The 48,315-nt window shown below is 57.7% G+C and carries 41 protein-coding genes and 1 pseudogene; 23 read left to right on the top strand and 19 right to left on the bottom strand.

Annotation, left to right across the window (positions count from 1 at the left end; translation table 11 throughout):
- The coding region (locus tag ACR0LN_RS20545; protein ID WP_480432326.1) for an autotransporter domain-containing protein at nt 1-1,525 on the top strand (1,525 nt) is incomplete at its 5' end.
- Between the two features lie 18 nt (nt 1,526-1,543).
- The gene (locus ACR0LN_RS20540) at nt 1,544-2,023 is read left to right on the top strand and encodes an invasion associated locus B family protein (RefSeq protein ID WP_480432325.1); all 480 of its coding nucleotides are present in this window, start codon (nt 1,544-1,546) and stop codon (nt 2,021-2,023) included.
- A 15-nt stretch (nt 2,024-2,038) separates the two neighbouring features.
- On the opposite strand, the gene ACR0LN_RS20535 is transcribed toward ACR0LN_RS20540, so the two are convergent.
- The gene (locus ACR0LN_RS20535) at nt 2,039-2,965 is read right to left on the bottom strand and encodes a LysR family transcriptional regulator (protein WP_480432323.1); all 927 of its coding nucleotides are present in this window, start codon (nt 2,963-2,965) and stop codon (nt 2,039-2,041) included.
- A 105-nt stretch (nt 2,966-3,070) separates the two neighbouring features.
- On the opposite strand from ACR0LN_RS20535, the gene ACR0LN_RS20530 reads away from it, so the two are divergent.
- From ACR0LN_RS20530 to ACR0LN_RS20510, 5 genes are all read left to right on the top strand, one after another.
- Nucleotides 3,071-4,447, top strand: coding sequence for an aminotransferase (locus ACR0LN_RS20530; protein WP_480432321.1), 1,377 nt, complete (start codon nt 3,071-3,073; stop codon nt 4,445-4,447).
- A gap of 111 nt (nt 4,448-4,558) precedes the next feature.
- A complete protein-coding gene (locus ACR0LN_RS20525) occupies nt 4,559-6,043 on the top strand; it encodes an aldehyde dehydrogenase family protein (RefSeq protein ID WP_480432319.1) in 1,485 nt (494 codons plus the stop codon).
- Entirely contained in the window at nt 6,040-7,302 is a 1,263-nt protein-coding gene (locus tag ACR0LN_RS20520) for a PLP-dependent aminotransferase family protein (RefSeq protein WP_480432318.1), read from the top strand. The genes ACR0LN_RS20525 and ACR0LN_RS20520 overlap by 4 nt, the downstream gene beginning before the upstream one ends.
- The gene (locus tag ACR0LN_RS20515; protein ID WP_480432316.1) at nt 7,303-8,316 is read left to right on the top strand and encodes a glutamate cyclase domain-containing protein; all 1,014 of its coding nucleotides are present in this window, start codon (nt 7,303-7,305) and stop codon (nt 8,314-8,316) included.
- 19 nt (nt 8,317-8,335) lie between these two features.
- On the top strand, nt 8,336-9,595 hold the full coding sequence (locus ACR0LN_RS20510) for an aminotransferase class V-fold PLP-dependent enzyme (protein ID WP_480432315.1): 1,260 nt from the start codon (nt 8,336-8,338) through the stop codon (nt 9,593-9,595).
- A gap of 24 nt (nt 9,596-9,619) precedes the next feature.
- Here the strand turns inward: ACR0LN_RS20510 and ACR0LN_RS20505 are convergent, their stop codons facing one another.
- From ACR0LN_RS20505 to ACR0LN_RS20485, 5 genes and pseudogenes are all read right to left on the bottom strand, one after another.
- The gene (locus ACR0LN_RS20505) at nt 9,620-12,034 is read right to left on the bottom strand and encodes an FAD-dependent oxidoreductase (protein WP_480432313.1); all 2,415 of its coding nucleotides are present in this window, start codon (nt 12,032-12,034) and stop codon (nt 9,620-9,622) included.
- A gap of 5 nt (nt 12,035-12,039) precedes the next feature.
- A complete protein-coding gene (locus ACR0LN_RS20500) occupies nt 12,040-14,457 on the bottom strand; it encodes a GcvT family protein (RefSeq protein WP_480432310.1) in 2,418 nt (805 codons plus the stop codon).
- Nucleotides 14,458-14,461: 4 nt separating this feature from the next.
- Nucleotides 14,462-15,958 (bottom strand): trimethylamine methyltransferase family protein, encoded by a 1,497-nt coding sequence (locus tag ACR0LN_RS20495; RefSeq protein ID WP_480432308.1) that lies wholly within the window; start codon nt 15,956-15,958, stop codon nt 14,462-14,464.
- Nucleotides 15,959-16,134: 176 nt separating this feature from the next.
- Nucleotides 16,135-16,857, bottom strand: a complete 723-nt coding sequence (locus tag ACR0LN_RS20490; RefSeq protein WP_480432329.1) for a LysR substrate-binding domain-containing protein — start codon at nt 16,855-16,857, stop codon at nt 16,135-16,137.
- A gap of 15 nt (nt 16,858-16,872) precedes the next feature.
- Nucleotides 16,873-17,061 (bottom strand): annotated as a pseudogene (locus ACR0LN_RS20485) (helix-turn-helix domain-containing protein); the annotation flags it as partial.
- 116 nt (nt 17,062-17,177) lie between these two features.
- Here ACR0LN_RS20485 and ACR0LN_RS20480 point away from each other — a divergent pair.
- Nucleotides 17,178-17,918: an SDR family oxidoreductase gene (locus ACR0LN_RS20480; protein ID WP_480432305.1), complete on the top strand. Its 741-nt coding sequence runs from the start codon at nt 17,178-17,180 to the stop codon at nt 17,916-17,918.
- Here the strand turns inward: ACR0LN_RS20480 and ACR0LN_RS20475 are convergent.
- On the bottom strand, nt 17,915-18,703 hold the full coding sequence (locus ACR0LN_RS20475; RefSeq protein WP_480432302.1) for a DeoR/GlpR family DNA-binding transcription regulator: 789 nt from the start codon (nt 18,701-18,703) through the stop codon (nt 17,915-17,917). The two genes, ACR0LN_RS20480 and ACR0LN_RS20475, sit on opposite strands and share 4 nt — an antisense overlap.
- Before the next feature lie 217 nt (nt 18,704-18,920).
- Between ACR0LN_RS20475 and ACR0LN_RS20470 the strand changes: the two genes are divergently transcribed.
- From ACR0LN_RS20470 to ACR0LN_RS20445, 6 genes are all read left to right on the top strand, one after another.
- A complete protein-coding gene (locus ACR0LN_RS20470; protein WP_480432301.1) occupies nt 18,921-19,865 on the top strand; it encodes an ABC transporter substrate-binding protein in 945 nt (314 codons plus the stop codon).
- A gap of 74 nt (nt 19,866-19,939) precedes the next feature.
- Complete coding sequence (locus ACR0LN_RS20465; RefSeq protein ID WP_480432299.1) at nt 19,940-20,962, top strand: quaternary amine ABC transporter ATP-binding protein; 1,023 nt, start codon at nt 19,940-19,942, stop codon at nt 20,960-20,962.
- Nucleotides 20,959-22,950: an ABC transporter permease gene (locus ACR0LN_RS20460; RefSeq protein WP_480432296.1), complete on the top strand. Its 1,992-nt coding sequence runs from the start codon at nt 20,959-20,961 to the stop codon at nt 22,948-22,950. Before ACR0LN_RS20465 ends, ACR0LN_RS20460 begins: the two co-directional genes overlap by 4 nt.
- 1 nt (nt 22,951) lies before the next feature.
- Nucleotides 22,952-23,833, top strand: a complete 882-nt coding sequence (locus ACR0LN_RS20455) for a phosphotransferase (protein ID WP_480432294.1) — start codon at nt 22,952-22,954, stop codon at nt 23,831-23,833.
- An 8-nt stretch (nt 23,834-23,841) separates the two neighbouring features.
- Nucleotides 23,842-26,286 carry a GcvT family protein gene (locus ACR0LN_RS20450; protein ID WP_480432292.1) on the top strand — a complete coding sequence of 815 codons (2,445 nt, stop codon included), beginning with the start codon at nt 23,842-23,844 and terminating at the stop codon, nt 26,284-26,286.
- Nucleotides 26,283-27,068, top strand: coding sequence for an inositol monophosphatase family protein (locus ACR0LN_RS20445; protein WP_480432289.1), 786 nt, complete (start codon nt 26,283-26,285; stop codon nt 27,066-27,068). The genes ACR0LN_RS20450 and ACR0LN_RS20445 overlap by 4 nt, the downstream gene beginning before the upstream one ends.
- A 105-nt stretch (nt 27,069-27,173) precedes the next feature.
- Here ACR0LN_RS20445 and ACR0LN_RS20440 read toward each other — a convergent pair whose 3' ends face one another.
- The 10 genes from ACR0LN_RS20440 to ACR0LN_RS20395 form a co-directional block, all read right to left on the bottom strand.
- Nucleotides 27,174-27,575: a methylglyoxal synthase gene (locus tag ACR0LN_RS20440; RefSeq protein ID WP_480432286.1), complete on the bottom strand. Its 402-nt coding sequence runs from the start codon at nt 27,573-27,575 to the stop codon at nt 27,174-27,176.
- Between the two features lie 29 nt (nt 27,576-27,604).
- Nucleotides 27,605-28,309 (bottom strand): SDR family NAD(P)-dependent oxidoreductase, encoded by a 705-nt coding sequence (locus tag ACR0LN_RS20435; protein WP_480432284.1) that lies wholly within the window; start codon nt 28,307-28,309, stop codon nt 27,605-27,607.
- A 3-nt stretch (nt 28,310-28,312) separates the two neighbouring features.
- Nucleotides 28,313-29,230 carry a sugar kinase gene (locus ACR0LN_RS20430; protein ID WP_480432281.1) on the bottom strand — a complete coding sequence of 306 codons (918 nt, stop codon included), beginning with the start codon at nt 29,228-29,230 and terminating at the stop codon, nt 28,313-28,315.
- A gap of 61 nt (nt 29,231-29,291) precedes the next feature.
- On the bottom strand, nt 29,292-30,482 hold the full coding sequence (locus ACR0LN_RS20425; RefSeq protein WP_480432278.1) for an L-dopachrome tautomerase-related protein: 1,191 nt from the start codon (nt 30,480-30,482) through the stop codon (nt 29,292-29,294).
- Nucleotides 30,483-30,549: 67 nt separating this feature from the next.
- Nucleotides 30,550-31,200 carry an RraA family protein gene (locus ACR0LN_RS20420; protein ID WP_480432275.1) on the bottom strand — a complete coding sequence of 217 codons (651 nt, stop codon included), beginning with the start codon at nt 31,198-31,200 and terminating at the stop codon, nt 30,550-30,552.
- Nucleotides 31,201-31,243: 43 nt separating this feature from the next.
- Complete coding sequence (locus ACR0LN_RS20415) at nt 31,244-32,212, bottom strand: C-terminal binding protein (RefSeq protein ID WP_480432273.1); 969 nt, start codon at nt 32,210-32,212, stop codon at nt 31,244-31,246.
- A 21-nt stretch (nt 32,213-32,233) separates the two neighbouring features.
- Entirely contained in the window at nt 32,234-33,244 is a 1,011-nt protein-coding gene (locus ACR0LN_RS20410; RefSeq protein ID WP_480432272.1) for a DctP family TRAP transporter solute-binding subunit, read from the bottom strand.
- Nucleotides 33,245-33,263: 19 nt separating this feature from the next.
- Complete coding sequence (locus ACR0LN_RS20405; RefSeq protein WP_480432271.1) at nt 33,264-33,731, bottom strand: TRAP transporter large permease subunit; 468 nt, start codon at nt 33,729-33,731, stop codon at nt 33,264-33,266.
- Nucleotides 33,619-34,551: a TRAP transporter large permease gene (locus ACR0LN_RS20400; protein ID WP_480432269.1), complete on the bottom strand. Its 933-nt coding sequence runs from the start codon at nt 34,549-34,551 to the stop codon at nt 33,619-33,621. The genes ACR0LN_RS20405 and ACR0LN_RS20400 overlap by 113 nt, the downstream gene beginning before the upstream one ends.
- Before the next feature lie 3 nt (nt 34,552-34,554).
- On the bottom strand, nt 34,555-35,061 hold the full coding sequence (locus ACR0LN_RS20395) for a TRAP transporter small permease (protein WP_480432268.1): 507 nt from the start codon (nt 35,059-35,061) through the stop codon (nt 34,555-34,557).
- 124 nt (nt 35,062-35,185) lie between these two features.
- On the opposite strand from ACR0LN_RS20395, the gene ACR0LN_RS20390 reads away from it, so the two are divergent.
- From ACR0LN_RS20390 to ACR0LN_RS20380, 3 genes are all read left to right on the top strand, one after another.
- Nucleotides 35,186-35,866, top strand: coding sequence for a GntR family transcriptional regulator (locus ACR0LN_RS20390; protein ID WP_480432266.1), 681 nt, complete (start codon nt 35,186-35,188; stop codon nt 35,864-35,866).
- Between the two features lie 270 nt (nt 35,867-36,136).
- On the top strand, nt 36,137-36,661 hold the full coding sequence (locus tag ACR0LN_RS20385) for a ferritin (RefSeq protein WP_480432264.1): 525 nt from the start codon (nt 36,137-36,139) through the stop codon (nt 36,659-36,661).
- 361 nt (nt 36,662-37,022) lie between these two features.
- Nucleotides 37,023-38,072, top strand: coding sequence for an NAD-dependent epimerase/dehydratase family protein (locus tag ACR0LN_RS20380; protein WP_480432262.1), 1,050 nt, complete (start codon nt 37,023-37,025; stop codon nt 38,070-38,072).
- A gap of 59 nt (nt 38,073-38,131) precedes the next feature.
- On the opposite strand, the gene rtcR is transcribed toward ACR0LN_RS20380, so the two are convergent.
- Nucleotides 38,132-39,718, bottom strand: a complete 1,587-nt coding sequence (rtcR, locus tag ACR0LN_RS20375) for an RNA repair transcriptional activator RtcR (protein ID WP_480432260.1) — start codon at nt 39,716-39,718, stop codon at nt 38,132-38,134.
- Nucleotides 39,719-39,890: 172 nt separating this feature from the next.
- Between rtcR and ACR0LN_RS20370 the strand changes: the two genes are divergently transcribed.
- Nucleotides 39,891-41,447 (top strand): RNA-binding protein, encoded by a 1,557-nt coding sequence (locus ACR0LN_RS20370; RefSeq protein WP_480432259.1) that lies wholly within the window; start codon nt 39,891-39,893, stop codon nt 41,445-41,447.
- Nucleotides 41,448-42,072: 625 nt separating this feature from the next.
- Nucleotides 42,073-43,488 carry an RtcB family protein gene (locus ACR0LN_RS20365; RefSeq protein ID WP_480432257.1) on the top strand — a complete coding sequence of 472 codons (1,416 nt, stop codon included), beginning with the start codon at nt 42,073-42,075 and terminating at the stop codon, nt 43,486-43,488.
- A gap of 39 nt (nt 43,489-43,527) precedes the next feature.
- Here the strand turns inward: ACR0LN_RS20365 and ACR0LN_RS20360 are convergent, their stop codons facing one another.
- Nucleotides 43,528-44,487, bottom strand: a complete 960-nt coding sequence (locus ACR0LN_RS20360; protein WP_480432255.1) for a LysR family transcriptional regulator — start codon at nt 44,485-44,487, stop codon at nt 43,528-43,530.
- Nucleotides 44,488-44,647: 160 nt separating this feature from the next.
- Here ACR0LN_RS20360 and ACR0LN_RS20355 point away from each other — a divergent pair, with 160 nt between their 5' ends.
- The 4 genes from ACR0LN_RS20355 to ACR0LN_RS20340 all read left to right on the top strand — a co-directional run bounded on the left by ACR0LN_RS20355 (nt 44,648) and on the right by ACR0LN_RS20340 (nt 48,140).
- On the top strand, nt 44,648-45,664 hold the full coding sequence (locus ACR0LN_RS20355) for a TRAP transporter substrate-binding protein (RefSeq protein ID WP_480432253.1): 1,017 nt from the start codon (nt 44,648-44,650) through the stop codon (nt 45,662-45,664).
- Nucleotides 45,665-45,731: 67 nt separating this feature from the next.
- Nucleotides 45,732-46,268 carry a TRAP transporter small permease gene (locus ACR0LN_RS20350; protein WP_480432251.1) on the top strand — a complete coding sequence of 179 codons (537 nt, stop codon included), beginning with the start codon at nt 45,732-45,734 and terminating at the stop codon, nt 46,266-46,268.
- 18 nt (nt 46,269-46,286) lie between these two features.
- Nucleotides 46,287-47,627, top strand: a complete 1,341-nt coding sequence (locus tag ACR0LN_RS20345; RefSeq protein ID WP_480432250.1) for a TRAP transporter large permease — start codon at nt 46,287-46,289, stop codon at nt 47,625-47,627.
- Nucleotides 47,628-47,645: 18 nt separating this feature from the next.
- Entirely contained in the window at nt 47,646-48,140 is a 495-nt protein-coding gene (locus ACR0LN_RS20340; RefSeq protein WP_480432248.1) for a universal stress protein, read from the top strand.
- Nucleotides 48,141-48,315: the final 175 nt, after the last annotated feature.

Here is a 48,315-nt window from a genome sequence, read left to right as displayed (position 1 = left end):
ACAATCTCTTCGGGCTTTGGTCTCTTGTTTGCCATTCGTGGTCCTCCGTTTCCTAAACATAACGGTGGACCAGTTCAGTTGGGGAGGCCCAACAGGAAGCCTGAGCTTTGGCGCCACGGCTTCGTCGGTTTTCGACGTGTATTTCCTGACCTCCGGTGCATCCGGCGGCGACAGTGACCTGATCAACGCGACGGGTGACGCCACTATTGGCGGTACTTTGGTTCCGCAGCTGAACACGCTGCAAAGGGCCTTGCCGCTGGTTATCATCAATCCTGATGGAACTGCGGCGGATGCAGGCACGACAATCGCGGATACGGTGGTTCTGGACTATTCCATCGGTTTGAACGGCGAAACATCTGACGGCAGCTCGGTCGATCTGGTGATTACGCCGGATTACTCGACCCGGAACATGAACCCGAACCAGACCAATATCGGAAACTATATCAACCGTGTTTTGTACGGGCAGGGGGCCGCGCCACAAGGCGAACTGCTAGCGTTGATCGGCAATATGCAGAACGAAGCGGACGTCATCGCCGCAATCGACAGTCTGTCAACGGCGGGTTACGCGGCGGACGCAGTGGATGCGTACTACGGCACCCGCCTGTTTGCGGACGCACTGCACAATTGCGAGCGTTTCACCGATTATCAAGCCGGGGACGATCCGCGCAATTGTCTGTGGTTCTCAGGCGGGCGGTCTTTCTATGATCGCGAACAAACCAGCTTTTACAACGAGTTGGACATAAACAATACCAACTGGTCTGCTGGGCTTCGGTTGCCCGTTGGGAACGAGTTGTTTGCCGGTTTCGCCGTCGGTTATGACGAGATGAGCCTGCAAGACGGGTCGCAGTACAACGCGACGGGTGACCGGTTCAATTTGGGTGCGTCACTGACCAAATACACAGGCGCGTGGGAGTTCGCAGCCATGCTGTCGGCGGGGTGGTCAAATTACGACACGCTCAGTGCTGATGGGGTTCGGGGAACGCTGCCCAACGGGACCATTGTCGACACGGTTGGCGTCAGTGCGATCAAGCACAAAATGAACCATCAGAACCTGCGCCTGAGCTTTGTTTACGATCAAAGGTTCGCGTCCGGCAGTTCTTACTTGCGGCCCGAGATCGCCGTGGATGCAACGCGATTGGCGACAGAAAGCAACGGCGATGCAACGTTGTCGGGTGTCGTTCTGCAGGACGAGAGCGATATGATCTACTCGCTGACGCCCTCGTTGGAAATCGGGACTGAACAAATGCTGAGTTCAACGCAGAAACTGCGTGCAAGTTTTAGGGCCGGTGCGATCATCTCCTCACATGATACTGTTTCGGTGATGGCCGGATTTGACGGCGCAAGCACGGCAGATGGCGGGTTTGCGAACTCCAGCTTCATCGGCAACGCACATGGCCTTGTTTCAGCTCGGTTGGGACTGTTTGCATTGGACGACAGCAGCTTTATCAATCTGAGTCTGGACCACATGTTCGGAGATTCAACTGAGGCTCTGCAGGTAGGTCTCGGGCTAGGGGTACAATTCTAATAAATGAGGATCAGCAGTATGAAAAATTGGCTATGTGCCTTGGGGTTGGCGCTGGGTTCGGCGCAATCGCTTGTCGCGCAGGAAAGCACCGCGCCGCTTTGGTCGGTCAATTGCAGCAATCAGGTGAATGGGGCCGAGCTGATCTGCGAAATGACCCAAAGCATCGTTCTAAGCGAAAACAATCAGAGGTTGGCGACCGTCGCCTTTGTCAAAACGGCCGGCAAAGATGAAACTGAGGCCGTGCTGACTTTACCGTTCGGGCTGCTGTTTACCGAAGGTCTAGTGGCCAAGGTTGACGACGCACAAGTTGCCGAGCTCGCGTTTCTGACCTGCGAAGCGCAGGGCTGTTTTGCCCGTTCGCCTGTTTCGGCAGATTGGATAGCGACAATGCGCGCGGGCGCACAGTTGCGGGTCGAGGCGCAGATCGCGCTTGGTGAACCGATCACCTTTGGGTTTGACCTGACCGGCTTCAGTCAGGCAGCTGATCTTCTGCCGTAAGTGTCAGAGCGCGCGTCAGGTGATGTGAAACCCGCATTCGGGAAGAGCGCACCATTCTGAAAGCAGTTGGGCGATTTCGAGGATCGGATCGCCTGGCTCCATGTCTTCGGACCGCAGAACCGCGTGCCAGGGAACCGAAATGCCGTCTTTCGTTACACCTGCGCCGACAATACGACCTTCTTTTAGCGCTGATTGCAGCGCCCAGTTCGACAATACACTGGTGCCCAGATCCGATGCGACCAGTTCAACAATCGCTTCGGGCAATTCGACGGTGGCAGCCCATTTCGGATAACTGTCGGTAGGTCGAAACAGCAACGCGAATTCGCGATCTGGTTCCGGTACCTTGGTGTAGGTGATAAATGGCTCGCCGACGATATCAGTGCCTTCGACAAAGTCTCGCCCTGCCAGCCGGTGGTTGGGAGGCATAATGTAAAGCAGCGGATCTTCAAAGAGTTTCATACTGCTCAACCCCGCCTGTGAGACGTTCCCGGACATGATCGCGATATCCAAATGCCGGTTCAGCAACCCGCTCAACGGGTCGCTACGCGCGCCGGCCATGATCTGAATGTCGATGCCGTCGGTGCGCGATTTCATGAATTTGATGAAAGAGGGTAGCCAGCGGTAATTGCTGTAAGCCTCGACCGACAGGTGTACTACGTGCTGCACATTGGCATTCATACGCCGCACATCCTCTTCCGCGCGGCTGAGATCGGTCAGGATGCGTTCGGCGACCAAGGCCATGTAATCTGCCGCGGGGGTCCGACGCAGCTTTTTGTGCATCCGGGTGAACAGTGGCACATCCAGCCTGCGCTCGGCCTCGCGCAGGCGATGGGACAGGGCCGAGGGTGTAACCCCGAGTTTCTTGGCTGCATCGGTGATCCTACCGGTTTCGGTGATGGCCTGGATCATTTGTAGATGGCGCAGATCGAGTAGAGGTTTCATGGGGCTTCAGCCTGAAAAAAATTCACGAAATCGAAAAAAATTCGAAATTGAAATTCAGTCAATATAAATGTGAAATCGCTCCAGGTTTTCATCTGGAGCTTTCCCATGAACGTTGACGCTAAACGCGCGATCGAACAGGACAAAGCACATCACGTGCATCCGCAGTCGAATTTGCGCCAGCATGCCGAGCAAGGCCCGACCATGATTACCCATGGCAAGGGGGTGTTCATCTACGATAGCGAAGGTCGTGAGATCATCGACGGGTTTTCCGGTCTGGGTTGCGTTTCGCTGGGCTATCACAACGAACGGCTGTCCAACGCGGCGAAACGTCAGATGGATGTGCTGCCCTTTGCGCCCACTTTCTACAACCGATCACACCCGCGTGTTGCTGAATTGGGAGAGCGGCTGATCGGCATGGCCCCCGGCGATATGAATCGAGTAATGTTCCAATGCTCGGGGTCGGAAGCGAACGACACCGCGATCAAGCTGCTGTGGTACACCAACACCGCCAAGGGCGAGCCGAACCGCCGCAAGATCATCGGCCGGGTTCGCGGCTACCACGGTAACACGGTGGCGACGGTATCATTGTCGGGTCAGCCGCATATGCACGCCAAGTTCGGTCTGCCTCTGCCAGAATTCAAACATACCGAACTGCCGAACTACTATCGGTTCCATATCGACGGCGAGAGCGAGGAAGAGTTCTCGGCGAGGATGGCGGCCAAGTTCGAAGAACTGATCCTGGCCGAAGGTCCCGAAACTGTGGCGGCGTTTTTTGCCGAACCCGCCATATCGGGCGGTGGTGCGTTGATGCCGCCGGAAGGCTATTGGCAGGAAATGCAGGCAGTTCTGCGCAAGTATGACATCAAATTTCTCGCCGATGAGGTCGTCTGTGGTTTTGGCCGCACCGGCAATATGTGGGGCTCGCAGACCTGGGGGTTGGAGCCTGACATGGTCTCCTGCGCTAAGGCGCTGTCTGCGGCCTTCTTCCCGATCTCGGCCCTGATGTTTAAGGACGAGATGTATGCCGACATGCTGAAGAACTCGGACGAGGTCGGCACTTTTGGCCACGGCTATACCTATGCAGGGCACCCGGTTGGCGCTGCCGTGGGGCTTGAAGCACTGGATATCTATGACGAGATCGACCTTGTCGGCCATGTTCGCAAGGTCTCGGCCCGGTTCCTTGAGAAATGCCACGCCATGGCGGATCACCCGCTGGTGGCCGAAGTGCGCGGCGTTGGTCTGTTCTGCGGTTTCGAGCTGATGAAGGATGCAAAAACCCGCGAACCGTTCGATCCCTCTTGGAAAGTCGGTGAGCTTGTGCAGAACTTTGCCCATGATCGGGGCTTGTATCTGCGGGCGATCGGTGACCGGATAAGCTTTATGCCGCCGCTCATCATCAATGAAGACGAAATCGACATCGCAACCGAGCGGTTCAAGGGCGCATTGGATGACGCCTGGGCCGTGGTCCGCGCCAGGATCTGATCCTTTCTTGGGGACCGGGCTCAAGCTCCCATCCCCCCTGTGCCGCCGGTTCTGAACCCTATCGGCGGCGCCTATTTCTGGAATGCCCTCAGCCTGCCAAGGAGAACAGGGATGACGACACATCTGGAACCGAAACTGCCCGACGCGGGTTTGGCCGGAAGTTATATCAACGGGGCATGGCACTGGCCCGAAGGGCGTTTGGTGGTCGAGAACCCCTCGCGCCGCGTGCCGATCTGCGAGGTCGGTCGCGGCACGTCAAGCGAGGTCGACTTGGCAGTCGCCGCCGCCCGTGCCGCGCTGCCATCGTGGCGCTCGTTGGCCGCCAGCGAGCGTGGTAAATTGCTATCGGAACTCGGGCGTCGCTTGGAAGAGAACGCCGAAGAGGTTGCGCGTGTATTGGCCGCCGAATCCGGCAATGCGATCAAGACCCAGTCGCGCGGTGAGGCGATGGGGGCAGCCGGAGTGTTGAAATATTACGGCGGGGTCGCGGTTGAGCAAAAGGGCGAGACCCTGCCGCTTGGCCCCGGCTTGCTCAGCTATTCTACGCGCGAGCCGCATGGGGTTGTGGGCTCGATCATTCCGTGGAACTCACCCCTGCAACTGGGTGCTGTGAAGATTTCGATGGCCTTGGCGACCGGCAATTGCCTCGTGTTGAAACCGGCCGAGGATGCGCCACTGGCGATCCTGAAGCTGGCAGAACTGGCGGACGGGCTGTTCCCGCCGGGCGTGTTCAACGTGGTCACTGGGTTGGGCGAAGAAGCCGGTGCCGCTCTGGCATCGCATCCCGGCGTCGACAAGGTGTCCTTTACCGGGTCGAGCGAGGTGGGCAGGCTGATCGGAAAGGCCACGGCTGATCGCATCGCAAAGTTGACGCTGGAACTGGGTGGTAAATCCCCGACAATCGTGTTCCCTGACGCAATTGCCGACGGTCGTCTGGACAGCACCGCGCAGCAGGTTGCCAATGCCATGCGATTTGCCCGTCAGGGTCAAAGCTGCACCGCCGGATCGCGGCTGTTTGTGCACACGGACATCTGGGATGAGCTGATGCCGAAAGTGGCCGAGAAATCGGCGGCTTTGAAAGTGGGTGATGCACTGGACCCCGATGTGGATATGGGCGCAGTGGTCAACGCTGAGCGTTATGGCGAGATTCGTGCTTATGTGGCCGAGGCCGAAGCAGATGGCGCAAACTTCCTAATTGGTGAGACCCCAGCCGAAGACCCCGTTGGGTTCTGCCCCAACCCGACTATCATCACCGGCGTCGACAACAATTGGCGCATCGCTCGGGAAGAGGTTTTCGGCCCGGTCATGGTCGCCATCCCCTTCGAGACCGAGGAAGAAGTGATCGCGATGGCCAATGACACCCATTACGGGTTGGCGGCGTTCCTGTTCACTCATGACGTTAGCCGCATAACGCGTCTGACCCGCGCCATTGATGCGGGCTGGATTCAGGTCAATCAAGGCGGTGGGCAAATCCCAGGTATGTCCTATGGCGGCACCAAGCAATCGGGCATGGGCAGCGAATACTCCATCGAAGGTGCGCTGGAGGCTTACACGTATCGCAAATGCATCACCATCAATATCGAGGGTGGCGCGTGAGCACGGACCGGTTTGGCAATGCAATAGACCCGGGTGTGGGATACGCCCGAGGTTCAGTGTTACGGGGATCGGCGGATGAGGTGCGCAGGTTGGCACAGGCTGGTCGTGTTGCAGCTGATTTCGTGGCGCGAGAGGGGATCGACAAGATTGCCATCTGCACCGGCAATCTGCGGTTTTACCCTGCGACGCCGGATGACCTGAACTTGCTGTGCGAGGAGTGGATCGGCCCGGGACTGTTCGGGGAGGAATTGCGTCAGGCCGCCATCGCTCATCTGGGCGGGCAGGGGCACGAGGCAGCGGCGGTGGTCAACCGCACCAGCGCCGGGATTGTTGCGACTGTGTTGGCCCATTCTGGCGGCAAGCCGGTGCTGTCATTAGTGGCCGAAGGCGACCGCAGCCACGCCTCGGTCCTGCGCGGGGCGCGGCTGGCCGGAGTGCCGGTGCGCGAAGTGCATGATCTGGAGGCGGTCAAACAGGCGCTGGCGGACAAGAACCCGGCGCTGTTCGTCATCACGCCCGTGACCTCGGAACTGTCGATGCTAAGCGATGATCTGATCCGCGACGCAGTTGCGGCAGGCAAAAACACAGGCTGTGTCATTTTTCTTGATGACGCTTACGGTGCGCGGTTCCGCCCGGTGTTGCATGGTGGCGGCGCGTCGCTGTCCTTTGGGGCCGATCTGATAATCACCAACGCAGATAAGGCTGGTCTGTCCGGCCCACGTGCAGGTGTATTGTGTGGTGACCCCGCAGCGTTGGTTCCCGTGCAAGCGAAGGCCAGCGAGTTGGGGATGGAGGCTCGTGCACCAGTTGCCGTGGGCGCGATGCGCAGTCTGCAAGGCTTCACTCCTGATCTGTTGCTGCAAGAGGCGCAGGATGGTCAGGATTTGGCGGATGCGCTGGAAACTGCGCTTGGGGCTGGTCGCGTGACCCGTTCCGCTTTGGGTCCCAAGATTGACGAACAGGATGCGATGGAGATCACATTAGACATGGCAGGTGCAAAAAAGGCGGACTTGGTGCCCGCCGAGGTGACCGCTGCCATCGGTATGCTGATGCTGCGGGACAAGGGAATTGTAACGGTCAATACACACGGCCAACCGGGCGGGCGCGTCTCGATCCGGTTGAAGCCGACCTCGGGTGCTGTGGGACGGGCCGGGGGCGCGATGGCGGTGGCAGACTGTTTGATGTCGGCAATGCGCCAGACGGCGGCCCATCTGAGCGACAAATCTTGGTTCGCAGCCACGTTGCTTGGAGACACTTGAATGGCCGATACGGCTTTGATCACCCGGCTGGACAATCGGCTGGACCAGTTGGTGAATATCGACATGGGTGAGCGCGGCGTCGAGCACCTGTTCGAAGCGGCGCGCGCGCTTGAGGGTCGATCGCTGGTCGGTGCCGCAGCCGACGCGCTGATGGCCGTGCCCGAGGGCGGGACGGTTGTGCTGACCACCGGCTCGGTCTCGCGTGCATGGATCACGCCCGAATTGGGCGAAAACGACGGTCCTTCGGGCGCGGCGGCGATTGCGCGGGCACTGGTACTGGCGCGCAACGTGACCTGCGTGATGCTGTGCGAAGAGACCCTGATGCCCGCGATCCAGAACACCTGTCAGGCCGCTGGGTTGTTCCCGGTGACACTGGAACAGGCGGCGATTGCGAAGTCGGACAAAAGCCTCGTCACGATTGTCATGTTGCCTTACGCAACTGATGACGCGGGTGGGCAGACGCAGGCCGAGACCCTTTTGGCCGAACTGAACCCCGATCTTCTCTTCTCGACCGAACGGGTGGGGCGCAACGAGTTCGGTGTCTATCACTCGATGCGTGGCATCGACTATGGGATGGGCCGCGCGCGCGTGGATTATCTGCACGATCTGGCGCTGGAACGCGGCATCCCGGTGGTCGCCGTCGGCGATGGCGGTAATGAGATCGGCATGGGCAAGGTCGCAGACCACGTAAAGGCGCATGTGCCCTATGGCGGCACCTGCCAATGCGGCTGCGGCGGTGGTATCGGCGCGGTGACCGGCTGTGACGTGCTGGTGACGGCGGCCTGCTCCAATTGGGGCTGCACCGCGATTGCCGCCGCTATGGCCGCACGCGAAGGCAACGCCAATTTGCTGCACACACCCGAACGCGAAGCCTTGTTGCTTGACACTATGGTCGCCAACGGCCTGATCAACTCTACCCACGGGATCGTTGACGACAGCGTCGACGGCTTCCCTCGCCAAAGCCATATCGCGGTGGCTGAACTCTGCCGCACGATCGTGAGCCGCGCGCTCTGACAACTCACAGGACTGACCTATGATCCAAGACAACCCAGCCCTCATCGACGCCATCCGCGACAGATTTGCCCATGTCGATAGCTGCCCGTTTCAGGGTGAGCGAATCTTTTTCGAAAACGCCGGTGGCGCGCTGACGCTGAAATCGGTGGCCGAAACGTCGGCATTCTACGCTGCGATCCCTGACAATCCGGGACGCATTAACCCGGCCGGGCAAGGCACGCAGAACGTGATCAACAAGGCCAAAGGTGATCTGGCTGTTTTTATGAATGCCTCAAGCGGGCAGTTCTTTGCGGGTGAAAGCGGTACCGAACTGCTGTTCCGGATGATCCGTACGGCCTGTTTGGCCGCGCCGAAGGGCACCAAGGTGATCGGTTCGTCCATCGAACACCCCGCAACACGCAGCGCCGCGCGCCGATGGGCAGGGATCGCGGGGCTGGATTATGTCGACGTGCCCCATGACAACGAAACCGGGCTGGTCACGCCAGAAGATTACACAGCGCTGATGACGCCGGATGTCGCCGTGGCGACAATCCTGCACGCCTCGCCCGTCACAGGTATGGGCATGGACGTGGCGGCGATCTCGTCGGCTATTCGTGCGGTGGCACCTGATTGCATGATCATTGTCGACGGCATTCAGCACGCGGCCCACGGACAATTGGATTTGGACGCTTATAACGTGGATGGCTATGCGATCTCACCCTACAAGGTGTTCTCGCGCCACGGCTATGGCATTGCCTGGATTTCTGACCGGCTGAGCAACACGCCGCATGACATGCTGATTGATGCCCCTGCGACCGGCTGGGAATTCGGCACCCGCGACACCGGCTCTTACGCCACAGTGTCGGACGTGGTGTCCTATTTTGACTGGCTGGGCGGAGAAGTCTCGGATGAAGCCGACCCGCGCAAGCGGATCGAGGCCGCGGGTCGCGCAATCCACGCCTATGAGACCCACCTGACCAACACTGCCATCAATGGCACGGGCAACCTGCCGGGTCTGCGCGACATGGATCACGTCACCATTCTGGCCGGGGCCGACAACCCAGCGCGTGAAGGGCTGGTGTCGATTGTGGTCGAGGGCAAGGCGTCGGAAGATGTCGTCGAAATCCTGAACCAGCAAGGCATCCGCACTCATACCCGGAAGGCGGACCACTATTCGGGCAACGTGCTGACACCGCTTGGCCTGCCGGATTGTATCCGCATTTCCTTTTGTCACTACAACACCGAACAGGAAATTGCGCGCCTATTAGGGGCAATCAAGGTGTTGGGCCAGGACAGCTGACGGAATTGGCGAAACGCGCGGCACTCAGCCGCGCATCCGTTCATTTTTGGGGTCGTACAACGGGCGCAAGCTGGCTTTTGCCGGGATAGCTTGCCCTGCAATCATTACCTGATGGCTGCGAACTGCGAGGTCTTTCAGCGCCATCCCCTCGGGCCGGGCGACATAGCCCATGCCAATGGCCCCGCCCACCGTCCAACCATAGCTGGCCGAGGTCATGCGCCCAACGATTTTGCCGTCACACAAGATAGGCTCTTTTCCAAAAACCAGCGCAGCAGGATCATCCAGCCGGAATGACAGCAACCGGCTTGTAGCGCCTTCGGATTTGTGGGCACTGATCGCGTCTTTGCCGATAAAATCGGTGTTGAAATCGCAAGCAAAGGTCAGGCCGCTGTCGACCGGGCTGTCGTTGGGGCCGATGTCGTGCCCCCAGTGACGAAACCCCTTTTCGATGCGGCAGCTATCCACCGCCATGCCGCCACACAGACGAGGCGCGTTTGGGGTCGCCATGATGGTTTCAAAAACCTGTTGGGCGAATTCGGTGGGTATATGCAATTCCCAGCCCAGTTCCCCGACATAAGTAATCCGCTGCGCCCGAACCGGTGCGTGTCCGATGTGCAATGCCTGCCATGACCCAAAGGCGAATGCGTCGTTCGACAGGTCAACTTCGGTCAACCCTGCAAGAAAATCTCTCGCGCGCGGGCCCATGATGGCCAGTGTCGCCTCGGCGGAGGTGACGTTCACGACCGATACTCCGGTGCCCGTAAGCTGAGTTTTCAACCAGTACTCGGTCTGCGGCTCGGCGCCAGCAGAAGCCATGACCATAAATCGCGTCGCACTCAGGCGCGCGACGGTCACATCGGCCTCGATCCCGCCTTGGGGGTTGAACATATGGGTGTAAACCAAAGCACCCGGCGCGACGGCCATGTTCGCTCCGCAGAGTCGCTGCATCTGTGCCTCGGCCTGCTGCCCGTCCACTATGAACCGGCCAAATGTCAGGTCGATGCAGCCCAGATCGGTGCGCAGCGCCTGATGCTCGGCCTGCCAGTCGTCGAACCACGGCTCGCGACCGAACCCGTCGGTCATCTCGCGCCCGTAGTATAAGGGTCGTTCCCAGCCATTAGCGCTGCCGAATTGCGCGCCGGCGTCGCGCAGATGCCCATAGTAAGGCGTGCGGCGCAGACCCCGCGCCTGCGTTTTGCGCAGATAGGGCCAGTGCATCGCGTAGGCATGGCTTAGAGTTTCGGCCGCTTTGATGGCGGTATAGCTGCGCGCATTCAGACCCGTCACAATGCGGCGACTGTCCACATCGGTCAGGTCCATGGTCATGTGACCGGCCATGATCCACTCGGCCAGCGCCTTGCCCGCTCCGGGGCCGTTCTGGATACCGGTTGAATTGAACCCGGCAACAACCCAATAGTCCCTCACATCCGGGATTGGACCCAGATAGTGTTTGGCGTCCGGGGTAAAACACTCCGGCCCGTTGAAAAATTTGCGAATGCCCGAGGCCGCCAGCGCCGGAACCCGTTCCATCGCCGCTTCGAGGATGGGGTAGAGGTGTTCCTCATCGCAGGGCAGTTCGTCGAATTCAAACGTTTCGGGCAGGCCGCCCTTGGTCAGCCACGGGGTCGCGTTTGGTTCTGAGCAGCCGATCAGCAGCTTGCCTGCGTCTTCCTTGTAATAGGCGTATTCATCCATCACCCGCAGGACGGGCAGATCGCTGGTCACGCCCTCAATCGGGTCAGTCACCACGTAATAGTGATTGGTGTAGTGCAGTGGGATCTGCACGCCATGGGACAAGCCGAACTCGCGCGCCCACATGCCGGTGGCGTTGACCACATGTTCGGCACGGACCAAACCCTGCTCGGTTTCCACCCCAACAGCGCGCCCGCCTTCGATCACGACTCGGGTGGCCTTGGTGTCTTCGAAGATTTGAGCGCCATTCATCCGCGCGCCCTTGGCCAGCGCCATCGTGGTGTCGATGGGATTGGTGTAGCCGTCGCCGGGAAACCAGAACGCGCCTTTTGCGCCCTGGGTCGACAGCAGCGGCCAGCGATCCTGCGCTTCGTTCAGGCTAATCTCTTCGGCGCGCAAGCCGCAGCCATGGGCATAGTCGACCTTGCGGCGCAACTCTTCCATGCGGGCCTCAGTCAGGGCCACGGTCATCGAGCCGTTGCGTTTAAAGCCGGTGTTCTGGCCGGTCTCGTCCTCAAGCCTTTCCATCAGGTCGAGGCCATATTTCGCCAGCGCCGACATGACAGGCACACCTTGCGTTTCACTGACCAACCCCGCGGCGTGCCATGTGGTGCCCGAGGTCAGTTTTTTGCGTTCGAACAGAGCAGCGGACCAGCCTGCCTTGGCGAGGTGATACGCGGTGGCGCAGCCGACGATGCCGCCGCCGATGATCGCTACCTGCACGTTGGTCGGAAGAGGTTTTGCCATGGTTCTTATCCCCGCAACCGGTCGTTTTCGGGATCGTAGAAGGGCACCGTGGACACGGTCGCATTGACCGGAACACCGAGGACTTCGATCTGGTAGACGTCCCCGGGCTGCGCCTTTTCGGTCAGATATCCCAGAGCGATGCGCTTGCCGATGCGGAACCCCGTGCCGCCCGAGCTGACATAGCCCACCGGTTTGCCGTCCCGGCAAATCGGGTCCGAAGACAGTGCGGCGGCCCCGTGCCCGTCCAGCACAAAGGCGGCGAAGTGATAGTCCCTCGGACGTTCGGCCTGCGCCAGAAACGCCTCGCGTCCGACAAAGCTGTCCTTTTTCTTGCTGACGAAACGATCCAGACCTGCATCGAAGGCTGTGTATTCGATGCCAAAGTCCGCGCCCCAGCCGTGATAGCCCTTTTCAAGCCGCATGGCGTTCAGCCCGTAAGAACCGAATTCGACAATGCCGTGATCCGCGTCTTGGTCCATGATCGCGTTGTAGACTTGGACCAGATCGGCACTGCGCATATGTAGTTCCCAGCCCAGTTCTCCGACATAAGAGACCCGCAAGGCAATCACCGGAGCCTCAGCGATGGTGATTTTCCGGACAGACATCCACGGGGCGTTTTCCTTGGACAAATCGTCCTGCGTCAGCGGTTGCAGCACGTCGCGGGATTTCGGCCCCATGACCATCAGGGCCGCGTCAAACTCCGAGCCTCGGGACAGGGTCACACCCTCATCAGGCAGGAAATGCGACATCCAGTCATGGTCGCGCTGATCGGCCAGAGTGGGGCCGCAGAGCAGGTACTTGTTCTCATCCAGCCTTGCGATAGTGGCCTCGGACCAGATTTTGCCCTTGGGTGTCAGCATATAGGACAGCTTGACTCTGCCCACCGACGGCATTGCACCGCAGAAGATATGATTGAGGAATTCGGTGGCTTCCGGCCCCTCAACCTCGTACCGGGTAAAGCCACCGTGATCCATCACGCCGACATTGTCACGCACGCCTTCGCACTCGGCCTTGACCGCGTCTTGCCAGACCTCGTGATGGAAGCTGAGCTGGGCGTCATCCTTTATTTCGTCGGTCTGGAACCAGAAGGCGCGTTCCCATCCGGCGACTTGTCCAAACACTGCGCCCTTGGCCTTGAGCGTGTCGTAAAGCGGTGTGGTCTGCACCGGGCGGCCCGATTTCCACAGGCGGTGCGGGTAGGGGATCGCATATTGGTGCTCATACAGCTCGCTTGACCGCTTGACCGTATAGTCGAATGTTGCCCATTCCTCGCCAAACCGTCGCGGGTCCCAAAAGGACATGTCCCATTCGGTCTCGCCCTCGGTGATCCATTCGGTCAGGGTTTTCGCCGCCGCCGCCGAATGGGTGATGCCGACCGGGAAACAGCAGGCGTGATAGAAATTCGGCAAACCAAAGGCGGGGCCGCAGAGTGGCGCGCCATCCGGGCTGTAGGGGATCGGGCCGTTCACAAACCGGCTGACACCAGCCTCGCCCAGCAGTGGCACATGCTCCAGCGCGGCCTCAAGGATTTCGGCGATGTCATCGACGCTGTCGGGATAGAGCTGGTTGGCAAAGCAATCTGGCGTCCCGTCCAGCCAAGCGGGGCGGCCTTCGTGGCCGTACGAGCCCAGCAGAAGCCCGTTCCGTTCACGCCGCAGGTAGTACATGATGTCCGGGTCGCGGATGAGCGGGAAGTTCTCGGGGTTGACCTCAAGCTCGGGCAGGCTTTCGGTGACCAGATATTGATGTTCGAGCGTGACGACGGGCAGCTTTTGACCCACCATCTCGCCGACCACGCGGCCGTAATATCCGCCTGCGTTGATCACGTTGTCACAGGCCACATTGCCTTTGTCAGTCTGCACCTCCCACTCGCCGGATGCGCGGCGTGTGATGCCAGTAACAGTGGTAAACCGCGCGATCGCCGCGCCCTTATCCCGCGCGCCTTTGGCCAACGCCTGAGTCAGTTGCGACGGGTCCACATCGCCCTCATAAGGGTCGTATATCCCACCGATGATGCTGTCTCCCGAGCTGAAATAGGGATGCATCTCGTCCATCTCGGACGGGGTGAGCATCGCCATGTCATAGCCTAGACCCTTTGATATGCCGACAAGGTGGCGAAACAGGTCCATCCGTTCGGGCGTATGGGCAGGCCAGAAAGCGCCAGTGTGGCGGTAGGTAATTGGATAATCGACTTCTTCAGCCAGATCCTTATAAAGCCGCCAGGCATAATTGCCCGCGCGCATCCCGCCCCAACTATTGGCATAAGTCGGGATATTGCCCGCAGCGTGCCAGGTGGACCCGCTGGTTAGCTCGTTCTTTTCGATCAGCAGCGTGTCGGTCACACCGGCTTTGGCCAGATGATATAGCGTCGAGACACCGACCGCGCCGCCCCCGATGATCACAACTTTGGCTTGGCTTTTCATAAGTTTAAACTTTCAGATGGATAGGCAGGCGGGCACGCAGGGTGGCCTCAACCTCAGCAGGCAGATGAGATGGGGCCGGCTGCGCCTCAATCTCGGTAACGCGGGCAATGGCGCGGTCCCAAACCGTTTGCGCGCCGCTTTCCAGCCAATCATTGACGCTTTGACGATCGCCCAGAGACGGGTAGACGTATTCCTTGGTCATCAGGTCCAGCGTCTGGGCGGTACCTAGGAAATGTCCCTCTCCGGTAACGACGTTTTCTATCATGTCCAAATCAATCGAGCCGTCGAACATCTCCACCCCGCGCACCGTACGCAGGATGGCACCGCACATATCGTTGTCGATCACCAGCGCCTCTTTACTGGCAGCCATGATTGATCCCAGCATCCCCACGGACAGGTTGATCATGTCGGCGCCGCTCTGTGCAGCCAAGGCGATGGTATACCCCTTTTCATAACCCGATTGGGCATCAGCCGTCTTGGCGTCGGTCATGCCCGCCGACACGGTCGACGGCAGACCGAGGTTCAGCAAAAGCTGTGCGGCCGCGGCGTTGGCCACCGCAGCCTCGCCCGAACCACCGGTCATCGCGCCGGTGCGTAGATCGGAAATAAAGGGTAAAAAGGCCAGAATGCAGGGGAAGCCCGGCTGCATCATATTGACCAGCACCAGACCCGCCAAGGACTCGGCCAATCCCTGCGCCAAAGCGCCCGCAAGCGCGGCAGGACTGGTCGCACCGGCCTGCGCTGCCGAGCATATTTGCAGCGGCATCCCCAACCGTACGCATTCCTGCATCACGCCACAGGCCTCTTCGGCCAGTGTCAGCGGTGGCACGACATGACAGACTGAGGCAAAACAGAAGGGTTGCGCCCGGAACGCGCCTTCGCCCCCGAGCGCCTCGTCGAACATCCCGATCACCGGGGCCACATTTGCGGGTTCGAAGAAACTGGTACCAATGGGCTTGGAGGTCGCTTTCATCGCTGCAAAGGCGGTGTTGATGTCCAGCACCAGCGGGTCTTCCAGATCCCGCGCCACCACCGGGCGCAGTGAATAGTGGATATTGTCGCAGGCATCCACGATCCGCATCAGGCCGTAGAGATCCCGCAACGTACTGTCGCGGAACGTGGTCGTTGCGGCATCCAGCACCTGTACGGCTGCGCCGCCTGTGCCAATATGCACCCGACCGAAGCCAACCTCGATGCCGCGATCCTGAACGAAACCGGGCAGTTCCACCCGTTTGCAGGCCTTGGCGATTACGTCTTCGACCAGCGTCCGCGGAAAGGTGATGCGCCCGTCAGCGCGCGCGAATGCACCATTTTCCATTGCCAAACTGCGGATATCATCAGGCGCGCCGGATACCCCGATCCGTTCCAGAATGTCGAAAGCGGTGTCAGTAATATGGGTCAGTTTACCCTGATCCAAAGGCATGAAGCGGCCGCCGACTGGTGGTAATGTCATCTGTTGCGCAGTTGTACTACTCGCCCGCTTTGTTCTTGTTCGCCGCATGAGCGCACCCTCAATAAAGCCTTTTCCAGCGCATCTTAGGAAGGGTCATTTATTAGCTCAATTACATTATTTTCCGTTTTTAATGAACAAAATTCAGCTTAGAAGGATTGCCGTGCCACAGGTTTGTTTACCCTCCCGCGAGCATTGAATCCGTGTGCGATCCGACGGCAATTCGGTCAACGGGAGCGCAAGGAAAGCGTCTTGATGTGCTTATCCAAAGCCTGTCGTACCATCCCGCTTATGAAACTTCCCAGGGGCTCTGCGACAGATTTTTTGGTCTGAACCATGTCGATATCCCAATTGGGCAACTCTATGGGCGGTTGGAAAATTTGGCATCCTGCTCTGCGGGCAAAAGAAGCAAGAGAGGCAGGGATAGTAGCAACAAGGTCGGACTGAGCCACAATGTCTGGCAAAAGAGCCAATTGGGTAGTGGTCATGGCAACTCGTCGACTGAAGCCCAGCCGCTTGAGAGCCTGATCCACAGCACCTGAGAACCCGCCGCTTAGGGTCATCAAGGCGTGTTGAGCGCCCACATAATTTTCGAGCGTCATCCCCTCACCTTCGTCAAACAATCCTTGGCGGGTAATGCAGATGAAATGATCCTGAAGAACGGTCTTGCGTAGGAATCGAGTAGGCAGCCTGCCAAAGGTTCCAATGGCCAGAGTCAGCAAACCATCATCTAGGTCTTTTTCCATCCTGCGTTTGTCCAGAGGAACAAAGGCAAGCCGTACTCCGGGTGCAGATTCTTGCAAGTTGGCTAGCAGGTGAGGCGCAATGCTGATGACAACAAGATCCGAAGCGGCAATGCTTACATCTGCTTCAATTGTCCGAGGGTCAAATTCGATTGGGGCCAACAAACGCTTAACAGAGGCGAGCGCCTCTTGAACCTGCGGGGCCATGGTCTCGGCCTTGGCTGTGGGCGTCATTCCATCCGGGCCACGAAGGAACAATGGATCATTGAACTGCGCCCGCAAGCGATTCAACGCATTGCTCATTGAGGGTTGCGCCAGCCCAATCGCGGCTCCGGCCCGGCCCACATGCCGTTCGCGATAGAGCGCGTCAAACGCTTTGAGAAGGTTCAGGTCGAGCGTATTTAAATTCACAAAATGAATTTATGGTATTTTAATTATCCATTTCAACTATTTTAGGTGATTTCCTATGTGTAGCCCAGCAACAGGTACGGCGATCGGGCCACCTGCAGAAAAGCGGAAACCTTGTCATGAGCAATACATTGGAAAACGCCCTGAACGGAAAACACGTCGTCGTTGTCGGCGGAGGCAGCGGCATGGGTAAAGCAACGGCAGAGTTGGCAAATAGAATGGGTGCCAAGGTGACCATCGCCAGCCGAAATAAAGACAAGCTGGATGCCGCTGCTTTGGCCGTTGGCGGGGGCACGTCTGTTGCCGTCGTCGACACTACGGACGAGACGCGCGTCAAAGCCTGGGCGGCAAATCTCGGGCAGGTGGATCATTTTGTGATCTCAGCCTCTAGCGCGGCACATGGTACCTTCGAGGACCTGCCGACCAATGATCTGCGTACCATGTTCGAAGCCAAATTTATTGGCCCCTACGTCACGGCGCGCGAGGTTTTGCCCCATCTCACCAATGGTGGCTCGATCACTTTCTTCTCGGGCGTTCTGAGCCGCCGCCCTTCGGCTGGCGCAACTGGACTAGGTTCAGTCAATGCGGCCGTTGAAGCATTGACCAAAGGGTTGGCGCAGGAGTTGGCGGGCAAGGCACGCGTCAACTGTATCAGTCCGGGCATGGTGGCGACCGAGGCTTATGCGAGCATGCCTGATGAGGCACGTGAAGGCATGTACGCGCAAGTCGGCGGCAGCTTGCCAGTCGGGCGGGTCGGACAGGCAGATGAAATTGCGCAAGCCGTGATCATGTCCATGACCAACGCATTCCTGACAGGCTCAGTGTTGGATATCGACGGCGGTCATTTGGTGCGCAGTTAATCGGACGATGGACCGTCGGCGACCACCAAGTCGATTTCATTCTCGATGAGCATTTTCTCAATGGAACGCGACGGCTGAACGTCGGTGAAAAACAGGTTGATGTCCTGCGCGGCCTGCAGCGTGACCGGAGCGCGTTTGCCCAGCTTTTCCCCATCGGCCACAACCACACGAACTTGCGCGCTTTCTATCGCGATTCGAGCCAGGTTGGCTTCTTGCAGGTCGTGCAGCATAAAGCCCAGTTCGGCATTCACGGCGCCAACCGAGAGAATGGCAAACCGAACGTTCAGGCGCTTGATCAACTCTTGCGCCTCGACCCCGAATGCGCCGCCGTCATGGGGGCGCAATTCGCCACCCGCCATATAGACCCGATTGTTGTTTTTTGCTGCAAGTTCATTGGCGACAACCACGGAGTTCGTCACAACAAACAAGTCTTTGTGGTTTTTAAGGGCTTTGGCCACATATGCGGTCGTTGATCCGATATCGAGGAAGACAGAATCCCCGTCGCTAATGATTTCGGCCACGGATTTTGCCAATTTCTCTTTGGCATCAACCTTTTTATCAAGACGACTTTCCAGCGTAGGCTCAAGAATGTCTTCCAAAAGGTGAACGCCACCGTGCACTTTGCGAACGATGCTGCGTTCTTCCAGATTGCGCACATTGCGGCGTATGGTTTCCAACGTAACGCCCAACTCGTTGGCCAGAATGCTGACGCGGCATGAGCCACCGGCCCTGGCCAAGGCCCGCAAAATCTCATCTTCGCGTTGGTTGGTGGTCTTTAAGTTCATAAGTTTGCGTCAGATTTTCTATCACCGGAATGAGCTTTACGCATATCACAATCACCACATTATGCAACATTGCCTCAAAACGGGCGTGTATTGGCCCGTATAAATCTAATAGAATGTGGTTTTACGTGGTTTTTATTGACAGAAAGCCTCATTTCATGCTGGGCTGTCAGAAATAACGCCGATTCATCACAAAAAACCACAACAGGGAGATGGTATAATGAAAGGCAAATTGGGACTCAGCGCGTTGGCTATTATGGCCGCTGGCGTCATGTCACCCGCATGGGCCGTGGAATCGACCGACCCCATCAAGTTGACGCTGCATGACTGGTCTGGGCAGTTGATTAACACCAAGATCATGGGCTCGATCCTGCAAGAAGCTGGCTACAACGTCGAATATCTTCAGGCTGACTACATTGCTCAGTTTGCGGGTTTGAAAACGGGCGACCTGCATCTTGCGATGGAGATCTGGGAAACCACCGGGCGCGAGGCGCTGGACGAAGCCACCGCGAGCGGGAACGTTGTGAATGTCGGCGAAACCGGGCTGATGGCGATCGAGGAATGGTGGTACCCATCCTACATGAAAGAGCGGTGCCCCGGCCTGCCCAACTGGGAAGCTCTGAAAGACTGCGCCGAGGAATTCGCCACAGCCGAAACGTCGCCCAACGGGCGTTATGTCGGCGGACCGGTCACCTGGGGCGGCTTCGATGACGAACGCGTCGAAGCGCTGGAACTTGACTTCGAAGTGGTACACGCAGGCACCGATGCGGCTCTGTTCGCGGAACTGGAGTCCGCCTATCAGCGTGAAGACCCGATTGTGTTGTGGGTCTATGTCCCGCATTGGGCACCTGCGAAATACGACGGTGAATTCGTGGAATTCCCGCCTTATTCCGCCGAGTGCTACAATGACCCCTCGGTGGGTGTGAACCCGAACCTGGCCTATGATTGCGGCAAACCCCGCGGGCCGATCTGGAAAGCCGCATGGGCGGGCCTGCAGGAAAAGTGGCCCGGTGCATACGACATCATCGAAGCCTACAATATCAACAACGAAGAAATGAGCGCCATGGTCGGCAAAGCCGATCTGGACGGTGTTGAAATTGATACGGTTGTTGCGGATTGGATGGAAGAAAACAAGGACCGCTGGTCCGGTTGGATCTCCAAATAATCTGCCCTGCCGGAGCGAGACTCCCCCCTCTCCCTCTCGCTCCGGCTTTTTGACTGCTTTTCCGGACCCACCAGATGACCCCCAAGATCAAACTGTCCTGCCGAAACGTTTGGAAACTTTATGGCAACAACGCTGAAACTCTATTGCGGCGCACGCCTGATCCTACGGCAGATGACATAAAGAATGCCGGTGTCATCGGTGCTGTGCGCAACGCCAATATCGACATCGCAGAAGGTGAAATCTTTATCATCATGGGGCTGTCGGGGTCCGGCAAGTCCACTCTGGTGCGCTGCCTTTCCCGGTTGATTGAGCCGACGGGCGGAGAGGTGCTGTTCGACGGTGCAGATTTGTTGCGCGCCAGTGAAAAAGAGCTGATCGAGATCCGCCGACACAAGATGGGCATGGTGTTCCAGCACTTCGCGTTGTTGCCGCATCTGACTGTCTTGCAGAACGTCATGTTCCCGCTGACCATCCAGGCTACGCCCAAATCCGAGACCGAGGCCAAAGCCCGTGAAGTGGTTGAGCTGGTCGGCCTGAAGGGGCGCGAAGACTATTACCCGCGCGAGCTTTCGGGTGGGCAGCAACAGCGCGTCGGCATCGCGCGTTCTCTGGTGACAGAACCTGATCTGTGGTTTTTGGACGAGCCGTTTTCGGCGCTTGACCCGCTTATTCGCCGTGAGATGCAGGATGAGTTCCTGCGGCTACAGGAACGGCTGCACAAAACAATCGTTTTTATCACACACGACTTCGAAGAAGCTGTCCGCCTCGCCGACAGGATCGCCATCATGAAAGATGGCGAAGTGATCCAGATCGCCACCCCGGAAGAGTTGGTGATGAACCCCGCCACCGACTATGTCGAAGAATTCACCCGCCACATTCCACGCTCGAAAGTTCTGACCGTGGGGGGGGTGATGACCGCTGACCTTGCAGGCGAAGGCGAGCCGATCCCGCAAGCGGCCCGCGTCTCGGATGTGGCGGAACGGATCATTGGCGCGGACGCACCGATCCCAGTCTCGGACGATAGCGGCCAAATTGTTGGCGCAATTGATCGCAAGGCCGTGGCCCATGTGCTGTTCGGGGAAGGAAGCGCGGCATGATCCGCCTGACCCGCAGCCAGTATGTCATTCTGACGCTTGTGCTGGTAACGATTGTTCTGGGCTATTTTGGTCGAGACCTGGGCAAGGCGCTGGATGCGCGCTGGCTGACCAAGTTTCCCTCGGCCTGGGTGATCCCGTTCAAGACATACATTTCTTCGGCGATGACATGGCTAATCGAAGATGCCGCTATTGGACCCGTGTCGTTTACCGACATCACCAGATCCATCGCATGGTTGATCGAACAGCCTTATAACCTTGTTCTTGCACTGCTGGCCGACGGTTTTGTCAGCGGACAGGGCAACGAGGCGCAAGTCATACTGCCCGCGATCAGTTGGATCGTGGTGATCACAGCAGTGATCGCACTGGGGCAGTATTGCCGCGACTGGGCATTGGCTGCGCTGGTCGGAGGCTGTTTTGTTTATCTCGCTGTCTTCGGTCAATGGGACAGCGCGATGGTGACGCTGGCCTCGGTCCTGATCGCGGTTCCGATCGGCGCCGGCGGAGGGCTGTTGCTGGGCATTCTCGCTTATCGCAACGCGACATTTGAGAAGATCATCTCGCCCATTCTGGATCTGATGCAGACGATCCCGATCTTTGCCTATCTCGTGCCGATCCTGTTCATGTTCGGCTTCGGCCCGATCTCGGCTCTGGTGGCGACGATCATCTATGCGACCCCACCGATGGTACGGATTACCACTCTGGCACTGAAAGGCGTCGATCCTGAGATTCTGGATTTCGGGCGCATGGCTGGCACAACGCAGCGACAACTGATGTGGCGTGTGCTGGTTCCCTCGGCCAGTCACAGCCTGATGGTGGGCGTCAATCAGGTGATCATGCTGACGCTGAACATGGTCATCATCGCCTCGATGATCGGGGCAGGGGGGCTTGGCTTTGACGTGCTCGCCGCGCTACGCCGTCTGGATATCGGCGCGGGGTTCGAGGCCGGTATTGCGATTGTGGTTCTGGCCATCGCCGTTGACCGTCTGAGTCAGGCCTTCGCCGAGCGTATGGGGCAGGTGCATCATGAACAGCCGGGTTCGTGGATTGCCCGCCATCGCCGCACGGTTCTGGTGCTGATCTTGTTGATAGTGACATGGGTTCTGGGCCAGTTTTCACCGCTGCTGCTGGAATACCCAGAAAGCCAGACCATCACGACAGGCGCCTTCTGGGACAACACGGTCGAATATCTGAACGTAAATTATTTCGACACGTTCGAGGCGATCAAGGTCTTCTTCCTCACTTGGTTCATGATCCCGATCAAAACGGTTCTTCTGGGTATTCCGTGGCCGTGGGCCATTGCAATGCTGACCCTTCTGGGCTGGCACGCGGGTGGCTGGCGGCTGGCGCTGCTGTGCGGTGGGATGGCCTCGCTGATCCTGGTGTCAGGCTTGTGGTCCAAGGCGATGGTGACGGTGTATCTATGCGGTGCTTCCGTGATCCTTGCGACATTGATAGGTGTTCCGCTGGGCGTTCTGGCTGCGCTGAACAAACGGGCGGGGACAGTGATCAACCTGCTGATCGATACGCTGCAAACCCTGCCCAGCTTTGTCTACCTGATCCCGGTAGTGATGTTGTTCCGGGTCGGCGACTTTACTGCCCTAATCGCCATCGTCCTTTATGCGTTGGCTCCGGCCGTGCGGTACGCCGCTCATGGCGTGCGCTCGGTGAGTGGGGAGCTGATCGAGGCGGGTCTCGTTTCAGGTTGCACCCGCTCGCAGTTGTTACGCCATATCCGTTTGCCGATGGCGTTGCCCGAGATTTTGCTGGGCATCAACCAGACCATCATGCTGGCGTTGTCGATGCTGGTCATCACCGCGCTCGTTGGCACCCGCGATCTGGGGCAGGAGGTCTATATAGCTCTGACCAAGGCCGATACGGGTCGGGGTCTGGTCGCTGGTTTGTCAATCGCCTTTATCGCCATTATTGCCGACCGGTTGATCAACGCCGGAGCCCGTCAGGCGCGCATCCGTTTTGGACTGGAGAGCTAAGATGAGCCAATCCGATCTGATGACCCGCATCCGCGATCTGCCGATCTGGCACGGCGAGATCGACGCCACTCCGCTAACCGGCGGCATTACCAATGTGAACTACAAAGTCACGGATGCCAGCGGTTCTTACGTAGTGCGTGTCGGAGACGACATTCCTCTGCACCAAGTGATGCGTTTCAATGAACTGGCGGCGACCAAAGCGGCCCACGCCGCGGGGTTGTCCCCTGCCGTGGTCCATGCGTCGGGCGATCTGACAGTGTTGGAATTCGTCGAAAGCCGTACCCTGACGGAAGAGGACGTCCGCCACCCAGACATGTTGCCCCGGGTGCTGGAAATGGTGAAAGCCTGCCACGTCGAGGTTCCCAAGCACCTGCGCGGCCCGTCGCTGGTGTTCTGGGTGTTCCACGTTATCCGAGATTATGCCGCCACACTCACGGAACGCGGCAGTACCCACTCGGCATTGATCCCGGATCTGGTGAAGGCAAGTGACGAACTCGAGTCCGAGGCGGGACCCTATGACATGGTCTTCGGGCACAATGACCTGCTGTGTGGCAACTTTCTGGACGACGGCACCCGCCTGTGGCTGATTGATTTCGATTATGCCGGATTCAACTCACCGCTCTTTGATCTGGGCGGGCTGGCCTCGAACAACGGCCTGTCACCCGAACAGGAAGACTGGGTTCTTGAGACCTATTTCGAGGCACCCGTCACCGACGCCCTGCGCCATCGCTATACGGCGATGAAATGCGCCTCGCTGCTGCGTGAAACCATGTGGAGCATGGTGTCCGAGATCACCTCGGATATCGACTTTGACTACGCAGCTTACACATCCGAAAACCTCGCGCGATTCCGCGCGGCCCTGACAGATTTCAAAAATACCTGAGGACAGACATGACCGAACTTCCGAAAACAGCCAAAGCCGTCATCATCGGCGGCGGGATCATCGGCTGCTCGACCGCTTATCACCTGGCCAAGCTGGGCTGGACTGACACCGTGCTGCTGGAGCGTAAAAAGCTGACTTCGGGCACCACGTTCCACGCCGCCGGTCTGGTGGGCCAACTGCGCTCAAACGCTAATATTACGCAATTGTTGGGCTATTCCGTTGATCTTTACAACAAGATCGAAGAGGAAACCGGTCTGGGCACCGGCTGGAAGATGAACGGCGGTCTGCGTCTGGCCTGTAACGAGGAACGCTGGACCGAGGTCAAACGTCAGGCCACCACCGCGCATTCCTTTGGTCTGGACATGCAGTTGCTGACCCCTTCCGAGGCGCAGGAGTTGTGGCCGCTGATGGATGTCTCGGACGTGATCGGCGCGGCCTATCTGCCGACCGATGGTCAGGCGAACCCCTCGGACATCACACAGGCGCTGGCCAAGGGCGCACGGATGGCTGGGGCCAAGATTTTCGAAGACACCAAAGTCACCGATATCGAAATCGAAGACGGTAAAATCCGCGCAGTGATCACCGAACATGGCCGCATCGAATGCGAAAAGGTGATTTGCTGCGCCGGACAGTGGACCCGTACCTTTGCCGGTCGCTTTGGCGTGAATGTGCCGCTGGTGCCGATGGAGCATCAGTACATGGTCACCGAACCCTTTGATGTGCCCTCAAACCTGCCCACCCTGCGCGACCCGGATCGTCTGACCTACTATAAGGAAGAGGTCGGCGGATTGGTCATGGGCGGCTATGAGCCCAACCCGATCCCGTGGGCGACCAAGGGTATTCCGCAGGGCTTCCACTACACGCTGCTCGACAGCAATTTCGACCATTTCGAACAGTTGATGGAACTGGCACTGGGCCGCGTTCCCGCTTTGGAAAACGCAGGGGTCAAAACCCTGACCAACGGGCCGGAAAGCTTCACGCCGGATGGTAATTTCATCATCGGTGAGGCGCCCGAGCTGGACAACTTTTTCGTTGGCGCAGGCTTCAACGCCTTTGGCATCGCTGCTGGCGGCGGCGCAGGCATGGCGCTGGCCGAGTGGGTGCATAAGGGCGAGCCGCCCTTTGACCTGTGGTCTGCCGATATCCGTCGTTTTGGCCGCCCGCATTTCGACACAGATTGGGTCCGTACCCGCACGGTCGAAGCCTATGGCAAGCACTATACGATGGCCTGGCCGCACGAGGAACATGACTCGGGCCGCCCGTGCCGCAAGTCGCCGCTGTATGACACACTGAAATCGCAGGGCGCGTGTTTTGGTGAGAAACTGGGTTGGGAGCGTCCGAACTGGTACGCGGATGCCTCGCTGGGTGAGACTGCCAAGGACGAATACAGCTTTGGCCGTCAGAACTGGTTCGATGCTGTGGGCCGGGAACACAAGGCCGCGCGTGAGGCGGCGGTGCTGTACGACCAGACGTCATTTGCCAAATTTGCGCTGAAAGGCCCGGACGCGCTGGCCGCGTTGAACTGGATCTGCGCCAATGACGTGGACAAACCGGTTGGGGCTCTGGTCTACACGCAGATGCTGAACGACAAAGGCGGGATCGAGTGCGACCTGACTGTTGGTCGTGTGGCACATGACGAATTCTACATTGTCACGGGCACCGGCTTTGCCACCCATGATTTTGACTGGATCAAGCGCAACATTCCTGAGGGCATGAATTGCCAGCTGTTCGACATCACATCGTCCAACGCGGTGCTGTCGCTGATGGGACCGAAGGCGCGCGATATTCTGGCGGCAGTGACGCGCGATGACGTCTCGAACGAGGGGTTCAAGTTCGGCACGATCCGCACCATCGGTATCGCCGGTTGCCCGGTCAAAGCACTGCGCGTGACCTATGTGGGCGAACTGGGCTGGGAACTGCACCTGCCTGTCGAATACGCTCAGACCGTCTATGCCGCACTGATGGAGGCCGGGCAGCCGCATGGTCTGGTCAATGCGGGCTATCGCTCGATTGAATCGCTGCGGCTTGAGAAAGGCTATCGCGCCTGGGGCTCGGATATCGGGCCGGACCATACCCCGTTCGAAAGCGGGCTGGGTTGGGCGGTCAAGCTGCGCAAGAATATCGACTTCAAAGGCCGTGCAGCATCTGAATCGCAGAAAGCCGACGGCGTCAAAAAGATGCTGGCTTGTTTTACCGTGGACCCAAGCGTCGTGCTACTGGGACGCGAGACGATCTATCGCGACGGCAAGCGCGTAGGGTGGCTGACTTCGGGCGGATACGGCTACACTGTTGGTAAGTCCATCGGTTATGGCTATGTCCGCAATCCTGAAGGAGTGGACGCCAATTTCGTCACCTCCGGGACTTACGAATTAGAAGTTGCGACCCAGCGCGTGCCTTGTGAGGTTACGTTGCAGCCGCTGTATGATCCCAAAATGGAACGTATCAAAGCATGATCGCGACGGTGCAAGATACGACGTCGATCAAGGACCACGCCAAGGCGATCTCGGCCATCGCCTCGGATGCGGCCATGCGGTACTTCCGTGGGCGGCTGGGGGTTGAGTTCAAGCAGGACGAAAGCCCCGTCACCCAGGCGGACAAGGGTGTCGAGGCCGAAGTGCGCGCCTATTTGGCCCAACATTTCCCGGATCACGGCGTTTTTGGCGAAGAACAGGGGAAAGAGGACGGCGACGGGCGTCATATGTGGGTCATTGACCCCATCGACGGTACCCGGTCGTTTCTGTCCGGGCACCCGTTGTTCGGGTTTCTCCTGGCGCATCTTGTGGATGGGACGCCCCAGTTGGGTGTCGTGGGCATGCCCGCTTTGAACGAGACATTCGTGGGTGTCGTTGGATCAGGCGCGACGTTGAATGACCAGCCGATCCACGTTTCGGAGCAGACTGGGCTTGATCGCTCTATCCTCTATGTGAACGAAGGCGACAAAATCTACCGCGACCACCCTGAACTGTTCGGGCGGCTGATGCGGTCCGGCCAAACCCGCCGCTTTGCGTATGACTGTTATCCGCATGCATTGCTTGCGGCCGGTCACGTGGATGCGGTGGTGGATTACGACCTTCAGCCCTATGATTTTCTTGCGCTGTCACCGCTGATCGAAGCAGCCGGAGGGATAATGACAGATTGGCTAGGGCAGCCACTGACACTGGATTCAGGTGGTGCCGTCATTTCAGCAGCAACGCCAGAATTGCATGCCGAACTTCTAGAGCTTGTGAACGCCTAGTTTTTGCCCGCGGTACTCTTCGCGGGTAGGCTGAAAATTGCAAGGCGGCCTCATGGATCACATGCGGCCGCGACTTTTGTGGGTCGCCTTTATCGCTGCAAGCGTTCAATCAGCCGCACAAAGCCCTTTCAGAACAAACTCAGCCGTGCTGGGGCTGCTGGCAAATGGCAAATCGTATACAATAGCCAGTCGGCTTAGCGCTTTGACGTCGACGTCATGTGGCATGGGCGACATCGGGTCGATGAAGAAGATCAAGCCATCAAGCTTCTGTTCGCAGATCATCGCACCAAGCTGCTGGTCCCCGCCCAGCGGGCCGCTTTTCAATGCGGTCACATCCAGGTCGGGCAGGGCATCGTTGATGCGGCCACCGGTGGTTCCCGTCGCGTATATCTGCGCGTTTTTCAGCGTATCGGCATTGGCCTGTGCCCATTCGACCATCAAATCTTTCTTGGCATCATGGGCGACGAGGGCCAACCTCAGATGTTTACAAGATGAAATGTCCGACATAGCCGCCCCTCTGGATAGACTGCGCAATATTACATTGCGGAATAACCGCCATCCACAGGATAGACTGCGCCTGTCACAAATGCAGCCTCTTCAGACAACAACCACGCGACCAGAGCGCCAACCTCTGCCGGTTTGCCCCAACGATCCAATGGTGTTCGTCCCAGAATCGGCTGGTTGCGGGCCGGATCCGCGCGCAGGGCTTCGGTCATTTCGGTTTCGATCCATCCCGGCGCGACCGCGTTGACGCGCACGCCGTCTGAGGCCCATTTTCCGGCCAGGGCCTTTGTCAGCTGTGCCACTCCGCCCTTGCTGGCGGAATAGGCCGGAACCAGAGGCCCGCCAAAATAGCTGAGCATCGACGCGGTGTTCACGATGGCCCCGCCTGACGCGGCAAGCAAGGGCTGGGCTGCCAGGCAGCAGCGCATGGTGCCGGTCAGGTTGATGTCGATGACGGTTTCAAATGTCTCGATCTCATATTCTGCGTCACGCGCAAGAATTCCCGCGCAGTTGGCCAACCCATCCAGCTGTTCAATCCCGTTGAAGAACGCTGTTACGGCCTGACTGTCGCGCACATCCAGTTGCACAGCCGCGTCATCGGGGTGTTGCGCGGCATAGGCGGAAACCTCTTCCGCTCCGACACCTGTGGCTGTGATGCGCCAGCCTTTGCGGCGCAGTTCCCCGGCAATACCGGCCCCGATCCCGCGCGTTCCCCCGATGACAACGGCATGTTTCATGAGTCAGCCTTCTGCCGCCAGAAATGCTTCAACCGCCTCTTTGCGCGGCATTGGGGCGACGGCACCGTAACCTTGCGTCGAGAGGGCGGCTGCAGCGTTGGCGTAGCGAGCGGCTTGGAACGGATCATCGCCTGCCACGATGCGAGAAAGGAAGGTTCCGTCAAAGGTGTCGCCTGCGGCAGTGGCATCCACGGCCTCGACCCGGCGGCCTTTGACGCGCTCGCGTTTGTTGGGGGTGGCAACCAGGGTGCCCTCAGCCCCCAGTGTCAGGGCGACGATTTTCGCTCCCAGCCCCAAATAAAAGTCGGCAATTGCGTCGGGGTCAGACAGACCGGTCAGTTGCTCGGCGTCATCCAGACCCGGCAACGCAATATCGCATTGGGCCATGGCGGCATGGGTGACGGCACGCGCGCGTTCGATCGGCCAGAGTTTCAGGCGCAGATTGGTGTCGTAGGAGACCATGCCCCCGGCTTCCTTCACGATCCGTATAGCGGCAAACACCGCATCGGCGGCGGTGTCAGAAATGGCCTGGCTGATGCCTGAGACATGCAGTACTTTCGTCGATTGCAGAGCTGCGACCGGCAGGGCATCTGCTCCCATCCGGCTGCTGGCAGACCCCGCGCGGAAATAGCTGAATTCGTGACCGTTTTCGCCATGGGTCACGAAATAAACCCCGGTATGGGCATCCGTGACCTGTTGAACGGTCGAGGTATCGACCCCCTCGGCCTTCCACAAATCCATAAAGGAATTGCCAAAAGTATCCGCCCCGACATGCGTTACATATCCAACGGACGCACCCTGACGTGCGGCGGCGATGGCGCAGTTCGAGGTATCTCCGCCATGTCCAGGCAGGTAGTTCCCGTCGGGCTGCTGATTGAATTCCAGCATCGGTTCGCCAAGGCACAGAATATCGGGGGTCATGGTCATCTCATTTCAGGTAAAAGGGTCAGCCCCGCAGGGCTGACCAAGGTGTATGGGAGGATTATTCGGCCGTGTAGCTTTGGCCGACACCCGGAATCTTCCAGATACGGAAGTTCGGGATTTCGGGGTTTTCAAAGTTCATGTCGCCATCGACCCAGATATGCAGGTGGTTTGAGACCACATACATCTCGCCATCCGGTCCCCAGGCCAGTGTGTCGGGCCAGTTCATTTCCGGGTGGTGGACGAAACGGCCGACCTGACGGGTGGATTCGTCGAATTTCATGATCCCGTCCAGCGACAGCGCAGTCATGTAGATGTTGCCAGCGTTGTCGGCGGTCATCCCGTCGGTGTTCGAAGGCAGTACCGCTGCGACCTCAACCGCGTTTTCAATCACGGTTTCATTGGTTTCGAAATCGCGAAGAACCTCGGTCGGCAGGCTATACAGGTGATTTCCGGTCAGGTTGGTCCAGTACAGCGTTTCCTTGTCGCCCGATAGTGCGATACCGTCAGCACCAGTGCGCATACCGCCGTTCTTCAGAACCGGACGGTCATCGATATTGAAGAAAAAGTTCGGCTCATCATTGGTGAAACGATGCTGATCCAGAATACGACGCACCGAGTTGGTGTTGCTGTCATAGACGATCAGACCACCATGCAGCGGATCACAGAAAATGCCACTGTCGGCGATATAGGCAAAGCCGGTGTCGTTATCGACCGCGAGGTCGTTCAGGAAGGAACACTGACGATCTGCTTCTTCCGCCGTGAACACGTAGCGCTGGATTTCCTTGTTCTCTTTCAGATCCCACAGCACCAGCTTGGCGTCGCCGTCTTCGAACGGAGGGCCGGCCACGTGGCCCTGATCCAGAATCCACATAACGTCGTTGCGGTCGATTTCAAAACCCAGCACGGCTTTCAGGCCATCAGGGTTCGACATGCTGTTCATTTCCTCGGACGGAAACGCCTCCAGCTCCCAAGTGTCGCCGTTTTTGACCAGTTTGGACACGGTTGAGGGGATCTCGGCCCCGCCCCAGCGTGCGGTCGAGACATAGATATTGCCCTGGCTGTCGACTTTAGCGCCCTGAACCAATGCCTTGCCGTAAATCTCGCTGCCTTCCCAGGCAGATTTTGTCGCCTCATCCTTGACGGCATAGGGCAGACTGTTCCATTCCGCGACTACCTCGGGCCCGTTCGCGAGCGCCGGGGTGGCCGGAACGGCGGTAAGGGCCACCGTGTTGAGCATTCGTTTCAGCATGTATTCCTCCCTTGCTGATGTCTGGTGTTCCGCAGGCTGTTGCAGCAGCCTGCGGAACGTTTGTTTTTTAGATGCGACCGTACTTTGCCAGACCTTCGCGCAGCGAGCCGCTCTCGATGATCAAACGCGCCTGTTCGGCTTCGCGCTCATCAATCTCGCGCGCCATTTCCAGGATGGCTTCGGCGTGTTCGCGGGGCACGGAGACTGCACCGTCGATGTCGGCGACAATGATGTCACCGGGGTGAACGATCACTCCGCCCATGTCGACTTCGACATTCGAAGCCAGCGTACGGATGCGACCCAGCGTGGTTCCCGGGCTGACGCAGCGGGAATAGACCGGGAAGTCATAGTCGCGCTTGATCTCAACCAGATCACGGACACCACCGTCCAGAACTGCACCTTCATGCTTGTTGGCGACAGCACCGGCGGTCATCAGACCACCCCAAAGGGCAACGTCAGTGGTGCCGTTGGTCGAGATCACGATGACCGAGCCGGCCTCGGATTCGTCAATGGCGTCCAGCGCGTGCTGGGGCGGCAGAAATTCGTCGGTGGGGCCTTCCAGAATGGTTACAGCCGGGCCAACGATTTTCTTTTCGTTAATGCGCGGTTTGATCGAGGCGGGCAGAAATCCGGTCTTGCCTGCGATCTTGTCCACGGCATCCGCGACGGATGCGGTGGCCACTTCGCGAAACCCGGCAACGAGTTCTTGAGTGTTCATGAGTTTAGTCCTCTTAGATCAGATAGTTAGAAAGCGGGGCGTCTTACCACGGGTTTTTCCAGCTTTTGGGCTGATCCCCGTTGAGAACGCGGGTGATTTCTTCGGCAGCGTTGCGTTGCAGCACCGCGACCGACCGTTCGGAATACCAGGCGGCGTGGTCGGAAACGATGGTATTGGGGCTGCGCAGCAGTGGATTGTCGGGGGCGACAGGCTCCTGTTCGAACACGTCGATACCGGCACCAAAAACGCGGCCATCACTTAGCGCTTCGGCCAAGGCGGCCTCGTCGACCAAGCCGCCGCGCGAGACATTGATGACAATCGAGGTTGGTTTCATCAGCGCGATATGGTCGGCGTCCAGAATATGCCGCGTTTCGGGCGTCAGCGGGGCGTGCAGGCTAATCACGTCAGCGGTTTCGCAAAGTTCGGCAAGCTCCACTTTGCGCACGTCCGCCGCGTTGGCCGCGTCGTCTGGCAAATAGGGGTCGAAAACCAGGACAGATGAAAATCCCAGTGCCCGAAACTTTTGCGCAGCTTGCAGGCCAATTTTGCCACACCCGATCAGACCCAGCGTGGCGTTTTCCCGACTGGGGATCAGGGCCGATTGGCCGATGCCCCATTGACCTTGTCGTACCTCGACATCGCGCGAAGGGATACGCCGCTGTACCGCCAGATACAGCGCCAGTGCGTGTTCGCTGACCTCGGTTTCGGCCCCATAATCGGGAACATTTGCGACATAGATACCGCGCGACTGAGCGTAATCCAGATCGATGTTGTCGACGCCCACCCCATAGCGGACGACGATTTTTAGGTTTGGACAGGCATCGATCACGGCCGCATCCACCGTGCGTTCCCGCACGAGGATGGCGACCGGATCCAGCGCCTGAAGGGCCGGGACCGCCTCAGTTTCCGGCGCAACCGGCGCGATCTGAACGCCTTGCTCGGCCAGCACCGAGGCTTCGGTGTCATAGGCGGCATAACCGGGTTCGAGAATTGCGATGGTCTGGCTGGTCATGTGACGGTCCCTCGGCATGGGTTACTGCGCTTTGTAGGCTTCGACAGCAGCGTCGAGGCGATCAGGCCATTCCTCGCCAATCTCGCCCACGATGTATTCGCGCACGGCAGGCTGGGCCGCTTCACGGAACATCGCTTTCTGCTCGGGGCTAACGGGGACCACTTCCATGCCTTTTTCCGACAGGATTGCGGTTGCGTTCGCGTCCTGTGCAGCGGTCATGCCACGGTGGATCGTTTTCGAGATCTCAACGCACTGCTCAACGGCTTTTTTCTCGTCGTCGGTCAGGCTCTCATAGAACATGTCCGACATCAGATAGGCGTGCCAGCTGAACACATGCCCATCCAGCGAGACGTATTTCTGGTGCTGATAGAGCGAGGCGTTGACGATGTTGGTCACGCCGTTTTCCTGACCGTCCACAACGCCTTGCTGCAGAGCGCCAGGCAGTTCAGGCCACGGAACCGGGGTCGCCGAGGCGCCCAGGCTTTCGACCAGGGTCACCCAGACCGGCGCGGTCATTACGCGCATTTTCAGACCTTCCATATCGGCAGGCTCGGCGACTGGTTTCACGTTGTTGGTGAAGTTGCGCACACCGTTATCGGCCACGCCAAAGTTGCGGATGCCGGTTTTGGCCAGCATATCCTCGGCCAGCGCGTCACCGAATTCGCCGTCCATGACCGACCAAGCCATGGCCTGATCGTCAAACAGGTAGGGCATCGCCAGAACCGAGAAGGGCTTGTAGACGGCCGAGATCGGACCATCATGGATCGCCGCCATCTGAACGGTGCCCAGTTGCAGGCCTTCCATGATCTCGGAACCGCCACCCAGCTGCGAGGCCGGGAAGATCTGAACGTCGATCGAGCCCGAGGTTTTGCCTTCGACGCAAGCCTCGAACGCCAACGCGGCGGCGTGTTTCGGCGAGCTTAGGTCAGCGGCCTGAAAATGCGCGTATTTCAGCTCTTTCGCCGAGGCTGCGCCTGCGGCGGTCATTGCAACAACGGCTGTTGCCGTCATCAGTTTCGACATGGTTTTCATGAGGATCCTCCCTTTCATGTCAGTTCGCAAATCCAAAGAAGTTGGGGACGAAGGTGCTTACGCCGGGCACAAGAATGACCAGAAGCAGCACCACGAGTTCAGCCAACAGCAGCGGCAGCACCGCTTTTGACAGCTTTTCAATTTTCAGTTGTCCGACCGTGGCGATCACAAACAGCACCGGACCAACCGGGGGTGTGATCATGCCAATGGTCAGGTTCAGGACCAGCATCATGCCGAATTGCAGGGGGTCGATACCGGCAGAATAGGCGATGGGGCCCAGGATCGGCGTCAGGATGATCAGCGCTGGCAGCGTGTCGATGAAAAACCCGCAGATCAGAGCAAAGGCGGCCAGAATGAACAGGATACCCAGACGGTTATCGGTGATCTGAGTGATTAGTTTCGCCAGCTCCTGCGGGATTTGCAGGTAGGTCAGCAGCCAGGCGAAAATGGACGCCATTGCCACGATCAGGAAGACCGACGATGTCACAACTGCAGCCCGTACAAACGCGGCATAAAGCGTTCTGAAGGTAAAGGCCCCGCAGGATGAAGCCAAGGAACAGAGCGTAGGCTGAGGCAACCGCGCCTGCCTCGGTAGGGGTGAAGACACCGAACAAGATTCCGCCCAGAATAATCGCTGGCATGATCAGAGCCGGAATGGCCGACAGGGTCGCACTGCGCAGTTCCAACATGGTGGCGCGATGCTCGCGCCCGCGATAGCCGTATTTCGTTGACACGACATGGTTTGCGATGGCCAGCGAGACGCCCAGCAGCACACCCGGTACGATCCCGGCCAGAAATAGCCCTGCGACCGTTACACCATTGGTCGAAATCGCAAAGATCACAGCCAGAATTGAGGGGGGAATAATCGGCCCGATGGTGGCCGTGGCGGCGGACAGGGCACCCGCATAGTTCTTTTCATACCCCGCTTCGCGCATCATACGCATGACGATGGCCGAAGGGCCGGCCGCGTCTGCCAACGCTGAGCCACTGATCCCGGCAAACAGCATGGACACAAGAATGTTCACATGACCCAAGCCACCGCGCACGTGCCCAACGATTGCATTGGCAAACCGCAACAGCGCGTTTGTCAGGCCGCATGCGGTCATCAGCTCGGATGCGAGGATGAAGAATGGCACCGCCATCAGGGGAAAGCTGTCGATCCCCGCGAACATGCGTTGGGTTGCGACCAGCGGGTTCAGTGAACCGTCAATAAAAATCGCTGACAGCCCTGCAATACCCATGGTGAAGGCCACGGGAACACCCAGAAACAGAGTCGCAAAAAACAGAATGATTAGCGTTTTTGCCACGGCTCAGACCTCCGCCTCATCGCCTTCGGGGTTGGGCCCGTGTTCAAACTCTTGGCTTACGAAGCGTTTTGCGAAAAAGGCCAGTTGTATCAGGAACAACGCGCACCCGATCGGGATCGCAAGATAGGGAATGCCGCGTGAAATGCCGGTAGACATGGTTTCCTTGTTCCAGCCGAACTCGACAAACTGGATGCCCAACCACAGCATCGTCGCCATGAACGCAAACATGACCAGGACAATGCCCCACCGCAGCAACCGAGCCAGAGCCTCTGGCAACAAATCGGGAATTGTGGTGATCGCGACCAGCCGCCCCTCGCGCAGGGCAAGGCCGGCGCCGCAAAACGCGCCTAGGATCATAAGGTGTCTGGCGACCTCTTCAACCCAGGCGAAGGATGTGCCCAGCCCATAGCGCCCGACTACATTGGCAAAGACAATTGCAAACACACCCGCCAGTGCCAACGCAACCAGCGCACGGTTTAGTGCAACGATCCATGTCTCCAGAGTTTGCAAAGACGCCCCTCCCAATGCCGCCTCATCATGGGAATCAAGACTGGCATACAGTATGCCAATGTGTCAACACTAACACATTGTATGCTAGATACACTGCTGCTACTGTCGAACCGAGGAGAGCGACATGGGCTTATTCAACAGACCGAAATCATTGACGGAATTGGTCACCGAGAACCTGCGTGAGCGGATTATCAAAGGTGAATTCGAACTTGGTGCGCAATTATCCGAGGCACGAATCGCCAAGGACCTTGAGGTCAGCCGCACCCCAGTTCGCGAAGCAATCAACCGACTTGAGATGGAAGGTTTGTTGGTTATCGAACCGCAACGCGGCTCGTTCGTGTTCAACCTTGAGCCCGAAGAGCTGGCAAAACTATGCGATGCTCGTGTCTGTTTGGAAACCGCCGCAATGACTGCAGCCATGCAGACCAATCTGAGTGCATTGCATTCAGCGCTAACTGATTGCGTCTCAAGAATGACAGCTGCTCGAGAAGCCGGAGATGACGCCGAATATCTGTCTGAGGATACCGTTTTTCACCAAAGCCTGTTCAATTGCGCTGACAATCGGTTTCTGAATGACGCCTACCAAACCATCGCCCTGAAAATGGCGGCCCTGCGTAGCCGTTTGGGCCATCACCCTGATCACATGGACAAGTCCTATCGCGAACATATCGAACTGGTCGATTGTGTCGAAAAAGGTGACGTTTCAAAGGCTTTGTCGGTCTTGAAACTGCATATAGATCGGAAAGAGGGCTCTTACTGGAATGATGCAACGAAATTGGATTCCGGGTTGCTCAATCCGTCATAACCAGTTGTTCAAACAAGCGACAAGATTGTAGGAAACCCATAGACGTTACGGCGGTGCTGAAATCAACGCGAGTCATTCCGCCTTCGTTTTGAAAGCGGCCGAAGCCCGCGTTGACACACTCCTCACGTTACATAATAGTTTTTCCAACTTGCTGATAAACAACGCGGTTTGAGAATTTTTCAGTCGCTTTCCAGGTTGAGCTGGAGGTGATTTTCTCAAACCAATCGTAAGAAGCAGCCTTTCAGGCCATTCCATCTAAGGATTTATCCAATGACCCAACCATCAACTGCAACCATTATGAATGATCTGATGAATGGTGAACTCAGGGCCGCGCACCTGTACTGGCAAGCTGGTGCGTGGTGTGTTGAACGCAACCTGAACGGCTGCTCGGAACTTCTGTTAAGCCACGCGGATGAGGAGCTGACGCATATGAAAAAGATGCTCAATTACCTTGTCGATTGCGAATGGCCGATCCGATTCAAAGCTTTGCCAGAGCCAAAAGTTGAGACGAGCTCGGTCCAGGAGCTGTTCCAGTTGATCCTCGATCACGAGAAGAAAGTGACCGATGGGATCAACGCTGCAGTGAAAGAAGCGCAGGCGTCTGATGACCACAGCACCTTCGAGTTTCTGCAATGGTTCGTGATGGAGCAGCGCGAGGAAATTAAAACATTTCAGGGCATAATCGACCGGATCAAATTGATCGGAGACGGGCCGCACTCGCTTTATTACATCGACAAGGAAGTTGCGGAGATATCTGCGACAATGGCATCCGGAAACAGCGCACCAGTGGCCTGAGACCAGAACCGCTCGGGTGTCAGCATTATCGTGGGTTCTGAGCGTACACTCGACCGGCACAAGAGGTTCGGGATTCGCGCAACAGTGCTCGTGTGAACTGGCCCTTGGGTTGTTCCTGGGTGACTCTTCAACCTCGCAAAATCAACCTTCTGTTCTGTCGCTCGCTGCCAACCGGCAGAGACCACGCGCTGATAATGCAGCTGATTTGGTTGCCCGAAATAGTGTTTGGCGCCCCAATTTCTGGTGATCAACGTCAGTGGCCGCGGATCGCAAAGCGTCACATGCGATCTTTTGGTTGAAAAATCGGGATTTTCACGTTCAACAAGGGTCAAGCCAATTCGATAGCATCAAGGATAGCAATATGCAGAGCGTTCTCGTAACCGGTTCTTCCGGCTTCATCGGCTATCATTTGAGCAAATTGCTGCTGGAACACGGCTATCGCGTTGTGGGTCTGGACGCTCTGAACGACTATTACGACGTAGCTCTGAAAGAGACCCGGCAGAGCATGCTGGCTAGCGGGTTAAATGGAGAAAACTTTAGCCCTGTGCTTGGAAAGGTCGAAACGCCCGATCTGTTGCTGAATCTCTTTGCAGAACACAAGTTCGATTATGTCGTGCACCTCGCGGCGCAAGCTGGCGTGCGGTACTCAATCGAAAACCCGCGTGCATATCTGGAAAGCAATTTAAACGGGACGTTCGAGATCCTGGAAGCCGCTCGGGCGCACCCTCCTAAACATCTGCTTTTGGCATCGACTTCTTCCGCTTTCGGGGCCAACACCGAGATGCCCTACAAGGAAACACAACGCGCTGATTTCCAGATGTCTTTCTATGCCGCCACCAAAAAAGCGACGGAAAACATGGCGCATTCCTACGCTCATCTTTTTGACCTGCCAGTCACCATGTTCCGTTTTTTCACTGTGTATGGCCCTTGGGGTCGGCCGGATATGGCGCTGTTCAAGTTCACCAAAGCAATCCTCGAAGGTCAGCCCATTGACGTCTACAATCACGGCGATATGAAGCGCGATTTTACTTATGTCGAAGATCTCGTAGAAGCTATCCGCCTGTTAATGGATACTATTCCAGTTCGCCCAGCGAACGGACAAGTCCCCGAGGGTGACAGCTTGTCACCAGTTGCGCCTCATCGGGTGGTAAACATCGGCAACAACGATTCAGTCCATCTGACAGCGTTCATCGAAGCAATCGAAAAGACGACCGGTATCAAAGCAGAAAAGAACATGATGCCGATGCAGCCCGGGGATGTTCCTGCAACCTGGGCAGATGCTTCACTGCTGAAGGACTTGACCGGATATCAGCCCAAGACTTCGATCGAAGACGGTGTGGCTGAATTCGTAAAGTGGTTTCGGGACTATTATCGCCCCAATGCCGCTGGAGCCGATACAAGCAGAGTTTAGCTACCGTCGATGCCGTGACAAACGTGTCGGTAGACTGGTCAAGCGTATCGAAGAAAAAATTAGTCGCGATCCCTATTGCTGATGGTTAACGCGTCCCAGTCCAAGCCGAATTTCTGCAGGTATTTACGAAGTCGGTCCGCATCGTTGTGAGTTTTGCGCCTTTGTCGAGACGCCGCAAACAACATGCGGCCCGCTGCGCTAAGGCTGTGCGCGTTCCGGCAGGTGTCGATAACCTTGGCCAGTTGCACTAGATCGAATGGATCAATGTCCGCCGCAGCGGCGCCAAGCACGTTTTGTACCAACGTAAAATCCGTATCAGATGTGGCGGCAGCCCAACTGGCTCGTAGATATGCAATCTCTTCCTCGACCATGGCCCGAGTGATCCGGCCACGTGGCGCAAGGGTGCACAAGCGTTGGATCGAGCCGCTGAAATCCCGAAAATTGCCCTGCCACGACGTGGCCGGATTGGTCGCGAATTTCAGATAAGCCTCATGCGCATCCGCATTAAAGCCCACCTGCGTACCCAGTGTGCGCTCGGATCGGGCAAGTTCAAACTTCAGGTTTGCCTCAATATCTTCACGTCGTTCGCGCAGAGCGGGCAGCGTAAAGCGCCACATATTCAGGCGCGCCAAAAGATCAGGTCGGAACTCTCCGGCAGCAGTCAGCGCGTGCAGGTCTCGGTTGGCCCCAGCAATGATCTGAAAACGGCTGGTGACTTCGTGATCGGACCCCAAGGGGTAGAACCGTCCCGTTTCAATTGCGTGCAGCAGGATCGATTGTTCGTTCCAACCCAACTCATCAATTTCATCCAGAAACAGCACGCCGCCATCGGCCTCGCGCAGTAAACCGCCGCGCTCGGTTCCGGCTTGCCCCAGATAGCTGCGCCGCTGACCAAACAACGTGGCCAGAGCATCTGGCCCGTTCAGCGTGGCACAGTTGACATGAACCAACCGGCCTTTAACCCGTCGACGATCCAGTTTGAGCCTGTAAATCCGCTCGGCCAACTCAGTCTTGCCGGTGCCGGTTTCGCCCAAGAGCAAGATCGGCTCGTCCGAATTGCTGGCGATCAGCTCGATCCGGTCGATCAGGGCATTGTACTGCGCATTGCGCGTTTCGATCCCACCTTTGAGTTGATCGCTGTATTCCCGCGACAATTGATCGAACCGCTGCTGCAGTGCGTTGTAGCGGCTGAGGTCCAGGTCAATTATATCGAACTTGGGGATCTGTTCGTCCGGGCCGGGAGGGCCGGTCTGGATCAACCGGGCGGGGATATGGCGGCTTTCGGTCAATAGAAACCAGCAGATCTGCGCCACATGTGTGCCGGTCGTAAGGTGCACATGGTATTGCTCGCGATCTTCATCAAAACCGTATCCGCGTGCAAAGTCGAAAAGCTTGCCATAGACCTCCTGAAAATCCCACGGATCATCCAGATCCATCTGTTGTAGCAGAACTTCGGTTTTCGGCGAGATTTCCTCGATCTCGCGTTTGACCTGATGGGCGAGGCGGTTGAATTTCAGATCATATAGCAATTCCAGCCGATGCACGTCGAAATGATCGTGCATGGTTAGGCTGGGCGTAGGCTTCCAGCGTCTTTTCTTGCCCATGTCCAATTGGGTGCCGAGGGATCCGATGACGACATTTTTCATAGCGTATACATTTTTATAATGTTCGAGATCTTAGTATCGTATTTCTAGATACTGAATTGTGCAATTCCTGTTTTTGTGATTTTAAAACAAAGGCTTGCTTCAATATTAGCTTTTTCTCTGTTCCGAGCGTATGCCATGCAAAATAGTCCTTACAACAAATGAGGACGAAGAAATGGCGAACAAATCCGTGTTTGCATCGATGAAAGGCCGGTTGCTGCCGAAGGCAACTGCGAAGAACGCGCATGGCGCACCGGCCTACGCTTATTCTGATGCCCATGCTCTGGCTCAGGTCGCTGTAACCGGGACCTTTGGGGGCATGTTCTATCAGTCGCCGCAGGAAGAACTGGAATATGTTCTGGATGTGGCCGAGGCGGTCGAGCCGAAGTTTCTGGCGCAAGCGGCCATCTATGCCCGCCAGTCAGGTTACATGAAGGATATGCCAGCCGTATTACTGGCCGTTCTGGCCCGGCGTGATCCAGCCTTGTTCCGTGCGGCGTTTGGCCGTGTGGTTGATACCGGCAAGATGCTGCGCACGTTTGTGCAAGTCATCCGGTCAGGTCAGACAGGGCGCAAGTCTCTGGGATCTGCGCCGAAGGCGATGGTGCAGAACTGGCTGAACACCGCGTCCGACCGGGCGCTGCTGAACGCCAACATCGGGAATGACCCGTCTTTGGCGGATGTGATCAAAATGGTGCACCCGAAACCGACCTCGGCCGAGCGGGAGGCGTTGTTTGCCTGGATCGTCGGGCGGCCGTGTAATCTGGCACGGCTGCCAAAGGCCCTGCAGGACTGGATCGCATTCCGTGAAACCGGCAAGGGCCAAGTACCGGATGTGCCGTTCCAGATGCTGACGCAGCTGGAGCTGTCGCCGCAACACTGGGCGCGGATCGCGCGCAAAGGATCGTGGCAGATGGTGCGCCAGAACCTGAACACGTTTCAACGTCACGGTGTTTTTGAGGTGGCGAAGAACGTGGAAAACGTCGCAGCGCTGCTGCGGGATCCGAAGGCGATCGCCAAGGCGCGTGCGTTTCCGTACCAGCTGATGGTGGCGGCGCAGAACGTGACTGGCGATATGCCGAGGCAGATCGTGGACACGCTGCACGATGCGATGGAAATCGCTGTGCAGAACGTACCGCAGGTTACGGGGCAGGTTGTCGTGTGCCCGGATGTGTCCGGTTCGATGACCTGGGCTGTGACCGGGTACCGCCCAGGGGCAACCTCGGCCGTGCGGCACGTGGATGTGGCCGCATTGGTTGCAGCGTCGTTTCAGCGGGTGAACCGCGGATGTCAGGTGCTGCCGTTCGATTTCGACGTGCGTGATGTGCGTTTGGAGCCGCGCGACACGATCCTGACCAATGCCGAGCGTCTGGCCGCGCTGGCCGGAGGTGGTACGAACTGTTCCGCTCCGCTGGCTTGGTTGAACAAGCGTGGTCGCGCACCGGATTTGGTGGTGTTTGTGTCCGATAACCAATCCTGGGTGGATGCCCGGAATGGTGGACAGGGCACAGCGATGTTGAAGGAATGGGACGTGATCAAGCGTCGCAACCCGACGGCCAAACTGGTCTGCATCGACATCGCCCCATACGGGACCACGCAGGCGCAGACACGTGCCGATGTGCTGAACGTCGGCGGGTTCTCGGACGCGGTCTTTGACCAGATCGCTGCCTTTGCCGCCGGTCAGACCGGCCCGGATCACTGGGTCGGTGAGATCGAAAAGATCGACGTATAAAAAGGGCGCGGGCGGTACGCCGCCCGGCCAATCGAACAACATCAGGCAGAATGCCGGTGGGACTACATCGCTGAACCCGATCCGCGCCCGTAGAGGGCGCCGTCTCACCACTCCTTGTCTGCCTGACCCAAATTGAACAAAACATCTCGGCGAATGCCGGTGGAACTACAGATTGTTAATCTCCTGGTCGCGGGTTCGAATCCCGCTCGTCCGAGCCCATTGTGGGATGGACGGTAGCTCAGTCGGGTAGAGCGGGCGTTTCACCCAAACCTTTGTCGTCGAGACCCAAAACGAAAGGAAATCCCTGCGAATGACGAAGGAACTACATGGCACCACAGGGACAGGTCGAGCGGGTTCAAATCCCCTCCGTGCCGGTGCCCAGACGGCAAACGCATCTGCCCATTCAGATGCGGGGCGGGCCTCCCGAATTGTTTCTTCCCAACTTGTCGCCGGGGCAAAGATGTATTGGGCGAATGCCCGCAGACCTACAGGTAGACGCGCCCGAAAGGGCGGCATGGATTTCCATGTCGTGCTGGTTCAAGCCCAGCCCGGAGCAATCCGGTAGCGGAAAAACAGTTTGCGAACACCTTGTCGCCCAGTCAGTTTGGATTTGTGAGTAGATACGATGACGGAAGAACGCACATTTGACCCGGTGACCGGAGAGCACCTGAAAGACTGGGGCCACCGCCCCGGCAAACAATTCCCAGCCCTGTTGGCGCGCGCAAATGAGATGCGGGCTGATGGGTTCGGTTTGGTGCGTATTCGGCAGGAATTGGAGGGCGAGATTCCTCCGCCCCCAGCAACAATGGATCTGCGCGCGCCCGGTGAGGTGGCATTTCACGAAAATATCGACGCGACGCACCCGGATGAGGAAGACAACGTCCAAAAAGTGCGTGAGACGATGACCGCGTTGATGCGGACGCCGACGATCGAGGCCGGGGCGATTATGCCCGATGCCTGCCCAGCCGGGCCGGTCGGCACGATCCCGGTTGGTGGCGTGGCCGCGGCGCGGAATGCGATCCATCCAGGAATGCACTCGGCGGATATCTGTTGCTCGGTGATGATCACCGATCTGGGCGACGCGGACCCCAAGGCCGTGTTAGATGCGGCGCAATCGGTGACGCATTTCGGGCCGGGCGGGCGACCGCAGGGCAAGCGGTTCACCACCTCGCTGAAACTGCTGGATGCGTTCCGGGAAAATCCGTTTCTGGACAACCCAAAGTCACTGCGCATGGCACAAGAGCATATGGGCACGCAGGGTGACGGGAACCATTTCCTGTTCGTGGGACGCTCGCGCAAAACCGGGCGGACGGCGATTGTGACCCATCATGGTTCGCGAGGTCCGGGCGCTGTTTTGTATAAGAACGGCATGGCTGTGGCCGAGCGGTTCCGCAAAGAACTGTCGCCGCGCACGCCCAAACAGAACGCCTGGATTCCGGCGGATACGGATGAGGGGCGCGATTACTGGGACGCCCTGCAACTGATCCGCAAATGGACCAAGGCCAACCACAATGCGATCCATCAGGCGACGGTCGAAGCCGCGCGCGTGGGTGATGTGGGTGATCGGTTCTGGAACGAGCACAACTTTGTCTTCAAGCGTGAAGATCTGTTTTATCACGGCAAGGGCGCAACGCCGGCTTGGGGCGACTATGCCTCTGACGCGACGGGTCTGACGTTGATCCCGCTCAACATGTCCGAACCGGTTCTGGTCGTGCGGGGCAAGGACGCAGGTCACGGCCTAGGCTTCAGCCCACATGGCGCGGGGCGGAACTTTTCCCGCTCGGAACACAAGCGTCGGATGGGATCAGTCACGCCGGAACAGATGCTGAAGGCAGAAACCGAAGGGTTGGATATCCGGTTCCATGCGGGTGGCGTGGATGCATCGGAACTGCCGTCCAGCTACAAAAAAGCGGACAGTGTCGTGGCTCAGATCAAATCCTATGATCTGGCCGAAATCGAAGACTACATCGATCCCTACGGCTGCATCATGGCCGGCGACGTGCCGCCCTTCTGGCAAAACCGCAAGAAGGGCCGCAGATAGGCGATGCATTACACCCTCTGCCCAAGTGGGGCAGGGGGGTCACGCTAAAATAGTTGGCCCGCCTTCCGGCTCGTCAACATTCTCGACATGTTCCTGCGCCAAAACATTCAAAAACAGTTTGGCAACGCGTGACATTCCCGGTTGCTTCCGCGTCGCAGCCGCAAATCTGGTGCGATAGCGGATTTGATCAGGCAGAACTGACTTCATAATTTTCCGCTCGACAAATTTCTGAGCCAGATGATCGGGCAGAAAGCCAAGGTAACGACCGGACAAAATCAGGATCGCCAACGCTTGCTCATTCTGCACTTTGGCCACGCGCCGGAACCCTAGCTGCTGACCATAGATCAGGTTTGGCGAGTTCACATTCAGCCCTGCATAGCTGAATCGACTAATTTCTGTTGGTCCAATATCGTCCGCCGAAGCGTCAAACATGGGGTGGTCTTTTCCGCAATAGAGAAACATGTTTTCACCATAAAGCGGAGCGTATTGCAGACTGGTGGATGGCCGGTGCAATGCGATTATTCCGATGTCCAACTGCCCACCGATGACCATGGTTTCGATCACGTTCGGTGGTTCCTGAGACAACTCAATCTGCACGGCCGGTGCCGCCTCGTTGAAGTTATGGATTGCGCGCGCAAGGTGAGATTCCGGGTTCGAAGCACATTGATCGAACAAGGCGATCCGAACGGTCCCGACCAGTTGCTCTTTGATCTCGTTCACTTCGGTCCTGAACTGCGAGACCGAAATCAGCAACTCTTCGGCGGCGTGCAGAACCTTTTCACCATCGTCCGTCAGCGAAAACCCGGACGGTCCGCGATTGCAAAGCTTTAGGTCAAGCCGCAATTCGAGGTCCGAAAGGTGTTTTGAGATCGTGGACTTGCCGATATTCAACTCGATCTCGGCGGCAGAGAGGCCACCGCACTCGACAACAGATTTGAATATCCGCAGCAGGCGAATATCAGCATCCCCAATGCGTGTGGCAAGCGAATTGTGTTTCATCTCTCAAGTTCGATATTTGTGAAACCTTTCGCGCAAACTTTAGCAACGAAGAAACACTTTGCGCAAGCTAGGTTCGCCTCGCCGAGGCAGAATCGGACTGGCTTACTCTCTCCCCAAGCTAGCGCGCACCTCGCAAAATCTGACAAATGGGAGGAAATCCATGTCATTTATCAACAAGCTTGGCACCTTCACTGCTGCCGTGTCCGTGACAGCGCTGATGGTCGCGGGTGCGGCGGATGCAAAAAACTTCAAGATCGCGGTAGGCGACAGCGCCGGTAGCGCACAAGAGGCTTTGGGCATCGCTTTCGTTAAGGCGCTTGAAGAGAAATCGGGCGGCGAGCACACAGCGACCCTGTTTCTGAACGGCCAGTTGGGCTCGGAACAGGACACCGTGAACGAAGCAGCGATCGGCACACTGGATATGTCGCTGCTGGCGATCAACAACATCACGCCCTTCTCACCGTCGGTAGGTGTATTCACACTACCTTACGTGATCCTTAGCCTGGAAGATGCAGAAAAGCTTACCCAAGGTCCGATTGGTCAGGAATTGACTGAAAACACCATCCGGGACGCAGGTGTCCGCATCATTGGCTGGACGTATACAGGGTTCCGTCGCCTGACCAACTCGAAAAAACCGGTCAGCTCGGTTGCCGACCTGCAGGATTTGATCATCCGCGTTCCCAAGAACGAAATCATGATTGAAACCTACAAGGCATGGGGCATCAACCCGACCCCTATGGCGTGGTCGGAAACCTTCACCGGTCTGCAGACAAAGGTGGTTGACGGTCAGGACAACCCGTATCTGACCATCAACGCGATGAAGTTCTACGAAGTTCAGGACCACGTCACCAACCTGCGTTACATCTTCTCGATCGAGCCGCTGATCATCTCCGAAGCGGTCTTCCAAGACCTCTCCGAAGAAGAGCAGCAAATGATCCTGGAAGCAGGGCAAGAAGCGACTTTGGCGTCGGCTCAGTTCCTGCGCGATTCCGAGGCGGCCATCAAAGAAGAGCTGACCTCGAAGGGTATGGAAATCATCGATCCCGAGAACGACGAAGCCGAGTTCATCGAGCTGGCGACCGGTGCCGTATGGCCGCAGTTCTATGACTCCATCGGTGGCGTCGAGAAGCTGAACGCGGTTCTCGAGGCCATCGGCCGCGAGCCGGTCCAGGAATAATCGCCCAAGAACAAATCAGAAAAGAGCGCTTCGGCGCTCTTTTCACATAAGGGAGGAAGGGAGCGAGATGTTCTGGAAATTTCTGGACAACATAGAAAGTGTCATTTGCCGAATATTACTATCTGGGTTCGTCTGTCTGCTGTTTGTGCAGATCGTCGCGCGTGAAGTGTTCGGGTTTTCAATCAGCTGGATCGAAGAGCTCTCGGTCTACATGTTCGTCTGGTTCGTCTATTTTGGTGCCAGCTACGCGGCGCTGAAGGGCGCACATAACCGGGTCACGTTCCAGTTCAAGTTTCTGCCCAGTGGCTATATCAAGTACATCGAAGCCTTTGCCGATCTCTTCTGGCTCTTCTTCAATGTCTACTTCCTGTATCTGGCTACGGATTTTGTCTTCAACAAGATGAACAAGTTCTGGAAATCCCAGACCTTGGGCATTGAGATGAAGTACATCTACATGGTGCTGCCTCTGGCTTTTGCACTGATGACCTTCCGCATCATTCAGGTGAACTACCGCCGTCTGATCAAGGGCGAGGATATCTCGGACCCGGATCAGATTGATCTCGACGAAATCAAAGCCGCCACCGAAGCGGCCAAGAAAGACTAAGGGCAGGGAGGACACGTCATGGAATCCGAAATCGTCACAATTCTGTTTGGCTCATTCCTGCTTTTGCTGCTGATCGGCGCACCGATCACCGTAGCTCTGGGTGTAGCTTCACTGTTTTCGTTCCTATATCTGGGCGAAAACCCCATCAAATTTGTGCAGATCGCTTTTACATCGGTCGGGGCTTTCCCGCTGATGGCGCTGCCCGCCTTTATCCTTGCCGGTGCCTTGATGGAGGCGGCCGGCATATCAAAACGCCTGATCAATGTCGCGGAAAGTCTAGCCGGACCATTTACCGGCGGTATCTCAGCTGCGACGGTTATGGCCTGTTTGTTCTTCGGTGCCATTTCGGGCTCGGGCCCGGCGACAACCGCGGCGGTGGGGATGCTGATGATTCCTGCCATGATCAACCGCGGCTATGAGCGCGGCTATGCCTCGGCGATCACGGCCTCGTCAGGTGGCCTCGGGATCATTATTCCTCCCTCCATTCCGATGGTGATCTTCGGCATCGCCGCGCTTGGCATGGCACCACCGCCCGAAGCGGTCGAGAAATTCGGCACCTTCCAGTCGGTTTCGATTTCGAAACTCTTCATCGCGGGCTTTGTCCCAGCCTTCCTGATTGCCACCAGTCTGCTGATCCTGAACTTTTTCATGTCGAAAAAGCGTGGCTACAAAGGTGTGGCGGAAGGCTGGTCCATCCGTCACGTCGGCTGTGAGATGTACCGTGGTTTCTGGTCGCTGATGGCTCCGCTGGTGATCCTCGGCGGTATCTACACGGGGTTCTTCACCCCGACCGAAGCCGCCATTGTCGCAATCTTCTACACGCTGGTCGTGGGCGTGGTGATCTATCGCGAACTGACATGGCAATCGTTGTTCCAATCGCTTGAGGCCACAACATGGCTGACCGGGCGGGTGCTGCTGATCCTGTTCACTGCGACTGTGTTTGGCCGCCTGTTGGTGGAAAACCAGATCCCGGCGATCATCGCGGATTCGATGCTCAGCTTCACCGACAACCTCTATGTTATCTGGGCGCTGATCATCTTCTTCCTGTTGTTCGTCGGAATGTTCATGGAGACGCTGGCCACCATTCTGATCCTTGTGCCGGTGATGCTGCCGGTGGCCTATTCGGTAGGGATCGATCCGATCCACTTTGGTGTGGTGATGGTTTGCACTTTGGGCATCGGTTTCCAGACGCCGCCGCTGGGTGAGAACCTGTTCATTGCGTCGGGGATTTCGAACATCACGATCGAGCAAATCTCACTGCGGGCGCTGCCCTTTGCGGCTGCCAATACGATCGCGATCTTCATCATCGCCTTTTTCCCTGAATTGTCGCTGTGGCTGCCACGGCTGCTGGGCTACTAACCCGGAAAGGATGACGACATGAAACAATTAGTCACCAACATCCTGTTCGCAACAGACTTGTCGGCGAATTCACCCCACGCCCTGCGTTATGCAGCCAGTATTGCGCAGGGCACCGGGGCGCAAATTCACGTGCTGCACGTTAATGAACCATTGTCGGACGACGCCAAAATCACGATGGAGATGTTCATCCTGAATGAGGAGACCCGCAAAACAGCTATGTCGCGCCGTCACGAGATGGTGCGCAAGGTATTGGCTGAAAGGCAGGCCAACTTCTGGGCGCGCTTCGAAGGAGATGATGCGAAAATCCGTGATCAGGTAACATCTGTCGAGGTTACCGACGGTCATCCGGCCGAAGTTATTCTGCGCCGTTCAGTCGAGCTAAACTGCGACCTGATTGTACTTGGCGCGCATGATCACGGCTTCTCGCACACATTTCTGGGCACCGTCGCGAAACGTGTGCTACGTCGATCTCGGATACCAACGCTGATCGTTCCGAACCCTGACGACACCTAGCACTCGTCGTTCAGAAAATCGCACCGGCCGCAACTCAGTGACCGCCAATTACTTGGCGGTCACTTTCGTCAGACTGGTGTTAATCCGCCTTTCGTTCTGGCCCTAACGCCGTGTTGTTTGATGGGTCAAAACCGTATTCAAAGGCGGGGCGGTGTGTCCGGCCGTTTTCTATATG

The sequence above is a fragment of the Ruegeria sp. AA6 genome, from assembly GCF_056542865.1.
Note: the sequence above shows the minus strand (reverse complement) of the source record. Positions and strands in the feature narration are given on the sequence as shown.

Excerpts from the sequence above, each read along its gene's own strand:
- ACR0LN_RS20540 (WP_480432325.1), top strand. The coding sequence starts at position 1,544 with ATGAAAAATTGGCTATGTGCCTTGGGGTTGGCGCTGGGTTCGGCGCAA.
- ACR0LN_RS20535 (WP_480432323.1), bottom strand. The coding sequence starts at position 2,965 with ATGAAACCTCTACTCGATCTGCGCCATCTACAAATGATCCAGGCCATC.
- ACR0LN_RS20530 (WP_480432321.1), top strand. The coding sequence starts at position 3,071 with ATGAACGTTGACGCTAAACGCGCGATCGAACAGGACAAAGCACATCAC.
- ACR0LN_RS20525 (WP_480432319.1), top strand. The coding sequence starts at position 4,559 with ATGACGACACATCTGGAACCGAAACTGCCCGACGCGGGTTTGGCCGGA.
- ACR0LN_RS20515 (WP_480432316.1), top strand. The coding sequence starts at position 7,303 with ATGGCCGATACGGCTTTGATCACCCGGCTGGACAATCGGCTGGACCAG.
- ACR0LN_RS20510 (WP_480432315.1), top strand. The coding sequence starts at position 8,336 with ATGATCCAAGACAACCCAGCCCTCATCGACGCCATCCGCGACAGATTT.
- ACR0LN_RS20505 (WP_480432313.1), bottom strand. The coding sequence starts at position 12,034 with ATGGCAAAACCTCTTCCGACCAACGTGCAGGTAGCGATCATCGGCGGC.
- ACR0LN_RS20500 (WP_480432310.1), bottom strand. The coding sequence starts at position 14,457 with ATGAAAAGCCAAGCCAAAGTTGTGATCATCGGGGGCGGCGCGGTCGGT.
- ACR0LN_RS20495 (WP_480432308.1), bottom strand. The coding sequence starts at position 15,958 with ATGCGGCGAACAAGAACAAAGCGGGCGAGTAGTACAACTGCGCAACAG.
- ACR0LN_RS20490 (WP_480432329.1), bottom strand. The coding sequence starts at position 16,857 with ATGGCCCCGCAGGTTCAAGAGGCGCTCGCCTCTGTTAAGCGTTTGTTG.
- ACR0LN_RS20480 (WP_480432305.1), top strand. The coding sequence starts at position 17,178 with ATGAGCAATACATTGGAAAACGCCCTGAACGGAAAACACGTCGTCGTT.
- ACR0LN_RS20475 (WP_480432302.1), bottom strand. The coding sequence starts at position 18,703 with ATGAACTTAAAGACCACCAACCAACGCGAAGATGAGATTTTGCGGGCC.
- ACR0LN_RS20470 (WP_480432301.1), top strand. The coding sequence starts at position 18,921 with ATGAAAGGCAAATTGGGACTCAGCGCGTTGGCTATTATGGCCGCTGGC.
- ACR0LN_RS20465 (WP_480432299.1), top strand. The coding sequence starts at position 19,940 with ATGACCCCCAAGATCAAACTGTCCTGCCGAAACGTTTGGAAACTTTAT.
- ACR0LN_RS20460 (WP_480432296.1), top strand. The coding sequence starts at position 20,959 with ATGATCCGCCTGACCCGCAGCCAGTATGTCATTCTGACGCTTGTGCTG.
- ACR0LN_RS20455 (WP_480432294.1), top strand. The coding sequence starts at position 22,952 with ATGAGCCAATCCGATCTGATGACCCGCATCCGCGATCTGCCGATCTGG.
- ACR0LN_RS20450 (WP_480432292.1), top strand. The coding sequence starts at position 23,842 with ATGACCGAACTTCCGAAAACAGCCAAAGCCGTCATCATCGGCGGCGGG.
- ACR0LN_RS20445 (WP_480432289.1), top strand. The coding sequence starts at position 26,283 with ATGATCGCGACGGTGCAAGATACGACGTCGATCAAGGACCACGCCAAG.
- ACR0LN_RS20440 (WP_480432286.1), bottom strand. The coding sequence starts at position 27,575 with ATGTCGGACATTTCATCTTGTAAACATCTGAGGTTGGCCCTCGTCGCC.
- ACR0LN_RS20435 (WP_480432284.1), bottom strand. The coding sequence starts at position 28,309 with ATGAAACATGCCGTTGTCATCGGGGGAACGCGCGGGATCGGGGCCGGT.
- ACR0LN_RS20430 (WP_480432281.1), bottom strand. The coding sequence starts at position 29,230 with ATGACCCCCGATATTCTGTGCCTTGGCGAACCGATGCTGGAATTCAAT.
- ACR0LN_RS20425 (WP_480432278.1), bottom strand. The coding sequence starts at position 30,482 with ATGCTGAAACGAATGCTCAACACGGTGGCCCTTACCGCCGTTCCGGCC.
- ACR0LN_RS20420 (WP_480432275.1), bottom strand. The coding sequence starts at position 31,200 with ATGAACACTCAAGAACTCGTTGCCGGGTTTCGCGAAGTGGCCACCGCA.
- ACR0LN_RS20415 (WP_480432273.1), bottom strand. The coding sequence starts at position 32,212 with ATGACCAGCCAGACCATCGCAATTCTCGAACCCGGTTATGCCGCCTAT.
- ACR0LN_RS20410 (WP_480432272.1), bottom strand. The coding sequence starts at position 33,244 with ATGAAAACCATGTCGAAACTGATGACGGCAACAGCCGTTGTTGCAATG.
- ACR0LN_RS20390 (WP_480432266.1), top strand. The coding sequence starts at position 35,186 with ATGGGCTTATTCAACAGACCGAAATCATTGACGGAATTGGTCACCGAG.
- ACR0LN_RS20385 (WP_480432264.1), top strand. The coding sequence starts at position 36,137 with ATGACCCAACCATCAACTGCAACCATTATGAATGATCTGATGAATGGT.
- ACR0LN_RS20380 (WP_480432262.1), top strand. The coding sequence starts at position 37,023 with ATGCAGAGCGTTCTCGTAACCGGTTCTTCCGGCTTCATCGGCTATCAT.
- rtcR (WP_480432260.1), bottom strand. The coding sequence starts at position 39,718 with ATGAAAAATGTCGTCATCGGATCCCTCGGCACCCAATTGGACATGGGC.
- ACR0LN_RS20370 (WP_480432259.1), top strand. The coding sequence starts at position 39,891 with ATGGCGAACAAATCCGTGTTTGCATCGATGAAAGGCCGGTTGCTGCCG.
- ACR0LN_RS20365 (WP_480432257.1), top strand. The coding sequence starts at position 42,073 with ATGACGGAAGAACGCACATTTGACCCGGTGACCGGAGAGCACCTGAAA.
- ACR0LN_RS20360 (WP_480432255.1), bottom strand. The coding sequence starts at position 44,487 with ATGAAACACAATTCGCTTGCCACACGCATTGGGGATGCTGATATTCGC.
- ACR0LN_RS20355 (WP_480432253.1), top strand. The coding sequence starts at position 44,648 with ATGTCATTTATCAACAAGCTTGGCACCTTCACTGCTGCCGTGTCCGTG.
- ACR0LN_RS20350 (WP_480432251.1), top strand. The coding sequence starts at position 45,732 with ATGTTCTGGAAATTTCTGGACAACATAGAAAGTGTCATTTGCCGAATA.
- ACR0LN_RS20345 (WP_480432250.1), top strand. The coding sequence starts at position 46,287 with ATGGAATCCGAAATCGTCACAATTCTGTTTGGCTCATTCCTGCTTTTG.
- ACR0LN_RS20340 (WP_480432248.1), top strand. The coding sequence starts at position 47,646 with ATGAAACAATTAGTCACCAACATCCTGTTCGCAACAGACTTGTCGGCG.